This is a genomic window from Sphaerisporangium fuscum (assembly GCF_018531465.1).
In the GTDB taxonomy this organism is placed as follows: domain Bacteria; phylum Actinomycetota; class Actinomycetes; order Streptosporangiales; family Streptosporangiaceae; genus Sphaerisporangium; species Sphaerisporangium fuscum.
In genome coordinates this window covers 1-55332 of the sequence record NZ_JAHDTF010000024.1, presented here as the reverse complement: position 1 = coordinate 55332, position 55332 = coordinate 1, and the positions used below count along the sequence as shown (strand labels likewise).

Below are 55332 nucleotides of genomic sequence, written 5' to 3'. Positions count from 1 at the left end.
TGGGCGCTCCGATGACAAGGAAGTCCGGCAGGGCCATCTGATCTCCTCGCCGCAGACGACATCTCCCCCGAGCATACCCACTCAATACGTAGGAAATATCGGCTTTGCGCGGAGATGGCACCGCGTTGACGGCACGCAGGCGCGGAGCTTCCCCTACCGTTGGCGACCGGCGTCGCCGGAGCGCCGTCCGGCACGGGTCACGGCCGGCGCGCGGTGGTCGGTCAGGGCGGCGTGGTGGTCGGTGTCGTACGGGCCGTCCGGGTCGGCGTGCACCGTGGCCGCCCGCAGACGGGACACCTGGTGGATGAGCCGGTGCTCGGCCTCCACCGCCACGGCGTGCGCCTCGATGAGCGACAGGCGGTGGTCGACGGCGATGTCCACCTCGGCGCGCAGGACGTGGCCGATCCACCGGATGCGCACCGCGCCCACCCGCCGGACCCCCGGCGTCGCGGCGAGGACCTCTTCGGCCTGGTCGAGCAGCGACGGGTCGACGGCGTCCATCAGGCGGTGGTAGATCTGCCTGGCCGCGTCCCGCAGCACCAGGCAGATCGCCACGGTGATGACCAGGCCGACGATCGGGTCCGCGGCCGGGAAGCCGAGCGCCACGCCTCCCGCGCCGAGCAGCACGGCGAGGGAGGTGAAACCGTCGGTGCGCGCGTGCAGGCCGTCGGCGACCAGCGCCGCCGACCCGATCTCGCGTCCCACCCTGATCCGGTAGCGGGCCACCCACTCGTTCCCGACGAAACCCACCAGCCCGGCGGCGGCGACCCAGCCGAGGGCGTGCACCTCCTGCGGGCTGAGCAGCCGTTCGACGGCCTCGTACCCCGCCAGGACCGCCGACCCGGCGATGATGACCACGATCAGCAGCCCGGCGAGGTCCTCGGCCTTGCCGTAGCCGTAGGTGAAGCGCCGCGTCGCCGCCCGCCGTCCCAGCGAGAAGGCGATGGCCAGCGGGACGGCGGTGAGGGCGTCGGCGAAGTTGTGGAGGGTGTCGCCCAGCAGCGCCACCGACCCGGAGAAGCCCACGATCACCGCCTGCGCGACGGCGGTGAGTGTCAGCGCGACGAACGACAGGCCCAATACGCGCATGCCGCGCGCGCTCGACTCCAGCGCGGCGTCGGTCTTGTCGGCGCTGTCGTGGCTGTGCGGGGCGAAGAGGTGCCTGATCGCCGACGGCAACCGGCCGGCCCTCCCCCGCCCGCCCTCACCGTCGTGTCCGTGTCCGTGTCCGTGGCCGTGCCCGTGGTCGTGCGGCTCCTCCGGGGACGGAGGGCCGGGCCGCTGCTGGTCGGACATGGCCACCTCGCTCGCGCGCGTTCACCCTTGCGCGGAGTATACGTACCGGCCGCCTCTCGTCCCAGGCCCATCAGCGGTCACTCTGGTCGTACCGGCCGCACGTCCGTCCCGGGGACGGTCCCGTGCGCGGAAGGCCGCGACCGGATCGTTCGGACGCCTGACGAAGCGTCACCGCTGGAGAGCGCGCGGGACGACGCGCGCGGAGCCTCCGGGCGGGTGGCGTGCGGAGCCTCCGGGCCGGCCGCAGGCTGGAGCCCGCCCGGAGGGCTCGGAGGCTACGCGCGTCGCCGGCCGGCCAGACCCGATACGAGGATCACTCCGACGGCTGCCACGACCACCTGGATGATCAGCTCTATCCAGTCGACTCCCCTGGTGTCCGCGACTCCGAGGGCGCCGGCGATGGCGGTACCGATGAGGGCGGCGACGACGCCGATCAGCATCGTCAGCAGGATCCCGATGTTCTGCCGCCCCGGAACGACCAGCCGGCCGAGGGCGCCGATGACGATTCCCACGATGACGGCGGAGATGATGCCGGATACAGCCATGGCCACGCTCCTCAGCGCTTCGATGACCAGCCTTTCCTTCAAGCCTATGCGAGGAGGCGGTCAAGCGATCGTCATCCGTCGTGGGATGTCTCCGGGCGCGGACGCCGCCCTTGCCGTGACCGTGGCTGTCGGCGGCGGCCGGGCGGTGGTGACGGAGGGCCGCGGCCGGTTTGCCGGATCGGCAAACGGATTCGCGGCGGGATGAGCGTCCGGCGAATGATCGGCGTCAGGACCATCGGCGCCGGCCGTACCGTGCGGCCGTCCGACGAGGGTCGAAGGAGGATCGATGTCGACGTCCGCGAGGGACGCGGGGATCACGCATCGTCTGGTCGTGTCGCCCGCCGGCCGCGTTCACCTGGTGGAACAGGGCTCCGGGCCGCTGGTGCTGCTGGTGCACGGGTTCCCCGAGTCCTGGTACTCCTGGCGCCACCAGCTTCCGGTGCTGGCCGCGGCCGGTTTCCGTGCGGTCGCCGTCGACGTCCGCGGCTACGGCCGCTCGTCCAAGCCGGCGGACGTGGCCGCGTACCGGATGCTGGAGCTGGTGGAGGACAACCTCGCCGTGGTGCACGCCCTGGGCGAGCGGACGGCCGTGATCGTGGGCCACGACTGGGGCGCGAACATCGCCGCCGGCTCCGCCCTCCTGCGGCCGGACGTCTTCCGCGCGGTCGGGCTGCTGAGCGTGCCGTACGCCCCGCCCGGCGGGCCGCGGCCCAGCGAGGTCTTCGCGCGGATGGGCGGGGAGGACGAGTTCTACGTCCGCTACTTCCAGGAACCCGGCCGGGCCGAGGCCGAGATCGAACCTGACGTGCGCGGCTGGCTCGCCGGCTTCTACGCCGCCCTGTCCGCCGGCACCATGCCGCCTCCCACCGCCCCGGACCCCCACTTCGTCTCCCCGGGCGGGACGCTGCGCGACCGCTTCCCGGCCGGTCGGCCGCCCGCCTGGCTGAGTGAGGACGACCTCGATGTGTACGCGGCGGAGTTCGAACGGACCGGCATGAGCGGGGCGCTCAATCGCTACCGGAACATGGACCGGGACTGGGAGGACCTCGCCGGCCTCGACGGTGCCCCCATCACCCAGCCGTCGTTGTTCATCGGCGGAGACCTGGACGCCTCCACCACCTGGATGGCCGACGCGATCGCGGCGTACCCCCACACCCTGCCGGGGCTGGTCTCCGCGACCGTACTGGAGGGCTGCGGCCACTGGATCCAGCAGGAACGCCCCGAGGAGGTCAACCGGATCCTGACCGGCTGGCTCGCCTCCCTGCCCTAGCCTCGGTCGAGGTCTCCGGCCACACCCCGCCGTGGACGGACGGCCGGCGCCGAGGCACGGCGAACGGGAGGGTACGGCCCGAACCCGGCAGGTCAGGCGGGGAGGCCGGAAGCCGAGGCCGGGTTTCGTGGCCGCGATCGCCTGCGACCGGGCAGGGACTCCTTCCGGAGGCCGGATCGCGGCGGCGTGCCGGTCAGCGGGGGCGGAGACCGTCGATCGCGACCGCGATGTACCGCCGCCAATCGCCCGCGCCGTTGCGGATGACCGCGGCCAGGCCGCAGATGACCATGTTGACGTCCTCGGTGGTCACGTCCTGCCCGACCGTGCCGCGCGCCCGCGCCCGGTCGATCAGCTCCGCGACGCCGGCGAGCAGCGCCTCGCGGGTCTCTCCCCGCGGCTCGGCTGAGCCCATGGTCTTCTCGATCACCTCGGACATGCCGCGATCGCCGGCCAGCACCTCGCCCACGTGGTGCAGGAACCCGGCCAAGCCTTGAGCCTGATCGTCGGCGTCGGTGAGCCGGCGCGCGGCGGCGACGATCTCGGCGGCCCGGTGCTCGGCGATGGCCTCGATCAGGGCCTCCCGGGTCGGGAACTTGCGGTAGAGGGTCCCGACGCCGACGCCCGCCGCCCGGGCGACCTCCGACATCTGCACCTCGTGGCCGGACTCGGCGAACAGCGCGCGAGCCGCCTCCATAACACGGTGTCGGTTGCGCTCGGCGTCGGTGCGCGTCTTGCGGCGCCTCTGCGGAGTTGACATCCCGAACGCCCCTCTGTCTAGACTTCTTGGCGGAATCTGGATTCCACATTCCGCATTATGCCCGAGAGGTGGACACCATGTCGAACGAGCGTCTCAACCCGTTCTCCCCGCATTCGAAGCGGTCGACGGGGCGTTCCGGCCGGGCGCTGATGGTGTGGGGTTTGCTGGTGGTGGCGGCGAACCTGCGGCCGAGCTTGACCGGCGTCGGGCCGTTGCTGGATCGCGTGCAGGCCGATCTGGGGTTGGCTCCGGCCGTCGCGGGTCTGGTGAGCACGCTGCCGTTGCTGGCGTTCGCGGTGATATCTCCGGTGGTTCCGTGGCTGGCGGCGCGGTGGGGGCCCGAGCGGCTCCTCGGGGGTGCGCTCGTGGTGCTGACGCTCGGGATCGCGGTCCGGTGGGTGCCGACGGCGATCGGCCTGTTCGCGGGAACCATGCTCATCGGGGCAGGAATCGCCGTGGGCAACGTGATGCTGCCGAGCCTGATCAAGCGCGACTTCCCAACCAGGGTGGGCATGCTGACCAGCGCATACGCCACTGTCATGGGGGCTGTCGCCGCGGTGGCCTCCGGGGTGGCGGTGCCGATGAGCCAGGTCGCCCCCGGCGGCTGGCACACCGCGCTGGGGTGCTGGATCGTGCTCGCGTCGGTGGCCCTGGTGCTGTGGCTCCCCCGGTTGCGGACGTCGCGACCGGCCGCGGAGGCGATTCGCGGCCACCGGTTGCCGTGGAGGTCGGGGCTGGCGTGGGCGGTCACGGCGTTCATGGGACTGCAGTCGCTCGGCTTCTATGTCGTCGTGACGTGGTCGCCCCAGGTGTTCCAGGACGGCGGAGCCAGTGCCGCCGAGGCGGGATGGCTGCTGTTCGTGTTCCAGGCGGTCGCGGTGCTGACCAGCCTGGCGGTGCCCGCCGCGCTGCGGTGGGCACGTGACCAGCGCGCGGTGGCGACGGTGAGCTCGCTGGTTCTGCTCGCGGGCTACCTCGGACTTCTGGTGGCGCCGGGATGGGCGTTGCTGTGGAGCGTCGTCCTCGGGCTGGGCGGCGGAGCCTGCCTGGTGCTCGCATTGGCCTTCCTCAGCCTGCGCGCCCGGGACGCGGCCGCGGCGGGCGCGTTGTCAGCGATGGCACAGTCGATCGGTTACCTGCTGGCCGCGGCCGGACCGGTGATCTTCGGGCTGCTGCACAGCGCCGGTTCCGGCTGGCAGGCGCCGACCGTTCTGCTGTGCGTCGCCGGGGCCGGGCAGGTCATCGTCGCGATGGTGGCCGGCCGGGGCACGGTGCCGCCGCCCGACGGCCAGGCACCCGGCCGCGCCCCCTCGCCGGCACCAGAGCGTGCCCCTTCGCCCGGGCATTGACCGCAGGCGGTCAGGAGCGGGCGACGCGCTGATCCCCATCGTGGCCCCGCCCGAGCTGACGACGGCCTGGAATGCTGTCAGGTCGTCAGGCTCAGCAGGGTGCTCCGGGGGAGGCTGAGCCGCATTTCCAATCCCTTCATCGGGGCGAGCTATGAAGATCTTGAACTTCGGCCGCCGCCCGCCCGGCAGCACGCCCCGCTCCTGATGTCCTGGCCGGCCGCGGTCACGGGACGTCCGGGAAGTACTGCGGAGCCTCCCGACGATCACGCATCTCGTATTCGCGGATCACCGTGGCGTGCCGGATCCGGACGCCGGTCAGCGGCGGGGTGCCGGCGCCCGCGGCGTCAGGGGTGGTCCAGGAAGCCAGGAGCAGCGGGGCGTGGGGGTCGAGGACGCCGTCGTAGCGCTCGACGTCGGCGAGCCCGGCGGCCGCGCCAAGATCGGGCAGCGCGTCAGGCCGCGCCGTGTCGAGTGGTTCGAGAATCGTCACGGCGGCGGCGGACCCGGTCTCCGTCACGTCGCTCCTGCTCGGGGCGACCGGAATGCCGTCGGGGGCATGGGTGTCGTGGGTCACCTCGGCGACCCGGATCCGGTAGTCGGTGAATATCTCGGACCGGCCCCGTTGCTGCCCGTGCACGTGGTGGACGGCATGGGTGCGCCATCGGACGAGCGCCTTCTCGTCCCGCCAGGTCGACAGTGACAGCAACCGGCCGGCTGTGCGGGCACTGGCGAAGCGGGTGTTGTCGACGAAACCATCGATCGTCTCGAGTTCCGGCCGCAGTAGCCTGGCGACGTCGAGGTACGCATCCCACAGGTCGGCGCGGGGTTGGACCTCGAACAACACGACGAACATTCGGACGCCTCCAGAGGTGTGGTGACAGCGGGTACGGACGATCACGCGCCGAGCAGGAATCCCGCGGCCGCGCGGTAGAGAGCGTGACGGCCGGACTCCGGCGCGCGAACGGCGCGAACAGGACAAGCCGGTCGACCGATTCCGGACAGCGCCCGGCCACGAGGTCCGCGACCATCGTTCCCCATGAATGCGCCAGCAACGACACCCGCCCACCGCCGCGGACGGCTCACCAGGGGTCGAGAGCATCCAGCCCTCGACGTCACGAGCGAAATCGTGCGCGGACGCCATCTCGGTCATGGGGGCAACTCTGTCCCGGAAACACTTCGGCCGAGACCGAATCATGCTGGACGCGCCCTCGATGGCCGGCGGGACCGCCCCCTTCGTCGCCGCCGACGACGGCCCACGACCACCGCTGACCCTGATCCCCACGATCGCCATCGCCCGCACCCGGCGCCGCTCTGATGTCTCATCCGGGCCGGCGGGGGGCCACGGAACCGAGCCAGCCGGCAGAGGCGTGAATGCTGGTGAAACGGAGAACACGCAAAGGCGCGAAGCGCCGATCACCGATGCGGCGCTGGATGTCCGCTCGTCGTGCCGCGTGCTGGGACCACGCCCACCAGGCGGGATGATCCCGCCGGAACCATCCCGCCAGGGTCTCCCGGTTCCCGTTGAATATCGGCTCACGGAGAAGCGTCCTGCGTAACGACCGCCGCAGGATCCGGGGCATGACGGCCCGCCGGGGATAGTCCAGCCACACGATGGTGTCGGCGCACTCCCACAGCAGGTCACGGACCTCCGGGTAGCCGTACGAGTCGAAGACCCAGGCCGGCGACCCGGCGATCTCGGTGACCTGGGCGGCGAACCGTTCGTTCACCGCCCAGCCGGGCCCGCCGAAGTACAGGGCGTCCATCTCGTGGTAGGGCAGGGCGAGCCGGCTGCTCAGTGCCCGTGCCATGGTCGACTTTCCCGCCCCGCTGATGCCCACCACGAGGATCCGCTGCATCCACCCAGCCTAGACTGGTGGCGAGGGCGCGCCGGGCAGGCGGGACCCGCTGGGCAGCCGCGACTCGCACGCCCAGACCGCCGCCCCGTACTTCCCGGACAGGACGTTCTGACGTCGATCCGGACACGATGTGGCCGTGGCCCTACCCGGCCAACAGCCCCGCGCCGGACGGCAGAACCCCGATCGAATCGCCCCTCCCAGGGATCGCGGTGTCAGTACTCACGATGACCTGCGGAGATCCGTGTGAAATGCCGGCGTCGGGCGCCTCTCGAACCGGCCGTCCGCTCGGCGAAGCGGCGCGTTCTTCTCCTGCGCCGTTGAACGGTCTTCCTGTGTCCGGCGATCGCCGAGCCCGCCAAGAGATGATCAAAAATGGCCAGACGGTTCATGTCGGCGCTCGTACCGGAATGACACCACCAGCATGATCTGATCGCGTGGGAGAAGGTCCACGAGCAGGTGGGTGTGAACCGAAGGGGGCACGAGGTTGCCGTACGAACATCGTCTAGGCGCCGTGCCGGCCGGCGCCCTCATCGCCGCCGCGCTCCTGACGGCTCCGGCCTTGGCCCCGCCCGCGAAGGCCGGCACCTGCCCTGCCTCGACCACCTGTCCCAGCACGGTGACCTTCGCAGTGACGGCTCCCGACTCCCTGACCATCTCCGTGCCCAACGGCCCGGTGAACATCGGGAGCAACACCCCGGGCAACCAGATCACCGGCCAGCTCGGCACCGTCACCGTCTCCGACCAGCGGGCCGCGCTGACGGCCACCTGGACCGCGACGGTGTCGGCCACCGGCTTCACCACCGGAAGCGGCACCGCCGCCGAGACCATCCCCGCCACCGGCATCGCCTACTGGTCAGGGCCGGCCACCGCCACCACCGGCACCTTCGTCCCCGGGCAGGCCAACGCCGCCGCGGCGGTCACCCTGGACCAGCCACGCACCGCGTTCAGCAAGACCACCGGCTCGGGCGACAACTCCGCCGCCTGGAACCCCACCCTGATCGTCACCATCCCGGCCCAGGCCGTGGCCGGCCTCTACACCGGCGTCGTGAACCACCAAGTCGCCTGACGGATCGGTCTGGATCACCAGCAGGGCGATGTCGTCGTCGCGGCTGACGGACTGGGTGGCCTGTCCGACCAGGGAGTCGGCGACGGTGTCCACGTCCCGGGCCCGGGCGTGGCCCAGCCGGGCGGCCAGGTCGGCGATGTTGTGGCCGAGGTCGGTGCCGGGGGATTCGATGAGGCCATCGGTGAACAGGGCGAGAAGCGCGCCCGGGGGCAGCGGGATCTCGACGCTGTCGTACGCGGTATCGCGGCCGATGCCCATCAGCAGGCCGTAAGGGAGCTCGAGGACCTCGGCATGCCCGTCGGGCCACCGCACCAAGGGCGGCAGGTGCCCCGCGCTGGCCGCACGCGCGCGGTGGCGGGCGAGGTCGAGCTGGATGTACAGGCAGGAGACGAACAGGTCGGTCTCGAAGTCGGCCAGGACCCGGTTGGTCCGGGCGAGCACCTGCTCGGGGGGCGCCCCGGTGGTGGCGTAGGAGTGGACGGCGGTGCGGACCTGGCCCATGAGCGCCGCGGCGGTGACGTTGTGGCCCTGGACGTCCCCGATGGCGACGGCGGCGGTGGTGTCGTCCAGGCGGATGAGGTCGTAGAAGTCGCCGCCGACGTCCATGCCGTGGCTGGCGGGCAGGTAGCGGGCGGCGGCGGTCAGGCCGGGAACGTCGGGCAGCCTCTGGGGAAGGAGCGCCTGCTGGAGGCTGTGGGCGAGGGCGTGTTTGGCGTCGTACAGGCGGGCGCGGTCCAGGGCCTGGGCGATGATGCCGGCCAGCGAGGTGAGGGTGGCGCGTTCGTCGGCGGTGAAAGTGTGGGGATGGCGGTAGGAGATGACGCAGCAGCCGACAGGGCGGCCGGAGGTGATCAGCGGCAGGAAGGCCCAGGCCTGTTTGCCGCTGAGCGCGGGCGCCTGCGGGTAGGACTTGGTGATTTCCTCGGGGTCGTTGTAGAAGGCGGGGGTTCCGCCGGCGAGGATGCGGCCGAGGGGGGTGAGGTCGGTGTCCAGGTGCTGGCCGTCCAGCAGGTGGATGCGTGCCAGGTCGTAACCCCGGTGGCCGATGATCGTCAGGCGGGCCCCGTCGAGGGTGTTCATCACCATGCCGTCGGCGCCGAAGGCGGGCAGGACCTGGTCGGCGATCAGGTCGACGACGTCCTGGACGCCGACGGTCTCGGTGAGCGCGGCCGCCAGGTGGATGAGCTGGTACAGCCGTCCCACCCCGGTGATCCCGCTCGGCGCCGTGGTGAGCGACGCGACCGCGGGCAGCTTGGGCACGGCCTCCTCCCAGTCGGCCGGGCTGATGAGCGCGCTGATGCCCGAGGCGTCGGGGTGGAGCTGTATGGCCAGCCATTGGCCGGGGGGGCGCAGCACGGTGTAGGAGACGGGGCGCCGGGTGACGACGGCGGTGCGGTAATGGTCCTCGTAGACGGGGTCGTCCAGCCAGGGCAGTGACTGCCACGGCAGGGTCCCGAGCAGTTGATCGGGGCTGCGGCCCAGAAGGTCGGCCGCGCGGGTGGTCAGGAAGGTGATGTGGCCTTCCAGGTCCATGGCCAGGGCGCCGGGCAGGCGTTCGGCGAAGTCGACGGCGGCCAGGCCGGACTGCGCGGGCTCCACGCGGCGCGGCGGGGCGATGCGGGGCTGGTCGGGGATGACGGGGGACGCGCACGCGTCGTCCAGGGCGCGGGCCAGCCGCCGGGCGCTGGCGGTGATGGTGCCGCGTTCGCGAGGGGTGATGTGCGGCGGGTGGTCATCGAGCCAGATGAGCAGCAGCACGCCCCAGCAGCGCCGGCTCCCCGCGAGGGGGACGGCCGCGATCGACATCTGGTGGGGCAGGACCGCCGCGAGGCGCGGATACCAGCGGGCCAGGTCCTCCTGCCGGCCCACCCACACCAGGCGGTCCCGACGCACCGCGTCGGTGATCGGAGCGGCGGTGGTCAGCCGCACGCGCCGCCACGGGAGCGCGAACTCGATCATCGCGCCGCCCATCGTCACCAGGGCCAGCACCGGCTCTCCCCCGGACAGCAGGTAGACGCCTCCGCCCGAGGCCCCCGTGCGGCGCATCACCGCCGCCAGTTCCTCGTCCAGTGGCTCGCTGTCGAGCCGGTCACCGGGCAGGCTCATCGATATCTCCGTCCGGGTCGGCTGGGCGGCGGGCGCGGCGGCCTCCCCGCTGATGCCCGGACCGCGCCGGTCTGACGGTCGGCGCACACCGCCGGGCGCCGGGCGGCCTGCCGGTGTGCGCCAAGGCGGTCCCGCGGCTCGACCCCACGCCACAGGCACCGCGAAGCGCCCACAACAGGACAATACGCCCGGCGGAGCGCCCGGATGACCTCCGCCCGGTCTGGAGCGACAAGCGGCCTACGAGGCGTCGCTCCCGCCGCCGGCGCGGCCGTCCGTGCCGGGTCCAGACGGCGACGGGACCGTCCGCGTACGGGCCGTCAGCCCGGCCGCCCGCGGGCTCCTGCGCGGCCGGCGCCGACGCGCCGGCGCCCGCCCGGGCGGAGCGCCACCGCGGTGAGCGCGGCCAGCACCGCGAGCAGGATCGCGGCGGTCGCCGTCACCACGGTGAACCCCGTGTCATAGGCGGCTCGGGCGGCGTCGCGCAGCAGGGCGGCCGCCGCCGGGTCGAGCCGGTCCGCGATCTCGGCGGCCGTCCCGATCGACTCCCGGGCGGCCTCACGAGCGGACGGGGAGAGATTCGGCACCGGTGGCAGCACGATCCGGTACGTCGCGGCCAGCACGGTCCCGAACACCGCGACGCCGAGCCCTGCCCCGAGCTCGAAGGAGGTCTCCTGGATGGCCGCCGCCTCACCGGCCCGGTCGGGATCCGCGGCGGCCATGATGGAGTCGGCACCCAGCGTCATGATGACTCCCGCACCGATCCCCGCCGCGACGAGCACTGCGACCACCAGGCCGTACCCGGTGCCGTGACCCGCCACCGTCATGACGGCCAGGCCCGCGGCGAACAGGCCCAGCGCTCCGACGGTGGTGGGCAGGTCGCCGAACCGCCGCGCGGCCCGCGGGGCGAGGACCGCCCCGGCCGCGTTGGCGGCGGCCAGCGGCGCCAGGGCGAGCCCCGCCTCCAGCGGTGTGCGGCCGCCGACCCATTGGAACCACTGGGTGAAGAAGAACAGCATCGCGGTGTAGCCGCCGAAGCAGCCGATGACGCACACCGTGGCGATCGTGAACCGGCGATCGGAGAACAGGGACAGATCGAGCAACGGCTGGGCCAGCCGCCGCTGACGCACGACGAACGCCGCCATCAGTCCCGTCCCGGCGACCCCGATGACGCCCGTGAGCAGGTCGAGGCTCAGGTGCTCGCCCGCCTGCTTGACCGCGAACACGACGCCGGCGAGCCCGGCGATCGACTGCAGGACGCCGAGCAGATCCCATCGGCGCGGCGTGGGGTTCCTCGACTCCGGGATCACCTTCGCCCCCACGGCGAGCACGACCGCGGCGATCGGGACGTTGACCAGGAAGACCGCGCCCCACCACCACCTTTCGGCCACCGCTCCCCCCACCAGCGGCCCGATCGTGGCGCCCAGGCTGTGCGCGGAGGTCCAGATCCCGATGGCCAGCGCCCGTTCACGGGCGTCGGGAAAGACCACCCTGATGATCGCGACGGTGGAGGCCATGATCATCGCCGCGCCCGCGCCGAGCAGCATCCGCGCGCCGATCAACTGGGCGGTCCCCTGCGCCGGCGCCGCGGCCGCCGACGCCAGGCCGAACACCGCCATCCCCGTCAGCGCCATACGCTTGCGGCCGACACGGTCGCCCAGGGTCCCGCAGGTCACCAGCAGCGCCGCGAGGGTGAGCGAGTAGACGTCCACGATCCACAGCAGTTCCACACCGCTCGGGTGCAGGTCCATGGTCATCGACGGCACCGCGGCGTGGAGCACCGTCAGGTCGACGCCGCACAGCAGCAGACTCGTGCACAGGACGGCGAGGACCGCCCACCTGCGGCGGTACGCCGCCGGGGTCGCGTGCCGAAGGTCCGGCGGGCCGGTGAGGTCGTTGGCACCCATGGCGGCACTCTGTCGGCACCGGTACCGTTCTCACAAGTACGGTCTTTTCTGTGCCGTAGTGTCACTTTGTATACCGATGCTGGAGGACGGCACATGCGGGGCGACAGCGAGACGACACCGGACGAGTGCGCGGTCGAGATCGCCATGGAGGTCCTCGGCGGCAGGTGGAAGCTGGCCATCCTCAAGCGCCTGCTCACCGGCACCCACCGCTTCGGTGAGTTGAAACGCGCCATGCCGGGCATCACCCAGCGGATGCTGACCCGCCAGTTGCGCGAGATGGAGACCGACGGGCTCGTCGTACGTGAGGTGTACCGCGAGGTGCCCCCGAAGGTGGAGTACTCCCTGACGGAGACGGGACGGAGCCTGGAACGCATCGCCGACCTGCTCGACGACTGGGGCCGGTGGTACCGCGAGCGACACCGTCCGGAGGCGCTCGGAGGCCCAGCGGACCCGGTGACGTCCCCGTGAGCCGGCACCCCGCGGCCGGATGAGCAGGCCCACGTCGGCGCGGAGCCGAAGCGTATGACCGCCGGCCGTCCTCTCCGGGACGATGGCCGCCTTCGTCCCTGACGCTTCGACGCTCGTCGAAGCATCTGGTACCTATGCTCCCCCCATGGGCATGCCGGGCGAGAAGAGGGGCGAGCCGTGATCCGCGGGGAGATCCTCGCCGTCCTGGCGGCCGGGGCCGCCGCCGGCGCCGTCAACACGGTGGTCGGCAGGAAGTCTCAGCCTGTCCCGGCCGCCAGCCGGCGCACATGCGCGCGGATGCGGTCGCGATCCTCCGGGAACGCGCTCCCCCACTCATCGTCCAGATGGACCCACTTCGGTGGTTGTCCGCTTTCCCCGCGCAGCGGCACGCCACGGTCGATGACGGCCGCGTACGACAGGCCCAGCGTCGGCGACCAGTCGGCCCGATAGGAACGCACGGCCACGGCCGCCGGCACAGGCAGCAACTCACCGCGCAGACCGGTCTCCTCCAGCAACTCACGGGCCGCGGCCTCCGGTGGTGCCGCCGAGAATGTCGGTGGCGTCGCCTAACGTCGGCCACTGGACAGCGACCGCGGTCCGTCCGCCGGTGGATCCGGGGCCGGACGGCAGGTCGTGCGCTGAATCGGGATCCGAGCAGCAGGAGGGGGCAGGGTGGCCACATTCGTCCTGATCCACGGCGCCGGCGATGTCGGCTGGTACTGGCATCTGGTGGAGGCCGAACTGCGGTCGCGAGGTCATGACACCGTCGCGCCGGACCTTCCCTGCGAGGACGACTCGGCCGGCCTGCCCGAGTACGCCGACACCGTGGCCGCCGCGATCGGCGACCGCGCCGATGCGATCGTCGTCGCGCAGTCGCTCGGCGGCTTCACGGCCCCGCTCGTCTGCGACCGGGCACCGGTGCGCCTGCTCGTCCTGGTCGCGCCCATGATCCCCGCGCCGGCGGAGGCACCCGCCGACCACTGGGCCCGCACCGGCTACCACCAGGAGGCGCGGGACCACTACGACGACACTGTCGCCCTGTTCTACCAGGATGTCCCGCCAGAGCTGGCCGCCGAGGCGCTGAAGCGGTCGCGCACCCAGTCCGAGGCCCGGATGGGGGAACCGTCGCCGCTGCGGGCCTGGCCCGGCGTCCCCACGCGGGTGTTGCTCTGTCGCGACGACCGCCTGCTCCCCGCTGGTTTCGTTCGCCGCGTCGCCCGGGAGCGCCTGGGCATCACCCCCGACGAGATCGACGGCGGCCACACCCCCGCGCTGAGCCGCCCGGGCGAGCTGGCGGACCGCCTCGAGGCCTACGCCGCCGAGCACGGACTGCTCGGTGACCGCTGACACCGCGGCGTGCCCCTGCATGCGCCCAGGAGTCGCGCCGACCGGCCCCGGGAGGCCGAACGGCGGGGTGGCGGCCTGATGCACGCCGGTCACCAACAGCGCCGGGGCGACCCCGGCCGTCCTGAAGGGATCACGATGCGACAGGCCGGCGAACGCAACGAGTGGGACGTCGCCATCCGCCGAGCCCTCGCCGGCCCCGAGCAGCCCGTGGCCGCCGCTTCCGCCGGACCGGATCCGTTCGCGCTCGCCGACCCGCCGACCGTCGAGCGGATCCTGGGCGCGGCGGGGTTCGCCGACATCGCCTTCACCGACGTCCACGAACCGGTCTACTACGGTCCGGACGTGGCCGCCGCCCTCGACTGGGTCCGCGGCTTCACCTGCACCAGCGAGGTGCTGAGGCGGCTGGAGCCCGCCGCCGCGGCGCTCGCGGTCGGGCGTCTGCGCGAGATGCTCTCCGCGCACCTGAGCGACGACGGTGTCTGGTTCGACTCCCGCGCCTGGGTCATCACCGCTCGACGCCACTGAGAGGCAGCGAACGTGCCACCCGCCGGACGATGGCGGGCGGTGACATCACGATGGCCGCCTCCGTGGAGTGGACGAGGTGATGGGCCTCTGCCGCCGGGAACGTCCCGATGTGGACGCCTGGCCGGTCGGGACCCGGCTCGCCGGTTCCGTCCTGTCCGGCCGCGCCCCTGGTGGGTGAGGGTCACAGGACCGGGACGGTGGGCGGGTGGTCGGAGCCGGGCTGCCACTCCACGAGCATGATCGTCGCGTCGTCGATGAGCCGCTGCCGGTGCCTGGCGAGGATGGCGTGGATGAGGCGGCGCAGGACTTCGTAGGCCGGTTCACCGGCGGCGGTGGCCCGGATGAGGTACTCGGTGAAGTTGTCCAGCCCGAACGGCTCCCCGCTGTCGGAGCGGGCTTCGATCACCCCATCGGTGTAGAACAGGACCCGGTCCTGGGGACGCAGCCGGCACCGGTGGACGGTACGCGGGCCCTCCAGCAGATCACCGAGCCCGAGCGGGGGCTCGGCCGGGCGGTCCAGCGCGCCGCGCACCAGACGCTGGCCGCGGATGAGCAACGGGATGGGGTGCCCGCAGTTGGTCCAGGTCAGCTCGCCGGTCCTTATGTCCAGGTGGGCGAACACCCCGGTGCAGTAGCGGTCGGGGAAGCTCTCGCTGATGGCGGTGTCGACCACTTCGGTCAGCCTCGCCAGGTCGGCTCCCGCGCGGCGGGAGTTGCGGCACCCGGCCAGCGCGACCGCGGACGTCAGACCGGCGAGCAGGTCGTGGCCCATGGCGTCCAGGATCGTGGCGTGCAGCATCCCGTCCAGCACGCAGTGGTCGAAGGCGTCACCACCCAGGTCGTAGGCCGGCTCGACCACCGCCGTGGAGATCACGCCCGGGACGCCCAGGGTGCGCGGCGGCAGGAAGGCCCACACCATCTCGGCGGGCAACCGCATGGGCTGGAGGCGGCGGACCTGGGTGTACAGATCGCTGATATTCTCCTTGGACCCGATGATCAAGGCGAGCAGCTCCGCCAGTGAGCGGCACAGCAGCAGGGTCGGGGCGTCCAGGCGGTCGCACTGCACTTCGAGGACACCGACGCGTTCCAGTCCGTCCTCGATCGGCAGCCACACTTGCAGCCCCGTGGTCGACGCCATGGTCGCGCACCGACGTCGTGCGGTAGCACCATCCCGCGAGGCTCTCGTCGATCCGCAACGCGGTCTTCCCCGGCGCCACGGGATTGGGCAGGGGCACCAGCCACTGCTGCCGCAGCCCGGCCAGGTAGATGCCCACCTCCCGCAGCCCCAGCGGGGCCACCAGCCGGCTGATCATGCTCGGGATGTCGCTCGGAGCAGTGTTCCTCGACAGGAGCATGGCATCGTTCAGGACCCGGTGTCCCTGCAGGCTGATCTCATCACCCATGACGGCACCTCCCCGCGACCACCCGCGTTGCCGTCCTCCGTTCATCATGTCACCGTCAGCAGGGATCACCGGGGCAGGCGACCCTGCCCCAGAGCCGTTCCCGTGAGCCGGGCGAACCGGACCTGGCCGAGCCGGAGGTCAGCGGCGGCAGGCGCGGAGCCCGTGACCGTCCCGGTCCCGGGCGAGGAGTGGGGCCAGCCCCACCCCCTTGTGCGTCCAGACCCGTACCGGGCCGCCCCTGCGATCCCTAGCGTCGACGTCATGACGAGAGGAAAGAAGAACGACATGGCCGGCACCGGCGACACCACGGCACACCTCGGCGCCCCCCGCACCCGGGAGGCCTTCGACACGGCGAAGAAGTGCGTCACGATCTACGGCGTGATCGGCGCCGTCACCCTCGCGGCGGTCGCCATGCTGTCCATCAGCGGTCACACGGTGACCACGTTCATGTGGGTCCGGGCGGTCATACTGCTCGCCATCGCCCCCGTGCTCCACCGGCTGATCCTCGGTGCCTCACAGGGCGCGCGGCGGAGCTTCGAGCGCGTGCGCACGCTCAGCGTCATCATGCCGATCGCGATCATCGGCGTCGACCTGATCCCCGGCGTCTGTCCGGCCTGGTACGCCGGTATGCAGGCCGTCGGCGCGCTGCCCCTGATCGGAGCCGCCTTCCTCCTCAACCGCCCCGGACCGCGCGCCGCGTTCCCCAGGACACGCTGACCGGGCGGCGGGCGCCGCCTAGGGACGACGGCTGGGGTCGGATCCGGGAGTCCGCACGCGACCCGCAGGCCGGGGCCGAACACGACCAGCGGCGCCGGATCCCCGGTGATGCCCAAGCTGTACCTCCAGGCCGTCACCCGGAGCCGGATCCGGCGGAGGTGCGACACAGCCGGGTTTCCGGGGCAAGGTCAAGCAAGGTCAACACAGGGGTCGCCGACGGCACGAATACGGAACGGGCACTGCCAAGCGGGGCGAGGTGGGGAAATCACGGAAGGACGCCTCTGCTAATCAATGGTTACCGAAGGCGATCGAGCGGTGACCCAGGGCGGAGGTGGCGATGACCTGGTGGCGCGTCGCTCGCCTGGCGTGCGCGATGACCTGGCCCGCCCTTCTCCTGCTCGCGGGCTGCGGCGGTTCGGGCCAGTCGACGCTGGCGCCGGCCGGCGACGGCTCCAGGCGGGTCGCGGCCCTGTGGTGGCTGCTGTTCGGCATCTCGGTGGTCGTCATCGCGGTGATCGTCGTGCTGGTGCTGTGGGCGGCCTGGCGCCGCCGGGGGCCGGGGGTGAAGGTCCGGCTCGGCTCGGGGCAGCGGCTCGTGCTGGTCGCGGGCGTGGTGCTTCCCGCGATCGTGCTGGTGTTCGTGTACGTCGTCAGCCTGCCCGTGCTGCGTTCGCTCGGCGTCCGGCGGGATCCGGGGCAGGTCGTGGTCGAGGTGACGGGGCACCAGTGGTGGTGGGAGGTCCGGTACCCGGGGACCTCGGCCGTCACCGCGAACGAGATCCACGTGCCGGTCGGACGGACGGTGCATCTGCGGCTCGCCACCGCCGACGTCAACCACAGCTTCTGGGCTCCGGCGTTCACGGTGAAGACCGACCTGGTGGCCGGGCGGGTGAACGACCTGTGGCTGCGCGCCGACCACGCCGGGGTGTTCCGGGGCCAGTGCGCGGAGTACTGCGGCTCGCAGCACGCGCGGATGGCCTTCCACATCGTCGCCCAGCCCCCGGACGCCTTCGCCGCGTGGCTGGCCGGCCAGGCGCGGCCGGCCGCCGCTCCGGCGAGGGGGGCGGCCGCGCTCGGCCTGCGGGTGCTGCAGTCGGCCGCCTGCGCCTCCTGCCACACGGTCCGGGGCACCACGGCGAACGGGAGGATCGGGCCCGACCTGACGCACGTGGCGTCCCGGAGGTTCCTGGCGGCCGGCGCCGTCCCGAACACCCGGGGCTTCCTGGCCGGGTGGATCGCCGACTCCCAGACCATCAAGCCCGGTAACAAGATGCCGCCGCAGCCGCTGCCGTCGCAGCAGTTGCAGGCGCTCATCGCCTATCTCGAGAGCCTCAGGTAGGCGCCGCATGAGCATCGACGACGCGACGCGCGCGCTGGGCGCCGCCGAGGACGCCGCCGGGGAGCGTGTCGCCCGCGAGTGGCCCGAGGAGCACGGCCTGCGGGCCTGGCTCACCACGGTCGACCACAAGCACATCGGCCGCCGGTACATGGTCACCGGGGCGCTGTTCTTCGTCCTGGCCGGCCTGCAGGCGCTCGTCATGCGCACCCAGCTCGCCGTCCCGAACGAACGGCTGGTCGCCCCGCACACCTACAACCAGCTGTTCTCCCTGCACGGCACGGCGATGATCTTCCTGTTCGCCACGCCGATGCTGTTCGGGTTCGGCAACTTCCTGGTGCCGCTGATGCTCGGCACCCGTGACATGGCCTTCCCCCGGCTCAACGCCTTCGGCTACTGGGTGTTCCTGTTCGCGGGGTTGATCATGTTCTCCAGCCTGCTGTTCGGCGTGGCCCCGGACGGCGGGTGGTTCGCCTACGTGCCGCTCACCGAGGGGCGGTTCCTGCCCGGCCTGAACATGGAGGTGTACTCGCTCGGCCTGCTGTTCCTCGGCGTGTCGACCACCTCCGGGGCGATCAATTTCATCGCGACCGCGCTCAAGCTCCGCGCCCCCGGCATGGCGCTCAACCGGGTGCCCGTCTTCATCTGGGCCCTGGTGGTGACCTCCTTCATGGTGATCTTCGCGCTCCCGCCGCTCAACACGGCCAACGCCATGCTGTTCCTGGACCGGCGGTTCGGCACGCGGTTCTTCCAGCCGCCGTACGGCGGGGACGCGGTGCTGTGGCAGCACCTGTTCTGGCTGTTCGGTCACCCGGACGTGTACATCATCGTGCTGCCCGCGCTCGGGATCGTCTCGGCGATCGTGCCGGTCTTCGCCCGCCGGCCGATCGCGGCCTATCCGCTCATCGTGCTGGCCACGGTCGCCACCGGGATCATCAGTTTCGGCGTGTGGGTGCACCACATGTTCGCGGTCGGACTGCCGCAGCTGGCGATGACCTTCTTCTCTGCGGCCAGCGTCGTGATCACCATTCCGGCCGGGATCCAGATGTTCTCCTGGCTGGCCACGCTGCTGATGGGCCGGGTCGTGCCCACCGTGCCGCTGCTGTGGGTGCTGGGTTTCCTGGTGCTGTTCGTCATGGGCGGCGTGACCGGCGTGATGTTCGCCATCGTGCCGTTCGACCAGCAGGTCACCGACAGCTACTTCGTGGTGGCCCACTTCCACTACGTCCTGGTGGGCGGGGCCGTCTTCCCGATGATCGCCGGCCTGTTCCACTGGTGGCCCAAGTTCACCGGGCGGACGACCGGCGCGCGCGGCGGGAGGTGGGCGTTCTGGATCACCTTCGCCGGGTTCAACCTCACGTTCTTCCCCATGCACATCTCGGGGCTGCTCGGCATGCCTCGGCGGGTCTACACCTTCCCTCGGGGGCTCGACTGGGACGTGTGGAACCTGCTGTCGACCGTGGGCGCCTACCTGCTGCTCGCCGGGCTGCTGGTCACCCTCGGCACGCTGCTCCACAGCCTGTGGCGCGGCGCGGCCGCCCCGGCCGACCCGTGGGGCGGCGAGACCCTCGAATGGGCGACCGCCTCGCCACCCAGGCCGTACGACTTCGCGGTCATCCCGACCGTCCACAGCCTGCACCCGCTGTGGGACCCGGCGACGTTGAACTCCTTCGCCGAGGGGGCCCGCTCCCACGACCGGGTGCTGGCCGACGGCCACAAGGTGCTGGTCACCAGTGAGCTGGACGCCGAGCCGCAGATCGCCAAGGAGATGCCCGAGAACAGCGCCGTGCCGTTGGTGACCGCGGCGGCGCTGATGGTGGCGGTGGTCGCGCTGCTGCTGAAGGCCGCCGCGGTCGTCCTGGTGGCCGGGGCGGTCGCCGTGCTCACCCTCGGCTGGTGGCTGTGGCCGCGCCAGAGCCCGGAAGAGGCCCGGGGCGGCGGGGAACGGGGAGAGACCTCATGAGCACCGCGAAGGGGCGGACGTCCGTGAAGGGCGTGGTGGGCGCCGAGCCGGTGCCGCCGCAGTACGGGCTGCCGGGCGGCCGCAGCCCCGCCTGGTGGGGCATGGTGCTGTTCGTCGCCACCGAGGCCACGCTGTTCGCCTGCCTGCTCGGCTCCTACTTCTACATCCGGTTCTCCCATTTCGGCGCCTGGCCGCCCGGCGGGATCAAGGATCCCGAACTCGGCAAGCCGCTGGTCATGACCGTGCTGCTGTTCTCCAGCAGCGCCCCGATGGTGTGGGCCGACTGGGCGGTGCGGCACGACCGGGTCGGCCAGCTGAAGGCGGGACTGGCCCTCACCCTGGCTCTCGGGATCGCGTTCGTGTCCCTGCAGGGCACGGAGTACGCCACCAAGCTGAAGGAGTTCACCTGGAGCACCAACGTGTACGGGTCGCTCTTCTACACCATCACCGGCTTCCACGGCCTGCACGTGATCGTCGGCCTCGTCATGATCGTATTCATCGGCGTCGCCGCCCTTTCCGGCAAGTTCGGCAGCCGGCACCACGAGCGCGTCAGGCTCGTGGCGTTCTACTGGCACTTCGTCGACGCGGTCTGGATCTTCATCCTGTCGACGATCTACCTCAGCCCCCATCTGTGAGCGGCAATGGCACAACAGACCGATTCCGCTCCCCCGGCGTGGCTTCTGTGGTTCGCGGTACTGGGAGGTGCGCTGGCGTGGGCCGTCCATCTGTTCGCCGCCTGGAGCGTGGTGGAGCTGGCCTGCACGCGCGGCCACCACGACGTCAGCGGCATCCCGCTGCGCGGCTTCGCCGCGATCGCCACGGGCCTGCCGGGGATCGTCGCCCTGGCCGCGCTGGCCGCCGGCCGGCACCTGCGGGGACGCCGACTGCCTCAGCTCCCGGGCTGGAAGGCCGACCGGGTGCGGTTCATGGCGGAGGTCGGGTTCTGGCTCGACGCGCTGTCGGTGCTCATCATCCTGCTGGGCGCCCTGGCCGTGGCGATGTTCGCGCCGTGTCCGGTCACCTAGCCATGCTCGCCCACGGCGGGACCGGGCCGTGGAAGTGGGACGTGGCCGGCGCGATCTGCTGGATCGGCGCGTCGGCCGCGGCGTACCTGGCGGGGCTGCGCGCGTTCGCCGGGCCCGGACGGCGCTCGGCACGCGCCGGGGCCCGCCGCCTCGGTCCCGCGCGGGTGGCCTGCTTCGCCGGCGGCCTGCTCGCCCTCGCGGTCGCGCTGCTCCCCCCGCTGGACCACCTGGCCGACGAGCGGGTCGCCGCGCACATGGCCCAGCACATGATCCTGCTGGTCGTGGCGGCGCCGCTGCTGGCGGCGGGCGCGCCCGGGCTGCTGGTCCCGCTGACGCTGCCGCACCGGTGGCGGCGGCTGCTCGCCCGGGCCCGGCACGCCCTGCGTACCTTGCCGCCGTCGCGCACGCTGTACCTGCCGGTGACGGCGTGGCTGCTGCACACCGGGGCGCTGTGGATCTGGCACCTGCCGGCCGCCTACGAGCTGGCGCTGGAGGCCGAGCCGGTGCACGTGGCCGAGCATCTGTGCTTCGTGGCCGTCGCCTGGCTGCTGTGGTGGCACGTGGTCACCCCCACCCGGCACGGGCTCGCCGGCCCGGTGGCGATGCTCTACATGTTCGTGACGATGATGCCCGCCGCCGCGCTCGGTGCCGTCCTCACCCTGGCCCGGGCCCCGCTGTACACATCGCAGGCCGCCGCCGCGGCCGCGAACGGCCTGGACCCTCTCGCCGACCAGCAGCTCGCCGGCCTGGTCATGTGGGTACCCGCCGATGTGGTGTACCTCGTCGCCTTCGTCGTGCTGTTCCTGAGGTGGATGGGCACCGCCGGGCACCCGCACCAGCAGCGGGCCCCCTTGAAGGAGGTGCGGCGGTGAAGGCGCCGGTCGCGGCGGTCGCGGCGCTGTGCGTCCTGTTCGGGGGCGGCGGGTGCGGCGGGAGCAGGGCGTGGCCGCCCCCGGAGGTCCGCGACGGCGACCCGCTGCGCGGCCGGCTGCTCATCAGCCGGTACGGCTGCTCCTCCTGCCACACGGTGCCCGGCGTGCGGGAGGCGAACGGGCTGGTCGGCCCGCCGCTCACCTCCTTCGGCTCCCGCAGCTACATCGCCGGGCTGCTGGAGAACAACGGGCCGAACCTGCGGCGCTGGATCCGCGCCCCGCAGGCCGTCGTGCCCGGCAACGCGATGCCGGACCTCGGGGTGACCGAGGAGGACGCGCGGGACATCGCCGCCTACCTGTTCACGCTGAGGTGAGGCGATGAGGTTCGGACAGGGTGGCATGGTGCCGCGCGGCCGCGCCCTGCGGACGGCCGCGGCCGCGGCGGCGGCCGTCGCATTCGCGGGCCTGCCGCTCCTGGCACGCGAGCCCGCCGGCGCGCGGGCGGCGGTCTCACAGCCGTCCCCGCTGCCCACCCCTCTCCCGACCGGCGGCACCCCCTTCGCGCGCGGGAGGGGGCTGTACAACGTCGCCTGCGCGGGCTGCCACGGACAGGCCGGCGAGGGCAGCCGGCTGGGGCCCGACCTGCGCGGGGCCGGCGCCGCGGACGCCGACTACCAGCTCTCCTCGGGGCGGATGCCGCTGTCCAGGCCGCAGGACGAGCCGCAGCGCCGTCCGCCGGCCTTCACGCGGGCCGACATCGACGCCCTGGTGACGTACGTGTCCTCCTTCGGGGCCGGGCCACCGATCCCGCCGGTCCGTCCGGGCGACCCGCGGCAGGGCGGAACGCTGTACCTGCGCAACTGCGCCTCGTGCCACTCCTCCAGCGCGGTCGGGGCGACACTCCCCGGCGGGCGGTACGCCCCCTCGCTGCGGGAGGTGCACCCCGTCCAGATCGCCGAGGCGGTGCGCCTCGGGCCCGGCACCATGCCGCCGTTCTCGCGGCGGTCGCTCAGCGACGCCGAACTGGACTCCGTCATCTCCTACCTGACCACGCTGCGCCGCGCGGACGCACGGGGCGGGGCGCGGCTGGGCGGTGTCGGGCCGACGGCCGAGGGCGTGGTGGGGTGGGTCGCGGGTGTCGGGGTGCTGCTGGTCGTCGTCCGCCTGCTCGGCAAGAGGGCGTCGTGAACCGCCGTGACGCGCGCACCGAGCGCAGGATCGCCGCCGCCTTCGGCCTGGGCGCGCTCGGCGCGGCGGCCTTCGCCGCGGCCTACGTCATCGGCGACCAGACCCAGCTGCTCGGCGGCGCCCTGCTGCTGGCGTTCGCCGGGCTCGCGACCGGCTTGGCGATCTGGGCTCTGCGGCTGCTGCCGCAGGGGCCGTACGTCGAGGAACGGGAGCCGATGATCTCGCCCGAGCCCGAACGCCGGGCCCTCGCGGCGGAGTTCGAACGGGACCAGGCCGCGCTCACCCGGGCCTTCCTGCCCCGCCAGATGCTCACGCTCGCGGTCGGCGCGCTCGGCGTGGCCGTCCTGTTCCCCGTCCGGTCGCTGCTGTTCCGCGGCCCGGACCCGTGGCGTGCCCTGGGCCGGACGCCCTGGCGGGAAGGGGTACGGGTGGTGAAGGGCGACGGCGCCCCGGTGCGGCCCGGGGACGTCGCGCCCGGGGGCATGCTGACGGTGTTCCCCGAGGGGCACACCGAGTCCTCCGACGCCGCGGCCGTGCTCATCCGGGTCGACCCGGCCCGCCTGGCCCTGCCGTCCGGGCGCGCCGGCTGGACGGTCGGCGGCCTGGTCGCCTACTCCAAGCTCTGCACCCACGCCGGCTGCCCGGTAGGGCTGTACGTCAAGAGCACCCAGCAGCTCATGTGCCCCTGCCACCAGTCGCTGTTCGACGTCCCGCGGGGCGCCGTGCCGGTGGCGGGCCCGGCGGCCCGTCCCCTCCCGCAGCTGCCGCTCGGCGTGGGACCGGACGGGGTGCTGGTGGCGAGGGGCGGGTTCACCGCGCCGGTCGGGCCGGGATACTGGAGGAAGGCGTGATCATACGCCGGCTGGCCCGACGGGCGATGCGCACCCTGGACGCCCGGCTGCGGATCGCGCCGCAGCTGCGCCTGGCGCTGGCCAAGGTCTTCCCCGACCACTGGACGTTCATGATCGGGGAGATCGCCCTCTACTGTTTCGCCGCTCTGGTCGCCACCGGCGTGTTCCTCACCCTGTTCTTCGACCCCAGCCCGGCCGACCGCGTCTACGGCGGGGCGTACGGGCCGTTCCGGGGCGTGACCCTGTCGGCCGCCTACGCCTCGGCGGTGGAACTGAGCTGGGACGTGCGGGCGGGGCTGCTGATGCGGCAGGCCCACCACTGGGCCGCGCTGGTCTTCCTCGGCGCGATCGTCGTGCACCTGTCGCGCGTCTTCTTCACCGGCGCCTTCCGCAAGCCCCGCGAGATCAACTGGGTGATCGGGGTGACGATGTTCCTGCTCGCCCTGGCCACCGGCTTCGCCGGCTACTCCATGCCCGACGACCTGCTGTCGGGGACGGGCCTGCGGGTCGCCTCGGGGGTGATGCTGTCGATCCCCTTGGCCGGGCCATGGCTGGCGTTCCTGTTCTTCGGCGGCGAGTTCCCGGGCGAGCCGCTCATCCCCCGGCTCTACATCCTGCACGTGCTGATCCTGCCCGGGCTCATCGCGGCGCTCGTCGGCGCGCACCTGGCGATCATCGTCCGGCAGAAGCACTCGCAGTTCCCCGGCCTCGGCCGCAACGAGCACAACGTCGTCGGTTCGAAGCTCTGGCCGACCTACTCCTTCCGTTCCCTGGCGCTGTTGTGCGCGGTGTTCGCCGTGCTGTTCGGGCTCGGCGGCCTCGCCCAGATCAACCCGGTCTGGGTGTGGGGCCCGTTCCATCCGGACGCCGTGACCTCCCCCGCGCAGCCGGACTGGTATCTCAGCTGGGTCGACGGAGCGCTGCGGCTGTTCCCGCCGCTGGAGTTCCGGGTCTTCGGCTATCTGGTCCCCGCGCCGTTCCTGCCCGGCGTGGTGTTCCCCGCGCTGACGTTCCTGGTCGTCTACGCCTGGCCGTGGCTGGAGCGGCGGGTCACCGGCGACCGGGGGCGGCACCAGTTGCTGGACCGGCCGCGCGACCGGCCGGGGCGGGTGGCGCTCGGGGCGTGGGCGCTGTCGTTCCTGGGGCTCCTGCTGGCCGCCTCCTCCAACGACGTGGTGGCCCGGCAGCTGCACATTCCCGTGCTGAACATCATGTACGTGATGCGGCTGGTCGTGCTCGTCGTCCCGCTCGTCGTCGCGGGGCTGGCGTACGTCCTCGCGCGGGCGCTGCGCGCCCATCCGCACCTGACGCTGCTCACGCTGCGCCCCGGGCACCTGACGCCGGCGCGGCTGCGGCCCTCTCCCCCGGCCGGCCCGCCTGCGGGCTCCCCGGAGCCGCGACCCGCGATACCCGCGCAGGAGGCTCCGGAGCCGGCCGAGAGGGGCGGGGGCGGGGCATGAGCGCACAGGAGTACATCGAGATGGGGCGGCAGGCGGACGGTTACTGGCACTGGCGCTACATCCGGCGCGGAGAGGACGGCGTGGAGATCGCGCTGCCCGCGAACCTGGAGTACGGCGACCGGGAACAGGCCCGCCACAGCGCCGCTGCCGCCTATCCCGACGTGCCGATCCATGCCGTCGCCCCGCGCGGCCGGCCGGAGGAGGGCGGGCCGCGCCGCGGGCCGCGCCGGTTCGGGCGCAGGCTCACGGTCTTCCTGGCGGCCCTGCTGGTCCGGCGGATCGTCCGGCGGGTCCTGCGGCGGCTGTGCCCGCCCGGTGGCGGACGGGAGCGGGAGCAGGCCGCGGCCCGGCGACCCGCACGCTCGCCCGCATACCCATCAGCTCGTGCCCGGCGACGGAGCAGACCAGCTCCAGCCGCGTCCCGGGCGCGGCGGTGAACCGCAGGGTGGAACCGGCGCCGGGAGGGAGCACCGGCGTCCGGACGGCCACGCCCGGACCGGTGACGACCAGGTCGTGAGCGGTGGCGCCCGCGTTGGTGACGTCCAGCACGACCTTCCCCGGGGCGAGCACGTGATCGCGCAGCCGTACGCTCCACTCGGTCAGGCCGACGCTCGTCCGCGACACCGGAGGCCCCGTCGTGTCGTGCGGCGCGGGCGGCGCGGCGCAGGCGGCGGCGAACGCGGCCACGGCGAGGAGAAGGCGTCTCACGGCGTGCTCCCCTCGCCGAGCAGACGGCGTACCGGTACGAGCGCGGGGTGGCCGGGCGGGGCGACCCGCAGGAAGCGGCGCAGCGTCCGCCGTCCGGCGGGCGGCTCGACCGCCATCTCCGCCGCCCCGAGCACCAGCAGCAGGTCGGCGTCATCCGGCGCCCGCGCGGCCATGGGACGCAGCGCCGCGACCGCCTCACGTGGCCTGCCGGTCCTCAGCAGGGCGAGGCCGAGAAGCCGCAGGCTCGCGGCGTCGCCCGGCCGCAGCCGCACGGCCCTGCCGTACTGCCGCAGGGCCTGTTCGCTCTCGCCTCGGGCGTCCAGCTCGCGGCCGAGGGCCAGCAGCTCACCGACGTCCTCCCGCCCGGAGGAGGCGCTCACCGCGGCCGGCGGGACATCCTCGTCCCGGGCGAGCGCCACGGCGAGCGCACCGCAGCAGCAGGACGCCACGCCCAGCGCCAGCACGCCGGCCAGCTCCCGCCGGCCACCGGGGCCGCGCGGCCGTGGCCCGGGGGTTCGCCGGCGCGGCCAGGGGACGGCCAGCGCCACGCCGCACCCGACGGCGAGCACGACGGCCGGCAGCGCCCACAACGCGAGCCAGTGGCCCGAGGACGGCGGCGAGGTCAGCACCCCTTCGCCGTAGCGGCGCACGAAGTACTCCTGGACGCGCCGCGGGCTCTCACCCCGGTCGACCCGGCGCCCGATCTCCAGGCGCATCGCCTCGGCGAAGGTCGAGGGCGATTCGGCGGCCGACAGTCCCTGGCAGTCGGGGCAGCGCAGCGACGCCGCGATCTCCCTGACCCGTTCGGCGCGGCCGGGCGCCGGCCCTCGGGCCGAACCCCAGGCGACGGCACAGGCGACGGCCACCAGAGCGGCGAGGACCAGAGCGGCGAGCCGGCGTCTCACGACGCGAGCCGAGGGACGAGGGCCTCCTCGACCCACCCCCACGTCACGGGACCGGCCACGCGCTGGACGACCACGCCGTCCCGGTCCAGCAGGAACGTCTCCGGCACGCCGCGGGCGCCCAGTTCGAGAGCGAGCCGCCCGTCGGGGTCGGCGAGGTGGACGTAACCGCCGGCGCCCGTCTCGCGGAGCAGGACCCGAGCGGGCACCGGCCCGTCACGGGTGTCGACACCGAGCACCCGCAGCCCCTTCGGCCCGAACCGCCGCGCGGCCTCGGTGATGACGGGGAACTCCGCCCGGCACGCCTCGCACCAGGACGCCCAGACGTTCACCAGCACGAAGCTGCCGCGCAGCCGGCTCAGGGCGAAACGCCGCCCGTCCAGCGCCGTGCCGGTCAGCTCGACCGGCCGCCCGCCGAGCGGCGGCGGGGTGCCGGAGGGGCGGGCGAGGCCGCGCGCGAGGACGACCGCGACGGTCGTGACGAAGACGGCGGCCAGGACGGCTCCGGCGCAGCGCCACATCCTCATCGCGCCGGCCCTCCCGCCATCTCGGGGGCAGGAAGGGGACGTGCGGCCGGCGCGGACCGCCGGGCCCGCGCCGGAGGGATGGCGACGAGGGCGCCGAGGACCATCATCGCGCCCGACGTCCACAGCAGGGCCATCAGTGGGTTGACCGCCATGCGCAGCATCGCCTCCCCGCTCCCCTGGTCGACCTCGGTGACGGTGACGTAGACGTCCGACAGCGGCCCCGTACGGACGGCGGGGTTCGCGACGGGCGGAGCAGCGGCGGCCGGGTAGAACGTCATGGACGGGCGGAAGGACCCCAGGCTCGCCCCGTCACGCGAGACGGAGACCCGCGCGGCGACGGTCATGCCGTCGGCGTCACGCGCCTGCTCCACCCCTTCCAGGCGCATGAGGTACCCGCCCGCCCGCAGCGTCTGACCCGGCCTGAGCCGTCCCTGCGCGTCCCACGCGTACGCCGAGGAGCCGGCGACCGCGACGGCCGCCAGCGCCACCCCGGCGTGCACGGTGAGCCCGCCGAGGCGACGCCGGACGCGGCCGCCGCCGCGAAGGACGTCGCGGCCACGGGCCGCGATCGCCGCCAGCGCGAAGGCGCCCGCCCCGAACGCCGCCACGGGGACGATCCCGTGGCCGGGGGCGAGCCCCGCGACGATCACACTCGCCGCACAGCAGGCGGTGGGGAACCAGAGCCGCCGTGTCGTCTCCGGGACAGGGCCGGTCGCGAGTGGGGCCACCGCCATCAGGACGACCAGCGCCAGCGCGATCGGGACGGTGACCCGGTTGAAGTAGGGCGGCCCGACCGTCGCCTCGACGTCCAGCGCCACCTTCAGGACCAGCGGGTACAGGGTGCCCAGGAGCACGGTGAAGGCGAGGGTGATCAGCAGGGCGTTGTTGAGGGCGAACAGCGCCGGCCGCAGCCGCCCCTCGGGCGGGACGGGGTGGCGGAGCCGGTCGGCCCGCCAGGCGGCCAGGCCGCCGGTGGCGACGAGGACGGCGGTGAGCAGGCCGAGGAGCAGCGGGCCGACCGCCGAGCGGGTGAACGAATGGACGCTCGCCACCGCGCCGCTGCGGGTCAGGAAGGTGCCCATGAGTGCCAGCGGGAACGCCGTCACGGCCAGGACGGCGGCCCAGGGGCCGAGCGACCGGCGCCGTTCGCGCAGCATGAGCGCGTGCGCCGACGCCGTGGCGAGGAACCACGGGACGATGGAGGCGTTCTCCACCGGGTCCCATTCCCAGTAACCGCCCCAGCCCAGGACACTGTAGGACCAGCGCGCGCCGAGCACGATGCCCGCGGTGAGCGCGACCCAGGCGATCATCGTCCAGCGGCGTATGACGCGGACCACGTGCGGTCCGGCGGCACCGAGCATCAGGCTCGCGATCCCGTGGGCGAACGGGACGACCAGGGCGATGTAGCCGAGGTAGAGCAGCGGCGGGTGGACCCCCATGAGCGGGTGGGCGCGCAACAGCGGATTCGGCCCCGGGCCGTCGGCCGGTACCGGGGTGACCTGCGTGAACGGGTCGGCGGCCAGCGGCACGAGCACGAAGAAGCAGGCGCACACGGTCATGGTCACCGCCATGGCGAGGCGCCGGTGCGGCCCCCTTCCCTCGCGGCCGGCCGCGTACGCGCAGGCCGCGAGCACCAGCACCCACAGCACCAGCGAGCCCTCGACGGCCGACCAGAGGCTGGTGAAGGTGTAGTACACGGGCACGCCGCGCCCGCCGTTGCGCGCCACGAAGCCGACCGCGAAGTCGTGGCCGAGCAGCGCCCATTCCAGAACGGCGAAGGCGGCCACGGCGCAGGCCAAGGCGGCCGCCGTCGCGGCGTGGGCCACCCGCCGTCGGGCGCCCACGGCCCAGGCGAGGGCGGCGAACGCCGAGATCGTCGCGCCGGACCACAGGGCGAGGGTGCCCAGCAGGCATTTCACCGGCTCCGGTCCCCGGCGTGGTACTCGTCGGAGTGCTTGACCATCAGGCGGTCGGAGCGCAGGACGCCGTCCGGTCCCAGCACGCCTTCCACCACGGCCCCCTGCCCCTCCTGGAACACCGGAGGCCGTTCACCGCGGTGGGCCACCTCCAGGACGGTGACGCCGTCGCTCAGCCGGAACCGTATCCCGTCCCCTGCGACGCGCACCGAGCCCCGCAGCACCAGCCCGCCCACGCGCACCCGGCCCGCCGGGTGCGCCGCGACCTCGCTGGGGGTGCGGTAGTACACCAGGCCGTCACCCAGCTCACGTACGGCGAACGCCCCCGCCGCGAGCGCCGCGGCGGTGACGAGCGCGAGCGGCAGCCTGCGGCGCCACGCGGGTGTCACGACGGCCGTCTTCCGGACCACATCAGGACGGCGCCCCAGGTCGCCGCGGTGAGCAGGTACCCCGCCCACACCCATGCCCAGCCGTTCACCCGACCGTCTCCAGCACCGGTTCGCACGCCGGCGTGGACGCCGGGGGCACGTCGCGGGGCTCGGCGCGCGCGGTGAGCGCGTGGACGCGGAGGACGACCGCCCAGGCCGACAGAAGGGCGAAGGCCGCGACGCCGGCGGCCAGCGCCGCGAGCATGGGCGGGTCCACGGGCACGTGCGCGGGCGGCCGGAGGATCGAGGGAGGCTGGTGCAGGGTGCGCCACCACAGCACCGAGAAATGGGTGACCGGCACCACGGCGAACCCGGCGACCCCCGCGACGGCCGCCCACCGCCCGCCACGGGCGGGGTCCTCCCACCACGACCGCACGCTCAGGCAGGTCAGGGCGACCAGCAGCATCGCGAGCGTGGCGACGAGCCGTGGGTCCCAGGTCCACCAGACCCCCCACACCGGCCGGCCCCAGAGCATGCCGAGCGCGACGGCGAGCGCCGTCATCGCCGCGCCCAGTTCCGCGGCCGCCTGCCCGACGCGGTCCCACACCGGACGGGGCCGGACCAGGTGGACCACTCCGGCGACCATCACGACGGTCAGGGCCGCGTAGGCCGTCCAGGCCGCCGGGACGTGAACGTACATCAGTCGCTGTGGCTCGCCCTGGACGGCGTCGGCCGGGGCGGCGAGGCCCGGCAGCAGGCCGAGGGCGGCCGCTGCCACGGCGTACGGCCCGAGCGGCCGCCGCGCTCCCGCTCGGCGAAGGCGGTCTCCCATTCCGTTCCATCCATCCGGTCGTGTCCGACGGCCCGGCATGCCTCCCACAGCCGCCGGGACAGGTGGGGCCGGCCGATCGGCGCCCTCCCCCAGTGCAGACCGGCACCCCCTCCGCCGCTAACCGCCACGCCCCGGCGAAGGCGGCGTTTTTGCCGAGCTTTTCCCCTGGTCGGACGCCGCGCCGAGGTTTCCCAGCTCCGTCACGCAGCGCCTTGGCCCGCTTGGCTCCGTCCGCGAACGCCTGCGCGGCGTGAACCTTCACGATGATGAGCCGCCCAGGCTCATCGCCGGGCCGTCGCCCGCCACCGCTTCGAGAAGGCTTGTTCGTCCCAGGGACGCGAAAGGCAGGAAGACATCGGCTCCCTGTCCCTTCCAACGTACAGCGCCCCCCGGGGCTTGCGGCAAGACCCCGGTGGTGCCGCAGAATCGCAGGCCGGAGCCGGAACCCGCGGAAATCAGGAATCCGCGAAACGGGTGTGCTCGCGGGTGCGCGCCGCCGGATCACGCGGCGCGGCCGGCCGAAACGCGTAGTTCTTCACATGGGGGGTTCATGTTCGACGTGATCATTGCCGGCGGCGGGCCGACCGGCTTGATGCTGGCCGGTGAGCTGCGGCTGCACGGTGTGCGCGTGCTCGTACTGGAAAAGGAGCCGGAGCCGAACAGGATCGTCCGTGCGCTCGGTATGCACGCCCGCACCATCGAGGTGATGGACCAGCGCGGTCTGCTGGAGCGGTTCCTCGCGCTCGGCAAGCGGTACCCGATCCGCGGGTTCTTCGCCGCCATCCCCAAGCCGGCGCCTGACCTGGACACCACGCATCCGTACGTCCTCGGCATCCCGCAGCCCGTCATCGAGCGCCTGCTGGACGAACACGCCATCGAGGCCGGCGCCGAGATCCGGCGCGGCAGCGAACTGGTCGGACTGAGCCAGGACGACCACGGGGTGACCGCCGAGCTGGCCGACGGCACGCGGCTGCGCTCGCGCTACCTCGTCGGCTGCGACGGCGGCCGCAGCACGGTGCGCAAGCTGCTCGGCGTCGGCTTCCCCGGCGAGCCCGCCAGGCTCGACACGCTGCTGGGCGAGATGGAGGTGACCAGCCCGGCGGAGACGGTGGCCGCCGTGGTGGCCGAGGTCCGGGCGACCAACCTGCACTTCGGCGTCGGGCCCTTCGGTGAGGGGGTGTACCGGGTCGTCGTGCCGGCCGAGAAGGTGGCCGAGGACCGCTCGGTCCCGCCGACGCTCGAGGAGTTCAAAAAGCAGTTGCGGGTGTACGCCGGCACCGACTTCGGCGTGCACTCACCGCGCTGGCTATCGCGCTTCGGGGACGCCACCCGGCTGGCGGAGCGCTACCGGGTCGGCCGCGTGCTGCTGGCCGGCGACGCGGCGCACGTCCACCCGCCATTGGGCGGGCAGGGGCTCAACCTCGGCATCCAGGACGCGTTCAACCTGGGCTGGAAACTGGCCGCCGAGGTCAACGGCTGGGCGCCGGAAGGGCTGCTGGACAGCTACCACGCCGAACGGCATCCGGTGGCCGCCGACGTGCTGGACAACACCCGCGCGCAGACGCAGCTGATGTCGCCCGAACCCGGTCCTCAGGCGGTGCGCCGGCTGGTGGCGGAACTGATGGACATCGAGGAGGTGAACCGGCACCTCGTCGAGAAGCTCGTCGCGATCGGGGTCCGCTACGACTTGGGCGAGGGGCACGATCTGCTCGGCCGGCGGCTTCGGGACGTGCGGCTGAAGCAGGGGCGCCTCTACGAGCGGACGCACGGCGGCCGCGGACTGCTGCTCGACCAGACCGGCCGGCTCTCGGTGGCGGGCTGGGCGGACCGGGTCGACCACGTCGTCGACGTCAGCGAGGAACTGGACGTGCCCGCCCTGCTGCTGCGGCCGGACGGCCACGTGGCCTGGGCCGGGGAGGACCAGCACGACCTGCTCGACCACCTACCACGATGGTTCGGCGCCGCCACGAGCTGAGCACGCGGTCCTGACCGCTCCGGCTTCCGCCCTGACCCCTGTGGGCCGGAAGCCGGTCAATCGCCGAGGTCGGCTTCGCCCGCGCGTCGTTCGCCAAGATCGCCGAACACGCGGGCCTGTCCAGTACCGGCCTCATCTCCTACCACTTCCGGGGAAAGAGCGAGCTGGTGGCGCAGATCGTCACCACGATCCACGAGCGGATCGATGCCCACGTGAGCGCGCGGGTGGGCGACGCGACGACGGCGCGGGAGGCGTTGCGGGCCTACATCGAGGCGAACGTCGGGTTCGCCGCCGCCCATCGCACGCAGATGAGGGCGCTGCTGGGCATCTTCCTCGGCGGTGGGTCGGGGTATGACGGCGGGAGCGAGCAGCAGGCGATCTCCGGGGTGGCGCGGGTGCTGCGATGGGGACAGCGGACCGGGGAGTTCCGGCCGTTCGACGTGCAGGTGATGGCGACGGTGATCCAGCGGTCGATCGAAGGCCCCACGTTTCTCATGGACTCCGATCCGCGGTTCGATGCCGACGCCTACGCCCGGGAGCTCATCGCGACGTTCGACCGGGCGACCGCGCGGGATCGCTGACCGGCCGCCCGGCCGAGGCCGGAGGCTCCGCGGTCCTGGTGAGACGCCGCGCGAGCGCCGTGGCGAGGACGGCGGTGGCCGCGGCGACGGCGACCAGGCCGATCCGGTCGACGGGTGTCGCCGCCGAGGCGATCCCCGCCAGCGAATGCCCGACCATGGCTCCGGCTCTGCAGCCGAGGAGCGCCGGGAGCGGGGCGCGGTAGCCGGGGTCCGCGAACGGCGGCACCGTCACGCGCAGCAGCGCCACGCCGAGGACGGCGACCACACTCGTGATCGCCAGGCCCCGCCGGCTCAGATACGGTCGTCCGCGCAGGTCCGGGAACGTGAGCTCTGTGACGAGGATCGGGATGACCGCGCTGAAGACGACGTGATAGATCACGTTCGCCTCCCAGTAGGTCAGGTTGAACCCCAGCACCCGCACCCCCCATTGGGCCGCGCCGTAAGCAAACTATTGCTGAACCCAGCAAGACCAGCGCAGCCGCTCAACGTCGGCGCGACGGCCGGGACGCCCACCGGCCCGCGACCTGTGAGGTCGCTCACACGTGTCACAGCTCGGCGGGGTGTCTCGTCTCAGAGGGCATGACGAACACGGAAAAGACCTCGGTGCTGATCACCGGAGGCAACAAGGGGCTCGGTTTCGAGACGGCCCGGCGGCTCGGCGAGCAGGGCTGGACGATCTTCCTCGGCTCGCGCGACGAGGGCCGGGGACGGGCGGCCGCCGACAAGCTGGCCGCCGGTGGCGCGAACGTGGTGATGGTCCCGCTGGACGTGACCTCGGACGAGTCGGTGGCCGACGCGGTCCGGCTCGTCCGGGAGCACACCGACCGGCTGGATGTGCTGATCAACAACGCCGGTGCGCCGGGAAGGGCCGTCGCGCCCGCCGACGCCACGGCCGACGAGATCCACTCCGTCTACGACACCAACGTGTACGGGCCGGTCAGGGTCACGCACGCGTTCCTTCCCCTGCTGCGGGCGGCGGACAACCCGCGGGTGGTGATGGTGTCCAGCGGCGGCGGTTCCTTCGCCGTCGTGACCGACCCGGAGCAGCCCGTCTCGAAGATGCACGAGCTGGCCTACAGCTCCTCGAAGGCGGCGCTGAACATGATCACCGTCCGGTACGCCCAGGCGCTCCCGGAGATCAAGTTCAACGTGGTCACTCCTGGGGAAGTCGCCAACCGCAGGTTCGCCGCCACCGACATGAACAACCACACCGGCACGCTGACGGTCACCGAGGGCACCGACCCGTTCCTGAAACTGGCGATGATCGACGCCGACGGGCCGACCGGCACCTTCATCGACCGCCTCGGCCCCGTGGGGTGGTGACCCCGGCGCCCGGCGCCGGAGACTTTCGACCGCCTCGCGGACGCCGGCGGAGCTGAGGGCCCGGCGGCCGGAGCAGCCGTACGCCCGTCGGATCCGCTGCGCCGCTACGACCGGGTGCACCGGGCCGATCCGCCCGCGTCGACGGCCTTCGGCTCAGGCCAGGTCACGTCCCAGGAGGGCGGAGAGAACCGCCGACGTCGCCCATGATCCTGGCCCTGCCGGGCGGCAGCAGCTGTACCGGCGAGGAGTAGAACGTGTTCGAGCAGCCCACCACGGCCCCCCGTGCTCCAGCACGGCCAGGTCGATCGTGCCGTCCAGGAACCGCGGGTCCGGCACCGGCTCGCCGTGCACCCGGAATCGGGCCACCCCGCCGTCGGGGTAGATGCTCAGCCGGACACGCGTCCAGCGCCGCCGGTCCGTCACCTCGACCCTACGGCTCGGCGGATCATCGACAGGGCCTTTCGCGAACGCGTCCGTCGCGGACGACGAACCGGGGGGTGGGCTTGTCCACGACGGCCTGCGCCACGGACTCGGCGCGGACCAGGATGAAGGTCGCGGGGTCGCCGGCCTGGAGCCGAGCGGGCTCCAGGCCCAGCAGGGCGGCGCCCCCGTGCGCCGCGATCTCGTAGCACGTGGCCAGCTCCTCGTCGGTGCGGGCGTCGGTGCGGTAGGCGAGCAGGTGCGCGCGGTTGATCATGTCGCCGTCGCCGAACGGCGTCCACGGATCGCGCACCCCGTCGGATCCGAGGCCGACCAGTACTCCGGCTTCGAGCAGCGGCCCGACGGGCAGGACCGGGTCCGCACCGAGCGCGCAGGTGGTCAGCGCGACCTTCGCCTCGGCCAGCGTCTCGGCGAGCTCCTCGCGGCCGTCCAGGCAGAAGGCATGGCTGATCGTGGTCGGCACGCCGCTGGACTTCGCCCTGCGAGCGATCTCGAGCACCTGCGCGACCCCTTGCTCGCCCCGGTCGTGCGAATGCGGCACGTGGGCCGGACCTCCCTCGTCGACTCTGCCATCCACGAGCTCCGCCAGGAGATCGCGAGCGGCGCCTGGCCGGTCGGCACCAAGATCCCCACGGAGAGCCGGCTGGCCGAGACGCTGGGCATGAGCAGGTTGTCGGTACGCGAGGCCGTCCGCGTGCTGGTCCACGCCGGCCTGCTCACCACCCGTCAAGGCGACGGCACCTATGTCACCGCCACCGACGAAAGCGAGGTGGCGCTCAAGCGCCGCCTGGATCGGGCGGCCACGATGGACATCATCGACGTGCGGCGCGGCCTGGACTTCGTGGCGGCGCGGCTCGCCGCCGAACGACGCGAGCCGGCGGACCTCGACGAGCTGAGGGAGGCGCTGGAGCGGCGCACCGCCGCTCATCAGGCCGCCGACCTCGACGCGTTCGCCGACGCCGACGTGGATTTCCACCTGTCCATCGCCGCGGCTTCGCACAACCCCGTGTTGCTGGACCTGTATCGCGGCATGAGCGAGGCGGTGCGCGACACGATCCGCCGCGATCACTGCATGGAACGCGCCGTACTCGGCTCCGACTCCACCCACCAGGACCTGTACGAGGCGATCGAGGCCGGCGACGCGACCAGCGCGGTCACGATCGCGCTCGCCATTCTCAACGAGCAGGAGCGCGACCTCTGAGGCTCCGCCGGTACGGCCCGCCGGCTCCCCGCGAGCCGACGGGCGGCACCCTGGGGGGCGGGTCAGGACGGTTCGGCCGGCCTTCGCATCGGCCGCGGCACGCCTCGTGAAGCGGCCCGGTCAGGGGAGCCTGATCAGACGCCGCTCGACGGCGGCGGTCACCGCGGCCGTGCGCGTGTCGACGCCGAGCTTGCCGTAGATGTGCACCAGATGGGTCTTGACCGTCGCCTCGGTGATGAAGAGCCGCCTGGCGATCTCCCGGTTGCCCGCGCCGCTCGAGAGCAGTTCCAGGATCTCCACTTCACGGGCGCTCAACGCCGGGGCGGGGTCGCGCATCCGCTTCATCATCCGGGCCGCCACCTTGGCGGACAGCACCGCCTCGCCCTTGGCCGCGGCCCTGATGCCCTGGAACAGTTCCTCCGGCGGGCACGCCTTGAGCAGATAACCGGTGGCCCCGGCGTCGACGGCCCGCATGATGTCCGCGTCGGTCTCGTACGTCGTCAGCACCAGAACCTGCGGCGGCGCGGGCAGCTCCAGGATCCGCCGGGTGGCCTCCACCCCGTCGATGCCGTCGCCGAGCTGCAGATCCATGAGCACGACGTCGGGATCGCTCGAGGCGATGCCCAGCAGCGCCTCGGCCCCTCCGGCGGCCTCGCCGACGACCTCCATGTCGTGCTCGCCGGCGAGCAGTGCCACCAGCCCCGCTCGGACCACTGGATGGTCGTCCACCAGAAACAGTCTCATCGCTCTTCCATCCTGCCGGTCGCGTCCTCCCCGTCTCGTGTTCGCGCCCCCGCCAGGTGAGGTACCGCGGGGAGCGATCCGGTGGGGACCGTTGCCGCGACCCCCGTTCCCTCGCCGGGGACGCTCTCGACGACCAGGACGCCGTTCACCTCCGCCAGCCTGTCGCGCATCGCCCGCAGCCCGTATCCCCGGCCCGGCGCGGGGGTCGGCGCGGCGAACCCGGCACCGTCGTCGAAGACGTCCAGCGTGACCTCGCCGTCCAGGTAGGACAGGGTCACCGTGGCCGTACCGGCACATGAGTGGTCGCGGACGTTGGCCAGCGCCCCCTGCGCCACCCGCAGCAGCGCCGCCTGCACGTCCGGCTCCAGCGGGTACCGTTCGCCCTCCTGACGGAAGCGCACGTCCAGCTCGGTGTCGTCCCCGGCGCTCGCGCAGAGCCGGGCGAGCGCCTCGGGCAGCGAGACGTCCACCAGGGCCGGGGGCTGGAGGTCGCGGACGAACCGCCGGGCCTCGTCGAGGTTCTCGGCGGCGGCCGCCGCCGCCCGCCGTACGTGGGCCCGGGCCAGCGCGGGGTCGGACGCCCACATGCGGTCGGCGGCCTGGAGGAGGATGCCCATGCTGGTGAGCCCCTGGGCGAGGGTGTCGTGGATCTCCCTGGCCAGCCGCTCACGCTCTTCCAGGACGCCGGTGCGGTGCCGGGAGTCGGCCAGCGTCCCCCGGGTGCTGATCAGGTCGTCGATGAGGAGCTGCCGGGCGGCGCTCTCACGCTGGAGCTCCCAGAAGATCACCGCGGTCATGGCGGCGATGCCGATCGGCGCGAGGACCAGGCTGAGGTCGGCCTCCTGCGCGATCTCGAGCTGGGCCGCGATCACGACCAGCGTGAGGGCGGCGGCGGCCACCGCGAAACCGCGCGCGTTCAGCGAACGCAGGCACAGGAAGAGCAGGGGAACCGCGCACCAGCTGAACGACGGCGCGAGCACCACGAGCGCGAGCCAGACCGCCGCCACCCCTCCCAGCCAGACGACACGCCTGCGCCCGAGGCGGGTCCAGAAGGCGACGCCCGCCGTGTAGGTCAGGGCGAGGAGGCCGCCGACGGCCAGCGAGGCGACGGTCCGCGGTCCCAACTCGTGCCGGGACACCAGCCGCAGGCCGGAGGCGGCGAGCAGCAGGTAGAACCCTGCGTGCATGGCCCCGTTGAGCCAGATACGTTCCCTCATCGCCCTCCTTGTCCGGTCTGCTCCGACGTTATCCCCTGGCGGGCATCCCACCCAGCCGGACGGCCGCGCATCAACCGATCGGTCGACCTCCGTCTCGACCGCCCGGCGCGCGGCAATCGCCCATGCTCGCGATGGCCGAGGGCGGCGTCGCTGGAAATCTTGAGCACGCAAGGTTCCGCCGACCGCTCTGGAGAAACAATGACGACCCGTTCACGCACCCGCCTGGTCGCCCGCCCTCTCGCGGGGCTCGCCATCATGGCCGGCACCCTCGGTGCCGCCTCCGCCGTCACCTCTCCCGCCCAGGCCGCCCCCGCCGAGAACGGGCGCGCCGCGCAGGCCGTCGTGCAGACCGATGTGCTCTCCGCCGACGCCGCCCTGACGATCGCCGATGCCGCGATGAAGGAGGCCGTCAAGGGGAAGCAGCGCGTCACCGTGGTGATCGTCGACCGGTCCGGCGCGACCCGGCTGGTGCTGAAGGGCGATGGCGCGGGCCCGCAGACCGAGGAGTCGGCGCGGCGCAAGGCCTTCACCGCGGTTTCCTTCGGCAGGACGACGAGTGAGCTCGGCAAGAGCGTGACCGGCGAGGGCCCGACCATCGCCGACATTCCAGGGACTCTCTTCCTCGGCGGCGGCGTTCCCGTGGCCTCCGGTGGCGTTCTCGTCGCCGGCATCGGCGTCGGCGGAGCGCCGAGCGGCGACATCGACGAGGCCATCGCCCAGGCGGGCCTCAAGGCCGTCACCGGCCGGCTCCGCTGAGAGGCCCGACGCGGGGCGGCAGGCGGGAGGAGGGCTCGAGCACGACGCCGGTCGCGGCCGGCGCCGACGTCGATCTCGCCGACCGCGACGGCGTCACCCCCGCTCGCCCACGCCGTCGCCAAGGGGCGGACCGCGGTCGCCGGGCCTGCTCCGCGCCGCCGGAGCGCGCTGACGCGAACAACCGGGGCGACGTGTACAAGGTCACGCTGCCGGCCTGAAAAGGGGCAGAACGAGAGCATGGACGTGTCTCGGCTCACTGTGACCGCGCGCTCCGGCGCGAGCCCGGAGCGGGTGTTCTCGGTGCTGACCGACTGGCCCAGGCACCATGAGTGGATGTTCCTGACCCGCGCCCGCGTCACCGCCGGGGACGGCCAGGGCACCGGCAGCCGCCTGGAGGCGTTCACCGGTGTCGGCCCGGTCGGCTTCCTGGACGCCATGGAGATCACCGGGTGGGATCCGCCGCACACCGTCGAGGTGCGGCACACGAGATGGCCGGTGCGGGGACGGGGCGTCTTCCACGTGCTGCCCCGCGCCGGGGGCGGCAGCACGATCGTCTGGCAGGAAGACCTGGAGATCCCCTTCGGCCCGGCCGGGCGGCTCGCCTGGCGGGCGGCCAAGCCGCTCGGCGCGGCCGCGCTGCGCCACTCCCTGCGCCGCCTGGCCGAGCTGTGTTGTACCTACTAGTATGTACACAACCGACGTGAAAGGACGTGAGGATGCCGCTTGTTCGTATTGACGCGCTGCGTGCGGACCGGGAACGGCTGGAGGCCCTGGGCCGCGCCGTGCAGGATGCCCTGGCCGAGACGATCGGCGTCCCGCCGGACGACGTGTTCCAGGTGCTCACCGGTCACGACGGCGCGCGGAGCGTGATCCGCTACGACCACTACCTCGGCATCCAGCGGGACGACGACGTCGTGTTCGTCGGCATCACCATGCGCTCCGGGCGCGCCCCGGACCGGAAACGGGCGCTCTACCGCCGGATCGCCGAGCTCGTCCAGGGGTACGCGGGCACCGATCCGCGCAACGTCGTCATCACCATCACCGAGAACGAGCCCGTCGACTGGTCGTTCGGCCACGGCATCGCGCAGTACGCGGAGGCCTCCCCCGGCACCGCGGAATCTCACGGCGTCACACGCCGGTAGCCGATCACCCCCTCCCCCGTCACCGGACATCGCCGGAGCTTCCCGGCGACGGCCGGACCCTGGGGGGACGGCGGGCGCGGCGTATCATGGCGAGTTACGCGACAGAGGGGAGTCGCGCCATGACCAGGCACGACAAGGACACCCGAGACGACCCGCGCACGTCGTTGTCGGCGCCTACGGATCGCAGCACCCGCATCACCCGGACGATCGCGCAGGCGACCGCGCTCGCGGGGTCCTTTCCAGCGATCATCATCGCGGTCGTGCTCGTCGTGGCATGGGCGATCGGTGGCCTGTTCGTCGCCGGCGGCTACGGCAGCACCGCCTATCAGCTGCCCGTGTCGACCATTTCCTCCATCGTGACCTTCGTGATGGTCTTCGTCATCCAGTCCAGCCAGAACCGCGACACCCGGGCGCTCCAGGCCAAGGCGGACGCGCAGAGCGAGGTCCTCAACGCGATCGCCCGCCACCTCGGCGTCGAGGACGAGCAGCACCTGCTGACGCGGCTGGTCGGCCTCGAGGAGGCGCCGGAGCGGGAGATCGACAACGAGCAGGAGCAGGTACGCCGTAGCGCGAGCCGGATGGCGGGCGCCGTCCACGAGCACGATGATCGGAGCGGCGAATAGCGGGACGCCGCCCCCGGCGGCCCGTCGCGCGCCGGTGGCCGCCCCCCAGATCATGTGACGGTGATCGATGGCGGGGTCGGTCGTACTCGGCGTGCACGGCGGCGGCCCGCCGGGCTCCGCTCGGCGGGGTCAGGCGGGTGCGAGGACGGCGTCGATCCCCCGGGCGGCCAGGTAGGCGGCGTCGGCGGCCCGGGCGGCGGTGACGATCGCGACCGGCCCGGCCTCCCGCAGCCGTACCCACTCGCGGTGGAACGCGCCGCCGGGCGCGACCTCGGCCCGCCGCTCCGGCCGGGACCGCAGGTCGGCGTCGCACACCAGCGCGGGGCGCGGCGCGGGGACCGGGCGGCCGGCTCGCGTCTCGCGGACGACCGCGGCGAGTTCCCTGGTCGCGGGCTTGATCCGGTGGTCGACCGTGAAAAGCCCCAGGTCGTACTCGCGGTCGGGGAAGTCGGCGAGGCCGCGGTCGAGGTCGTGGGAGCACCACCAGGTGACCCCCCACAGCGAGGGGTTGGCCGTCACGGCCTGGAGTGTCCGGCGGACGAAGGCCGGGGCGTCGTCCTCTCCGACGTCGGGGCGGGGCGCGCCGACCTCCTGCAGCCAGACCGGCCGCGCGGGGTCGGTGGCGGTGGCCGCCGCGAGCTCGACGAGGTAGTCGGCGTGGGAGGTGGTGGCCGGGCCGAGCGGCCCGTCGATGGCCGACACGCCGTTGAACACCCAGGAGTGGACCGTCGTCAGGTCGCCGAGGTCGACCGCGTCGCCGGGACGGAACGGGTGGTCGGGCGCGTACCAGGTGGCGTCGTACAGGGAGTGCAGGCCGAGCAGGCGGGGCGCGGCGGCACGGACGACCTCCACCAGCTCCGCCGCCCACGCCGTCGAGGCGTCCGGGGTGGTCGGGTTGGACGGCCAGAGGTTGTCGACCTCGTTGCCGAGGGTCACCGCGAACACGTTGCCGCGTGTCGCGACCGCACGGGTGAGCCGGTCGACGTAGGCGGCGATGCCGTCGCGCACGGCGGCGTCGGTGAACAGGCTGCGGCGATGCCAGGTGAGCACCCAGGAGGGCAGGAAGTCGAAGCTCGACAGGTGGCCCTGCAGCAGATCGACGCACACGTCGAGGCCGAACTCCGCGGCGACGTCGATGAGGTCGAGCAGGTCGTCGACGCCGCGCTGCCGGATCAGCGTGCGGTTGGGCTGGATCCACGGCCAGACGGGGAACACCCGCACGTGGTCGAGGCCGATCTCGGCGAGGTCGGCGAAGTCACGGCGGACGGCGTCCGACGAGTAGTCGAGCCAGCTGTAGAACCATCCCGACGACGGCACGTAGTTGGCGCCGAAGCGGAGCGGGGCTGGACTCGGGAGTTGCGGTGTCACACGACCTCCGGCTGCCGGGGTGCGCCGGGACGGCGCAAGGACCGCCCGCAGCCTAAACCGATTTATCTCCCCTGCCAAGGGCGAGACCGGGAGGAACCGGACGGCACCGGCGCCGGACGCCCGGCCGCACGGCCTCGCGGGGGCGGCACCAGGGGTGGCTCCGGCGCGGGAGGTAAGGGAGCCTGGGGTGGGGATCAGGGAGCCTGGGGTGGGGATCAGGGAGCCTGGGGCGATCCGGGGCCGGGGGCCGGACCAGGGACCCAGAGGGTCGGGGAGCGGGATGCGGATCAGGGGGCCGGGGCGGTGCTCTCCCTCACGATGAGGCGCGGGGTCTGCGTCTTGCGGTCGCCGCGCCGCGCCGGGTCGGCGATGATCGCCAAAATCTCCTCGGCCACCTCGCCGCCGAGCGCGAAGGTGTCGCGCGACAGCGAGGTCAGCGCCGGGTGGACGATGCGCGTGAGCACCGAGTCGTCGAAGGCGACGATGGAGAGCTCGCCGGGGACGGCCACCCCCATCTCGCCCGCCACGCCGAGCCCGGCGACCGCCATGAGGTCGTTGTCGTACACGATCGCCGTCGGCCGCTCCGGCCGCGACAGCAGCATGCGGGTGGTGGCGGCGCCCTCGGCGTCGGTGAAGTCGGTGGGCAGCGACACCACCTCGGCCAGGCCGAGGCGCCGTGCCGAGTCGCGCAGCGCGCGCATGCGGCGCTGGGTGTGCCTGAACGCCGGCAGCCCGGCGACGTGCGCGACGCGCCGGTGGCCGAGCGCCGCCAGGTAGTCGGCGATGGACAGCATCGCCTCCCGGTCGTCGGCCCACACGCTGGACAGCGACCCGTGGCCGCCGGGCCCGCCGAGCACGACGGACGGCACGGCGAGCTCCTCGATGACGTCGACGCGCGGGTCGCGGACCTTCAGGTCGACCAGGACGAACCCGTCGACCCGGTGCTCGGACGCCCACCGCCGGTACACCTCGATCTCGGCCTCGGTGTCCTCCACGACCAGCAGTTCGAGCGCCACGGACTGCGCCGACAGGCCGGCCTGCAGCCCGGAGAGCAGCTGGGCGAAGAACGGCTCCACTCCGAGGGTGCGGGCGGGCCGCGCGATGACCAGGCCGACCGCCCCCGCCCTGGCCCCGCCGAGGGCCCGGGCGGCGGTGTGCGGGCGCCAGTTCATCTCCTCGGCCACCCGCAGGATGCGGGCCCTGGTCGCCTCGCTCACGCCGGGCCGCCCGTTGAGCGCGAACGACACCGCGCCTTTGGAGACCCCGACGCGGCGGGCGATGTCGGCGATCGTCGGTCGCGCCACGGATTGCGCCTTTCTTACTGGTGAGCGGCTGATGCCGTGACATCGGAGTCTAGTCGGGCGACCGGCCCTCAACCACTAGACCGCTTTAGTAGGACGAAAAGGGCGTGATCAAGGACTGGAGGCGGCCCCCCGCCGGCACCCCGGCGGCCACCTCAATAGCCTGGCGTCGAAGCACCACCGGATCGGCCGGGACGGAGGTTCAGGATTGCCGGGGAAGTTCGTGCCGCGGGAGGACACCGCGCCGCCGTCCGGTGACGGGGACGAGCGCGCGGAGGTGGCCGCGTTCCGCGCGTCGCTGGGACTGGAGGCCCTCGTCGACGTCCACACCCATTTCATGCCGCAGCGGGTGCTGGACAAGGTGTGGGCGTACTTCGACGCCGCCGGCCCGCTCGTGGGCCGCCCGTGGCCGATCGGCTACCGGCTGGAGGAGCGGCGGCGGCTGGAGGTGCTGCGGGGCTTCGGCGTCCGGGCGTTCACCTCCATGCTCTACCCCCACAAAGCGGGCATGGCGCGGTGGCTGAACGACTGGGCGGCCGACTTCGCCGCCCGCACCCCCGACTGCCTGCACACCGCGACGTTCTTCGCCGAGCCGAGCGCGGCCGGCGACGTACGGCACGCGCTCGAGCAGGGCGCGCGGGTGTTCAAGTGCCACCTGCAGGTCGGCGGGTACGACCCCAACGACCCACTGCTGGAGGAGGTCTGGGGGCTGCTGGCCGAGGCCGGGGTGCCGGTCGTGACGCACTGCGGGTCCGGCCCGGTGCCCGGCCCCTTCACCGGGCCGGACCCGATCGCCGCGCTGCTCGCCCGGCACCCTCGGCTGCGGCTGGTCGTCGCGCACCTGGGGCTGCCCGAGTACGAGGAGTTCCTCGGCCTGGCCGAACGCCACGAAGGTGTCCTGCTGGACACCACCATGGCCTTCACCCCGTTCACCGAGGCCGAGGCCCCGTTCCCCCGCGCCGCGCTCCCCCGCCTGGCCGACCTGGGGGACCGCGTCCTGCTGGGCACCGACTTCCCCAACATCCCCTACTCCTACGCCGACGCCCTCCGCGCCCTGGAGGAGACGGGCCTCGGCCGCGCCTGGCTCCGCGCGGTCTGCCACGACAACGCGGCCCGGCTGTTCGCCCTGTGACGGTCCGCGTGGCCGCCCAGGGCGTGGCCCGGCGCGAGGGCCGGGCCACGCCGGTCAGGGCCAGACGTAGTTGAGTTCGTGTTCGAACGTCACGTAGCCGGCGCGGTGGAAGGCCGCCGCCATCGGGACGTTGCCGACGTCGGTGGAGGCGCGGACGCGGGGGACGTCCTGGGCGGCCAGGATCCTGGTGCCCTCGGCGAGGATCTCGTCGATGTAGCCCTTGCCGCGGTGCTCGGGGACGACGCCGATGTAGGCGATGATCGGGTTGTAGGAGTTGTGCGCCGGGATGACGAACCCCACGGGCTCGCCGTCCGGCAGCGTGGCGATCCGCCACCACTCCTTGGGGCTGGGGTAGCGCTCCAGCTCGCTGTCGTACTGCTCCCGCGCCGCCCGATCGGGAGGCACGCGGGTGAGTTCGTCGCGGCTGTGCGCGTCGAGGGTGCCGTCCAGGACGCGGGTCATCAGCTCCACCAGCTCGTCGCGGCCGGACACGGGGCGGAAGGCCAGGCGTCCGGCCGGGGGCGCGATCGGCGTGCCCGGGTGCCACACCAGGCGGAGCCGTTCGACGAACAGCCGCGCCCCGGTCGCCTCCAGCGCCGCCCCGCGGTCCTCGGCGTCCCGGCGGAGGGCCGGGTCGTCGCGCCAGCCGGACGGGAGGAAGCGGCTGTACTCCGGCGGCCGGGCGCCGCCGGGGACGACCTCGGCCATCGCGGTCTTCAGCAGCCGCGTGCCGATCTCGACCCGCTCGGCGCCGTCGAGGTCGTCCGCGAGGTCGAACAAGTCGAGCATGAGGGGCTCGGCGTCGCCGGGCCTGCTCCACCAGGCCGCCCGGGCGAGCAGGTGGTCGCCGCGCAGCGCCACCCACATCCAGTCGAAGTGACGGCCGCCGTTGTCGAGGTCGGCCGTTATCTCGTCGTTGAGCTGGTAGGGAAACCGGCTGAAGAGGTCGAGCTCCTCACGTCCGGTGATGGGACGGATGGTCAGGTCCTGCTCTACTGCTGCGGTCAAGGCACTCTCCGTATGAAGCGCGCCCGGCCGCTCCCTGTTCGTCCGCCGAGCTGCGCTCGGCGGCCGGGGGCGCTCGTGTGAGCTCCCCTGTTGGGGTCAGCCCTGGTGGGCACCCCGGGAGGACGCGGGCATGGTGATCATGGTGGTCATCTGCTCGTCCCTCCTCTCGTGCGTGGTCACCCCACCGGCCGTCGGCGGGGTCTGGCGCGATTTCTACCGGTTTCCACCGGGGACGGCAACCGGTTTTCGTCCCGTCCGGTACCGGCGGCTTGACCTGGAGCGCGCTCCAGCGGCCATCATCGATGCCCGCGGGTCCCCGCGACAGACCGGAAAAGGAGCACGACATGCGTTATCGCCCTCTCGGGCGCACGGGTATCGAGGTGAGCGTCCACTGCCTGGGCGCGATGATGTTCGGCGCCGTCGGCAACCCCGACCACGAGGACTGCGTCCGCATCATCCACGCCGCGCTCGACCGGGGCGTCAACTTCGTCGACACCGCCGACATGTACTCCGCCGGCGAGTCGGAGGAGATCGTGGGCAAGGCCCTGCGGGGGCGCCGGGACGACGTGGTGCTCGCCACCAAGGTGCACTTCCAGATGGGCGAGGGCCGCAACCGGCGCGGAAACTCGCGGCGGTGGATCGTCAGGGAGGTCGAGGACAGCCTCCGGCGGCTCGGCACCGACTGGATCGACCTTTACCAAGTGCACCGCCCCGACCACACCACCGACATCGAGGAGACGCTCTCGGCGCTGAGCGACCTGGTGCACCAGGGGAAGATCCGCGCCTTCGGCTGCTCGACGTTCCCGGCCGAGGAGATCGTCGAGGCGCACCACGTCGCCGAGCGCCGCGGACTGCTGCGCTTCCGGACCGAGCAGCCGCCGTACTCGCTGCTCGCGCGGGGCGTCGAGACGTCCCTGCTGCCGGTGTGCCAGAGGTACGGGATGGGGGTGCTGACCTGGAGCCCGCTGGCATCGGGGTTCCTGACCGGGAAGTACCGCAAGGGACGGCCGGTCGACATGACGGCCGGACGCGCCCGGCTCACGCCGGCGCGGTTCGATCCCTCGATCCCGGGCAACGCCGCCAAGTTCGACGCCGTCGAGCAGCTCGCCGAACTGGCCGACGACATCGGGTGCACGCTGCCCGAGCTGGCCGTGGCGTTCACCGTGGCCCACCCGGCCGTCACCTCGGTGATCATCGGCCCGCGCACGATGGAGCAGCTGGAGGGCCTGCTGAAGGGCGCCTCGCTGACCCTCGACGACGCGGCCCTCGACCGGATCGACGAGATCGTCCCGCCCGGGACGAACGTCTACCACCCGGACGGCGCCTGGCGCCCGCCGGTGCTGGACGACACCAACGCCCGCCGCCGCCCGCTCGCGGACCGCGCCGCTGGTTAGGTCCGGTCCCGCCGGGGGTCGCCGACCCTCCGGGTCTCCGGTCGGCTCGGAGATCCGTCCCCGTCACCCCGGCAGTGGCCCGGCCGCCCGGCTCCGCGGCGTCCGGCGGTGTTCAGCCGAGCAGCCAGCCGGCCGCCGCGAGCGTGACCATCGACAGCGCGGTGCTGACGATGACGGTGCCGCGCGCCGCCGAATCGGCCCTGCCGTACTCGCGGGCGAAGATGTAGACGTTCTGCGCCGTGGGCAGGGCCGCGCAGACCACCAGTGCGAGCAGCTCGGGCGGCCGTACCTGGGCCAGGACCCCGAAGAGGTACGCCAGCAGCGGCTGGGCCAGCAGCTTCAGCGCCGAAAGCGCCAGCACCTCGGTCCGCTCGCCGGGTACGGCGGGGCGGCGCTCGGTCAGGGACAGCCCCAGCGTCACCAGGGCGGCGGGCACGGCGGCGGCGCCGAGCAGGGCGAGGGGCCCCGCGACCACCGCCGGCGGACGCCAGTGGGAGGCCGAGCAGAGCGCTCCGGCGGCCAGGCCGAGGATCACGGGATTCCGCAGGGGCAGGGTCGCCAGCCGGGCGGGGCGCAGCCTTCGGCCGGCGTCCCGGTCCAGCAGGATCAGGACCAGCGGGGTGACCACCAGGACCTGGAACAGCAGGACCCCGGTCAGGAAGGTGGCGTCGCCGAGCACCTGGATCGCGACCGGGATGCCGAGGTTCGAGGAGTTGACGTAGCCGGCGGCCATGGCGCCGATCGTGGCCGCGCCGGGTTTCCTGCCGAAGACCCGGCCGGACAGCACGAAGCCTGTGGCCATGGTGAGGACCGTCCCGGCGGCGAAGGCGCCCAGCGCGGGTCCGCTGAACCGCAGCGGGGTCCGCGTGAGGACGGAGAACAGCGCCGCCGGCATCGCGAGGTGGAAGACGAAACCGCCGAGCACCCGGTCCGCCTCCGGGCCGAGGAGGCGGAACCGTCCGGCAACGAAACCGAGGGCGGTCAGCGCCCATATGGGGATGAAGGCGGCGATCAACGGACAATCACCGCAACCTCCCCGTTTCGGACGAAGCGAGTGTACTGAGCCGACCGTGCCGCCCGCTGCCGCCCCCGCCCGCGTGCCGGCCATCGGCGGGACGGCCGGTGCCGGTGGCGGCGAGGCCGGGGCGCGCGGGTCCCGGGTCAGGCGGCGGCGGTGCCGCGGCGCCGGCACCCGGCGGCGTGGGAGCCGGTCACGGGTCGCCTGCGAGCAGGCCGCCGGTCAGGCGGTGGCGAGGTCGCGGCGCAGGTACTCGGCGGTGTGGGAGCCGGTGGCGGCGAGCAGGTCGCGCGGCGTGCCCTCGAACACCACGCGCCCTCCCCCGTCACCGCCCTCCGGGCCGAGGTCGATGATCCAGTCGGCGTTCTTGACGACCTCGAGGTTGTGCTCGATCACGATCACCGTGTTGCCCGCGTCGACCAGCCGTTCGAGGATGTCCAGCAGGTGCCGCACGTCGGACATGTGCAGGCCGGTGGTCGGCTCGTCCATGACGTAGACGCTGCCGGTCTTGTGGAGTTCGGTGGCCAGCTTGATGCGCTGGCACTCTCCGCCGGACAGCGTGCTCAGCGGCTGGCCGAGGGTGAGGTAGTCGAGCCCGACGTCGTTCATCGCGCGCAGCACCTCGCGGAGCCTCTCCTCGTGGAAGAACTCCAGCGCCTCGGCCGCCGTCATCTCCAGCACGTCGCTGATCGACTTCCCCCTGAGCGTGTGCTGGAGCACCTCGGGCCTGAAGCGCCGTCCCCGGCACGCCTCGCAGGTCGTCTTCAGCCCGTCCATGAAGGCGAGGTCGGTGTAGATGACGCCGAGGCCCTGGCACTCGGGGCAGGCGCCCTTGGAGTTGGCGCTGAACAGCGAGGCGCTGACCTTGCAGGCCCGGGCGAACAGCCTGCGGATCTCGTCCAGCATCCCGGTGTAGGTGGCGGGGTTGGAGCGGCGGGACACGGCGACGGCCGACTGGTCGACGACGACGGCCGAGGGGTACCGGCCGAGGAACACCTCGTTGACCAGCGTGCTCTTGCCGGATCCCGCCACCCCGGTCACGACGGTGAGGACGCCGGCGGGGAACCCGACGGTCAGGTCCTTGAGGTTGTGGGCACGCGCGCCGTCGACCGTCAGCGTCCCCGCCGGACGGCGGTACGCCGTCTTCAAAGGGGACCGGTGCCTCATGGAGGCGCCGGTGAGGGTCGGGGCGTCGCGCAGGCCCGCCACCGTCCCCTCGTACACGATCCGCCCGCCGTGCGCCCCCGCCTCCGGGCCCATGTCGACGACATGGTCGGCGACGGCGATCACCTCGGGGTCGTGCTCGACGACGATGACGGTGTTGCCCTTGTCGCGCAGCTTCAGCAGCAGCGTGGTGAGCCGTTCGACGTCGCGGGCGTGCAGGCCTGCGGTGGGCTCGTCGAAGATGTACAGCATGTCGGTCAGGCCGCTGCTGAGGTGCCGCACCATCTTGACCCTCTGCGACTCCCCTCCCGACAGGGTCGAGGTCTCGCGGTCCAGGCTGAGGTAGCCGAGGCCGATGGTGACGAGGTTGCGCACCCTGTCGACCAGGCTCTCCAGCACGGGCGCCACGGCCGGGCGGGTGAGGCCGGCCAGCACCTCCACCAGCTCACCCGCCTCCATGGCGGCCAGCGCGGCGATGTTGTGGCCGTCGATCTCGCAGGCGAGGGCCTTGCGGCTGAGCCGGGCGCCCTCGCACAGGGGACAGACCTCGGTGGAGACGTACCGCAGGAACACCTCCCGGTTGGCGTCGGACATCTCCGCGGTGTCCTTCTTGATGTAGAGCCGGGTGAACTTCTCCACCAGCCCCTCGTAGGAGGAGTTGACGGTGCCGCCCTGCCATTCCAGCGCCACCTTGGCGTCGCCGCCGTGCAGCAGCAGGTCCCACTCCCGCTCGTCGTAGTCCGACAGCTTCTTGTCGTTGTCGAACAGCCCGGAGTTGGCGTAGATCTTCCAGTACCAGCCGCCCACCGCGAAGTGCGGGTGCAGCAGCGCGCCCTCGTTCAGCGACCTGGAGGTGTCGAGGAAGGCCCCCAGGTCGAGCGTCGTCCTCCTGCCGAGCCCCTCGCATTCGGGGCACATGCCTTCGGGGTCGTTGAAGGAGAAGGCGTTGGAGTACCCGGCGAACGGCCGGCCGGCCCGGGAGAACAGCAGTCTGAGCAGCGAGTAGATGTCGGTGATCGTGCCGACGGTCGAGCGGGGGCCGCCGCCGAGCCGCTTCTGGTCGACGACGATCGCGGCCGACAGGTTCTCGATCACGTCGACGTCGGGCTGTCCGTACCTGGGCAGCCTGCTCCGGGCGAAGGCGGTGAAGGTCTCGTTCAGCTGGCGCTGCGCCTCGGCGGCGAGCGTGTCGAACACGATGGACGACTTGCCGGACCCCGACACCCCGGTGAAGACGGTGAGGCTCCGCTTGGGGATGCTCAGAGAGATGTCCTTCAGGTTGTTCTCGCGCGCGCCCACGATCTGGATACGGGGAATCTGCACCACGGCTCCTCGAAGTCAGGGATCCGGCCCGGCGGCCGCCCCAAAACATCGTACATTGTATGGCGTACCACGTACGGAGAACGGTTGGTGAGAGGATGGGGTCCGTGCCGCCCACGACCGCCCGCAGCAGCGCCGGAGACCCCGTGCGCACCCTCGAGCTCCTCTGGAGGGAGCCGGGAGCGCGCCCTTCCCAGCGTGGGCCCCGCCAGGGCCTCACCGTCGACGAGGTGGTGGCCGCGGCCATCGCCATCGCCGACGAGGAGGGCCTCGACGCGCTCACCATGCGCCGGGTCGCCCAGGCGCTCGGCGTCGGCGCCATGTCGCTGTACACCTACGTCCCCGGCAAGGCCGAGCTCCTCGACCTCATGCTCGACACGGTGTTCGGCCGGATGCCCCGCTCCGACCTGTCGGGACTGCCGTGGCGCGAGCGCCTGCGCGCGGTGGCGCGCGACAACCGCGAGATGTACGAGCGGCATCCGTGGGTGCTGGCCGTCTCCACCAGCCGTCCCCCGCTCGGCCCCGGCATGCTCGCCAAGTACGAGCACGAGCTGAAGGCCTTCGAAGGGCTCGGTCTCGACGACATCGAGATGGACGACGCCCTGACCTACCTGATGGGGTTCGTCCACTCCTCCGCCCACTCGGCCGCCGACGCCCGCGCCTCCCAGCGCGAGGACTCCATGACCGACGAGCAGTGGTGGGCGATCAGCGGCCCGCTGCTCGCCCGGGTGATCGACCAGGAGAAATACCCGACGGCCAGCCGGGTCGGCGCGGCGGCCGGCGCCGCGCACAACTCCCCCTACAACCCCGACCACGCCTACGACTTCGGCCTGCAGCGCGTCCTCGACGGCCTCGGCGTCCTGATCGACCAGCGCGCCTCCGGGACGGCAGGCGGCTGACCCCCGGCGCCTGGAGGCGCCTTCCGGGCCGCCCTCAGCGCGGGACGAGTTCGGGGTCCTCGCGGAGCGACGGCAGAGGGGGGATGACGCTCGCGAGCCACCCGTCGGGCGCGAGGGTGAAGTGCGGCGCCGGCTCGGTCCGCCACGAGGATCTCGTCGCCACGATCGTGTTCTCGGTGCCGTCGCGCCGATCGGTGAAGGTGACCTCCCGCTCCTCCGTCTTGCGGGTGCACACCCGGCCGCGTTTGGCGCCGGCCGGGTAGTCGTTCCAGTTGACCCCGTGCTCGGACCACAGCATCTCCTGCATGTCGCCCGTCGACCTGCCGTGGAGCTCGTGGTGGGAGAACCGGGCCTGGGCGGCCATCGTGATGGAGTTGCGGACGCAGTCCCGCTGCCGCCACAGGAAGTAGTTCGCCACCTCGACCGGGTCGGGGATGGTGAAGACCCGGGCGTCGAAGGTGGCGTAGGAGTCGCTCCGGTGGGCGCCGTAGGCCCTGTTGAAGGCGACCGTGGCCGTCGAGGCGGCGACGGAGGCCATCTTCTGGACGACCCCGCCGAACCAGGGCTCCGTCTGGCCGGACCCGAGGTCCGCCAGGAGCACCGAGCACTCGTCGGACTGGGTGAACGAGAACACGCCGCCGGAGACCTCCGAGCACAGCGCGCGCCCGACCTCGTCCATGGCCTCCATGACCGTGTGGTCGTAGGGCCTGCCGGCGTGCCGGAGGAACGAATGGAAAGATCGTCCGTCGACCCTGATCAGGCAGTAGGTGCGCCGGGGAAGGACCGCGCGGGTCACCGCCTCGTAGCCCTTCATCCGGTCGCCGAGGGCGGTCCTGTCGCCCACTGGTCGTCCTCCTTGGAGATCGCCTGGCCGGTGGGATCCGGTCCTGGCACCCTGCCCTGTTTCCCGGGCGGCGTCCAGTCCGTGAACGCTCCGGCCGCGCCGTCAGTCGTCCAGGCCGCGGGCGCTGAGCGCCTCGCCTAGCGCGTCGGCGTGCCGCAGCGCGCTCACCACGAGCGGCACCGCGAAGGCCCGCATGCTCCACTCCACTCCCCTGGCCCGCTGCGCCTCCCGCACGCGGTCCGCCAGCCCGGCGACGACCGGAACGCTGCGCAGGGTGAGCGAGAGCAGCAGCGACACCCGGTACGGATCGAGTCCGGCGAACCGCAGCGGGGCGAGGAAGCGCTCCAGGCAGGCCGTCATGGCGGCGGTCCGCGTGGTGAGGGTGACCAGCCCCGCCAGGGCGACGGCCAGCACGACGCGGAGCGAGGTCGTCACCGCGGACGGCAGGCCCACCGCCGCGAACTGCACGCCGAACAGCACCACGGCGAACCAGCGGATCGGCCGGACCTGCGCCCACGCGGCGGCCCGTCCCACGCCGGAGATGCCGTACAGCAGCGCCACGACCACCGCCGCCCCCGCCAGCGCCCAGGGCGAGCCCAGCAGCACCAGCACGGTGCACGAGACGGCGAGCCCGGCGAGCTTGGCCCCGGCGGGCAGGCGGTGCAGCGGGGAGCCGCCCGGCACGTACGCTCCGGTCAGGCCGCTCACGCCATGACCTTCCGGTAGTGGGCGATCGCCAGCCCCGGCTCGTCGTCGGCGACGACGCGCCCCCCGTCGAGCACCAGCACCCGGTCGAAGCCCGCGAGCATGGGCAGGTCGTGGGTGGCCACCACCACCTGCTGCGGCAGCTCGCCCAGCAGGTCGGCGACCTGCCGCGAATGGCGCAGGTCGAGCAGGGTCGTCGGCTCGTCCATCACGAGGATCTCCGGTTCGAGGACCAGGATCGAGCAGAGGGCGAGCAGTTGCTTCTGGCCGCCCGACAGGTGATGGGCGGGGTGGTCGGCGTGCCCGTCCAGGCCGTAGGCGGCCAGCACCTCCCGCACGCGGCGCTCGACCTCCTCGCGCGGCAGCCTCCTGCGCCGCAGGGAGAAGGCCACGTCCTCGGCGACGGTCGGCATCACGATCTGCGCGTCGGGGTCGGTGAACAGGAACCCCACCCTGCGCCGGATGCGGGCCGCGTGGCGGCGGGTGTCGAGCCCGAAGACGGTGACCTCGCCCGACGACGGCAGGACCAGCCCGTTGAGCAGGCGTGCCAGGGTGCTCTTGCCGGAGCCGTTGGCCCCGATGAGGCCGACGCGGCGCTGCGTCAGCGACGCGGTGACACCGCGCAGCACGTCCCGCTGGGCGAGCCGCACGTGTACGTCGGCCAGCTCGATCACTTCACACCACCTCGAACAGGGCGGCCACTCCGAGGCCGCCGCCGACCGCCGCCGTCGCCAGGCCGAGCGTCCCGGGCGGGGCCCCGCCGGTCACGAGCCTGCTGAACAACCTGGCGACCACGACCGCGCCGCTGGCCCCCCACGGGTGGCCGAGGGCGAGCGCGCCGCCGTCGGCGCAGACCCTCTCGTCGTCGGCGCCGAGCGGGTCGAGGCCCAGCGCGTCGGTGACGGCGAGCACCTGCGCCGCGAACGCCTCAACGATCTCCACCGCGGCGACGTCGGCGATGCCGGCCCCCGCCCTGCTCAGCACGCGGCGTACGGCGGGTACCGGCCCCCAGCCGGGTAGCCCGGGGTCACAGCCTACGACGGCGCCGGCGAGCAGCCGCAGTCCGGGCAGGCCGGCGGCGGCGCGCAGCCGTTCGGGCACGACCGCCACGGCCGCCGCGCCGTCGCTGATCGGTGAGGAGTTGCCCGCCGTCACCGTGCCCTGGGGGACGAACGCCGCCGGCAGCCGGGCCAGGGAGGCGGCCCGCAGGGCACGCGGCCGCTGGTCGGCGTCCCGGCCGCCGACCCCGACGATCTCCCGGGCGAACCGGCCGGCCTCCCGCGCGGCCAGCGCGCGGGCGTGGCTGCGGCGGGCGTAGGCGTCCTGGCGTTCCCGGCTCACGCCGCGCGCGGCGGCGAGCGCCTCGGCGGCGGGGCCCATGTCGGGGTCGGGGTGCCCTTCGGGGGTGAAGGGCGCGCGCTCGTACGGGACCGGGATCTCCCCCTCCGGGCGCCGGTGGGCGCGCAGCGGGGCGGTGGAGGCGCTCTCGGCTCCCCCGGCGACGACCAGGTCCATCTCGCCGGAGCGGACCGCCTGGCCGGCGAGCAGGATCGCGGCCAGGCCGCTGCCGCACTGCCGGTCCACCGTGACACCGGGGACCTCGTGCCCGAGCCCGGCGGCGAGCGCCGACACGCGGGCGAGGTTGCCGCCGGGGCCGGTGCAGTTGCCGAGCACGACGTCGCCGACCGGGACGCCGAGGTGCGCCACGTCGGCGGCGACCGCGGCGATGACCGGAGCGGCGAGCCGGTCGGCCGTCACGGTCTTGAAGGCGTGCCCGGCGGTGCCGATGGGCGTACGGCGGGCCGCGACGACGACGGGGGCGTCCCCCGTGCCGGCCCTCGGGGTGGCCATCATCGTGGGGCGGGCCTCCGGGGTGAGAGCTTCGTCGCGCATGTCAGGCGAGCGGGTACATGTCGGGGTCGCCGCCGGCCAGGCGGGCGGCGACCAGGCCACGGGACGGCTTGCCGGTGGGCGTACGGGGCAGGGCCGCCACGGCGTACCAGCGGCGCGGCCGCTGCGCCGGGTCGAGCCCGGACCGGGCCAGGGCCTCCAGGGCGGCCCGCGAGGCGCCCGCGCCCTCGACGATCGCGGTGACGACGGCGCCGAGATCGGGGTGCGGCGAACCGACCACCACGACGTCCTCGACGCCGGGGGCGGTGCGCAGGACCGCCTCGACGTCCTCGGGCACGACGGTGGCGCCTCCGGTCTGGATCGCGCCGTCCCCCCGGCCGCGCAGCCGCAGCGGCTCGCCGGGACGGTACGGCTCGGCGACGTCCCCGACGGTCATCCAGCCGCCGGCGTCCACGCGCAGCGGGCCCGCGGCGCCGGACAGGTAGCCCTGCGCCAGGTAGGGCGAGCGTGCCCACACCTCGCCGAGGGCCTGCCCGTGCGCCGTCCTGACCTCGACCTCGACGCCGGGGAACGGCCGCAGCCCGCGCCCGTCGGTGTCGACGGCGACGAACGACAGCTCGGTGGCGCCGTAGTAGGCCACCACCCGCACGCCCGCCTGCGCGGCGCGGGCGCGGACGCCGGGATCCAGGGCCGCGCCGCCGACGACGGCGGCGCGCAGCGGCCCGCCGGTCGCGCGCAGCGCGTCCAGCACGGCGGGCAGCTGGTGGG

At 73.1% G+C, this 55332-nt stretch carries 57 protein-coding genes and 2 pseudogenes (1 of these 59 only partly in view); 28 read left to right on the top strand and 31 right to left on the bottom strand.

The genetic code is table 11. The features are described 5' to 3' along the window. The 3 genes from KIK05_RS28945 to KIK05_RS28935 all read right to left on the bottom strand — a co-directional run. Positions 1-37, bottom strand: the 5' end (the start) of a protein-coding gene (locus KIK05_RS28945; protein WP_214414031.1) for a sulfotransferase family protein. 953 nt of this gene lie to the left of the window's left edge; only the first 37 of its 990 coding nucleotides appear in the window; its start codon is at positions 35-37; its stop codon lies off the left edge, out of view. A 116-nt stretch (positions 38-153) separates the two neighbouring features. After that, positions 154-1296: a cation diffusion facilitator family transporter gene (locus KIK05_RS28940; RefSeq protein ID WP_214414030.1), complete on the bottom strand. Its 1143-nt coding sequence runs from the start codon at positions 1294-1296 to the stop codon at positions 154-156. A gap of 275 nt (positions 1297-1571) precedes the next feature. Beyond that, complete coding sequence (locus KIK05_RS28935) at positions 1572-1841, bottom strand: GlsB/YeaQ/YmgE family stress response membrane protein (protein ID WP_214414029.1); 270 nt, start codon at positions 1839-1841, stop codon at positions 1572-1574. A gap of 286 nt (positions 1842-2127) precedes the next feature. On the opposite strand from KIK05_RS28935, the gene KIK05_RS28930 reads away from it, so the two are divergent. Beyond that, positions 2128-3111, top strand: coding sequence for an alpha/beta fold hydrolase (locus tag KIK05_RS28930; RefSeq protein ID WP_214414028.1), 984 nt, complete (start codon positions 2128-2130; stop codon positions 3109-3111). Positions 3112-3304: 193 nt separating this feature from the next. Here the strand turns inward: KIK05_RS28930 and KIK05_RS28925 are convergent, their stop codons facing one another. After that, positions 3305-3868 carry a TetR/AcrR family transcriptional regulator gene (locus tag KIK05_RS28925; protein ID WP_214414027.1) on the bottom strand — a complete coding sequence of 188 codons (564 nt, stop codon included), beginning with the start codon at positions 3866-3868 and terminating at the stop codon, positions 3305-3307. A gap of 77 nt (positions 3869-3945) precedes the next feature. Between KIK05_RS28925 and KIK05_RS28920 the strand changes: the two genes are divergently transcribed. After that, positions 3946-5217, top strand: coding sequence for an MFS transporter (locus KIK05_RS28920; protein WP_214414026.1), 1272 nt, complete (start codon positions 3946-3948; stop codon positions 5215-5217). Between the two features lie 223 nt (positions 5218-5440). On the opposite strand, the gene KIK05_RS28915 is transcribed toward KIK05_RS28920, so the two are convergent. After that, on the bottom strand, positions 5441-6070 hold the full coding sequence (locus tag KIK05_RS28915) for an antibiotic biosynthesis monooxygenase family protein (RefSeq protein WP_214414025.1): 630 nt from the start codon (positions 6068-6070) through the stop codon (positions 5441-5443). 466 nt (positions 6071-6536) lie between these two features. After that, positions 6537-7073 carry a P-loop NTPase family protein gene (locus KIK05_RS28910; protein ID WP_214414024.1) on the bottom strand — a complete coding sequence of 179 codons (537 nt, stop codon included), beginning with the start codon at positions 7071-7073 and terminating at the stop codon, positions 6537-6539. A gap of 484 nt (positions 7074-7557) precedes the next feature. Here KIK05_RS28910 and KIK05_RS28905 point away from each other — a divergent pair, with 484 nt between their 5' ends. After that, complete coding sequence (locus tag KIK05_RS28905) at positions 7558-8139, top strand: hypothetical protein (protein WP_250563636.1); 582 nt, start codon at positions 7558-7560, stop codon at positions 8137-8139. Positions 8140-8157: 18 nt separating this feature from the next. On the opposite strand, the pseudogene KIK05_RS47295 reads toward KIK05_RS28905, so the two are convergent. Then, a pseudogene (locus KIK05_RS47295) lies at positions 8158-10245 on the bottom strand (SpoIIE family protein phosphatase); the annotation flags it as partial. Positions 10246-10562: 317 nt separating this feature from the next. Beyond that, positions 10563-12149 (bottom strand): MFS transporter, encoded by a 1587-nt coding sequence (locus tag KIK05_RS28895; RefSeq protein ID WP_214414023.1) that lies wholly within the window; start codon positions 12147-12149, stop codon positions 10563-10565. Positions 12150-12242: 93 nt separating this feature from the next. On the opposite strand from KIK05_RS28895, the gene KIK05_RS28890 reads away from it, so the two are divergent. Next, entirely contained in the window at positions 12243-12617 is a 375-nt protein-coding gene (locus tag KIK05_RS28890; RefSeq protein WP_214414022.1) for a winged helix-turn-helix transcriptional regulator, read from the top strand. Positions 12618-12874: 257 nt separating this feature from the next. On the opposite strand, the gene KIK05_RS28885 is transcribed toward KIK05_RS28890, so the two are convergent. Continuing rightward, positions 12875-13132, bottom strand: a complete 258-nt coding sequence (locus KIK05_RS28885) for a hypothetical protein (RefSeq protein WP_214414021.1) — start codon at positions 13130-13132, stop codon at positions 12875-12877. A 157-nt stretch (positions 13133-13289) separates the two neighbouring features. Here KIK05_RS28885 and KIK05_RS28880 point away from each other — a divergent pair, with 157 nt between their 5' ends. Next, on the top strand, positions 13290-13964 hold the full coding sequence (locus KIK05_RS28880; protein WP_214414020.1) for an alpha/beta fold hydrolase: 675 nt from the start codon (positions 13290-13292) through the stop codon (positions 13962-13964). A 135-nt stretch (positions 13965-14099) separates the two neighbouring features. Next, on the top strand, positions 14100-14489 hold the full coding sequence (locus tag KIK05_RS28875) for a hypothetical protein (RefSeq protein WP_214414019.1): 390 nt from the start codon (positions 14100-14102) through the stop codon (positions 14487-14489). 181 nt (positions 14490-14670) lie between these two features. Here KIK05_RS28875 and KIK05_RS28870 read toward each other — a convergent pair whose 3' ends face one another. Then, positions 14671-15627, bottom strand: a complete 957-nt coding sequence (locus KIK05_RS28870; RefSeq protein WP_214414018.1) for a PP2C family protein-serine/threonine phosphatase — start codon at positions 15625-15627, stop codon at positions 14671-14673. Positions 15628-16153: 526 nt separating this feature from the next. On the opposite strand from KIK05_RS28870, the gene KIK05_RS28865 reads away from it, so the two are divergent. The 10 genes from KIK05_RS28865 (at position 16154) to qcrB (ending at position 25304) form a co-directional block, all read left to right on the top strand. Next, a complete protein-coding gene (locus tag KIK05_RS28865) occupies positions 16154-16609 on the top strand; it encodes a hypothetical protein (protein ID WP_214414017.1) in 456 nt (151 codons plus the stop codon). A 337-nt stretch (positions 16610-16946) separates the two neighbouring features. After that, positions 16947-17948 (top strand): cytochrome c oxidase subunit II, encoded by a 1002-nt coding sequence (coxB, locus tag KIK05_RS28860; protein WP_214414016.1) that lies wholly within the window; start codon positions 16947-16949, stop codon positions 17946-17948. Positions 17949-17955: 7 nt separating this feature from the next. Beyond that, positions 17956-19908, top strand: coding sequence for a cytochrome c oxidase subunit I (gene ctaD, locus KIK05_RS28855; protein WP_214414015.1), 1953 nt, complete (start codon positions 17956-17958; stop codon positions 19906-19908). Then, positions 19905-20543, top strand: a complete 639-nt coding sequence (locus KIK05_RS28850) for a cytochrome c oxidase subunit 3 (RefSeq protein ID WP_214414014.1) — start codon at positions 19905-19907, stop codon at positions 20541-20543. The genes ctaD and KIK05_RS28850 overlap by 4 nt, the downstream gene beginning before the upstream one ends. Before the next feature lie 6 nt (positions 20544-20549). Then, positions 20550-20933: a hypothetical protein gene (locus KIK05_RS28845; protein WP_214414013.1), complete on the top strand. Its 384-nt coding sequence runs from the start codon at positions 20550-20552 to the stop codon at positions 20931-20933. Continuing rightward, complete coding sequence (locus KIK05_RS28840; RefSeq protein WP_214414012.1) at positions 20918-21805, top strand: cytochrome c oxidase assembly protein; 888 nt, start codon at positions 20918-20920, stop codon at positions 21803-21805. The genes KIK05_RS28845 and KIK05_RS28840 overlap by 16 nt, the downstream gene beginning before the upstream one ends. Continuing rightward, the gene (locus KIK05_RS28835; protein ID WP_214414011.1) at positions 21802-22179 is read left to right on the top strand and encodes a c-type cytochrome; all 378 of its coding nucleotides are present in this window, start codon (positions 21802-21804) and stop codon (positions 22177-22179) included. Before KIK05_RS28840 ends, KIK05_RS28835 begins: the two co-directional genes overlap by 4 nt. Positions 22180-22183: 4 nt before the next feature. Then, complete coding sequence (gene qcrC, locus KIK05_RS28830; protein ID WP_214414010.1) at positions 22184-22993, top strand: cytochrome bc1 complex diheme cytochrome c subunit; 810 nt, start codon at positions 22184-22186, stop codon at positions 22991-22993. Then, the gene (locus tag KIK05_RS49075) at positions 22990-23844 is read left to right on the top strand and encodes a QcrA and Rieske domain-containing protein (protein ID WP_214414009.1); all 855 of its coding nucleotides are present in this window, start codon (positions 22990-22992) and stop codon (positions 23842-23844) included. The genes qcrC and KIK05_RS49075 overlap by 4 nt, the downstream gene beginning before the upstream one ends. After that, entirely contained in the window at positions 23841-25304 is a 1464-nt protein-coding gene (gene qcrB / locus KIK05_RS28820) for a cytochrome bc1 complex cytochrome b subunit (protein WP_214414008.1), read from the top strand. The genes KIK05_RS49075 and qcrB overlap by 4 nt, the downstream gene beginning before the upstream one ends. A gap of 243 nt (positions 25305-25547) precedes the next feature. On the opposite strand, the gene KIK05_RS28815 is transcribed toward qcrB, so the two are convergent. The 6 genes from KIK05_RS28815 to ccsA form a co-directional block, all read right to left on the bottom strand. Beyond that, positions 25548-26012, bottom strand: coding sequence for a cupredoxin domain-containing protein (locus KIK05_RS28815; protein WP_214414007.1), 465 nt, complete (start codon positions 26010-26012; stop codon positions 25548-25550). Then, positions 26009-26917: a cytochrome c-type biogenesis protein CcmH gene (locus KIK05_RS28810; protein WP_214414006.1), complete on the bottom strand. Its 909-nt coding sequence runs from the start codon at positions 26915-26917 to the stop codon at positions 26009-26011. Before KIK05_RS28810 ends, KIK05_RS28815 begins: the two co-directional genes overlap by 4 nt. After that, positions 26914-27441: a TlpA family protein disulfide reductase gene (locus KIK05_RS28805; protein WP_214414005.1), complete on the bottom strand. Its 528-nt coding sequence runs from the start codon at positions 27439-27441 to the stop codon at positions 26914-26916. The genes KIK05_RS28810 and KIK05_RS28805 overlap by 4 nt, the downstream gene beginning before the upstream one ends. Further along, positions 27438-29360: a heme lyase CcmF/NrfE family subunit gene (locus KIK05_RS28800; RefSeq protein ID WP_214414004.1), complete on the bottom strand. Its 1923-nt coding sequence runs from the start codon at positions 29358-29360 to the stop codon at positions 27438-27440. Before KIK05_RS28800 ends, KIK05_RS28805 begins: the two co-directional genes overlap by 4 nt. Continuing rightward, positions 29357-29746 (bottom strand): cytochrome c maturation protein CcmE, encoded by a 390-nt coding sequence (locus KIK05_RS28795; protein ID WP_214414003.1) that lies wholly within the window; start codon positions 29744-29746, stop codon positions 29357-29359. Before KIK05_RS28795 ends, KIK05_RS28800 begins: the two co-directional genes overlap by 4 nt. 85 nt (positions 29747-29831) lie before the next feature. Beyond that, a complete protein-coding gene (ccsA, locus tag KIK05_RS28790; RefSeq protein WP_214414002.1) occupies positions 29832-30557 on the bottom strand; it encodes a cytochrome c biogenesis protein CcsA in 726 nt (241 codons plus the stop codon). Positions 30558-31107: 550 nt separating this feature from the next. On the opposite strand from ccsA, the gene rox reads away from it, so the two are divergent. The 3 genes and pseudogenes from rox to KIK05_RS28780 all read left to right on the top strand — a co-directional run bounded on the left by rox (position 31108) and on the right by KIK05_RS28780 (position 33113). Further along, positions 31108-32532, top strand: a complete 1425-nt coding sequence (gene rox / locus KIK05_RS28785; protein ID WP_214414001.1) for a rifampin monooxygenase — start codon at positions 31108-31110, stop codon at positions 32530-32532. A gap of 38 nt (positions 32533-32570) precedes the next feature. Continuing rightward, positions 32571-32696, top strand: a pseudogene (locus KIK05_RS49460) (TetR family transcriptional regulator); the annotation flags it as partial. 3 nt (positions 32697-32699) lie between these two features. Next, a complete protein-coding gene (locus KIK05_RS28780) occupies positions 32700-33113 on the top strand; it encodes a hypothetical protein (protein WP_250563634.1) in 414 nt (137 codons plus the stop codon). Here KIK05_RS28780 and KIK05_RS28775 read toward each other — a convergent pair. Further along, positions 33073-33528, bottom strand: coding sequence for a hypothetical protein (locus KIK05_RS28775; RefSeq protein ID WP_214414000.1), 456 nt, complete (start codon positions 33526-33528; stop codon positions 33073-33075). The two genes, KIK05_RS28780 and KIK05_RS28775, sit on opposite strands and share 41 nt — an antisense overlap. 164 nt (positions 33529-33692) lie before the next feature. On the opposite strand from KIK05_RS28775, the gene KIK05_RS28770 reads away from it, so the two are divergent. Next, positions 33693-34436 (top strand): SDR family NAD(P)-dependent oxidoreductase, encoded by a 744-nt coding sequence (locus tag KIK05_RS28770; protein WP_250563633.1) that lies wholly within the window; start codon positions 33693-33695, stop codon positions 34434-34436. Positions 34437-34589: 153 nt separating this feature from the next. Here the strand turns inward: KIK05_RS28770 and KIK05_RS28765 are convergent, their stop codons facing one another. Together KIK05_RS28765 and KIK05_RS28760 are read right to left on the bottom strand one after the other, a co-directional pair. Then, complete coding sequence (locus tag KIK05_RS28765; protein WP_308250163.1) at positions 34590-34859, bottom strand: hypothetical protein; 270 nt, start codon at positions 34857-34859, stop codon at positions 34590-34592. A 22-nt stretch (positions 34860-34881) separates the two neighbouring features. Continuing rightward, entirely contained in the window at positions 34882-35418 is a 537-nt protein-coding gene (locus KIK05_RS28760) for an amidohydrolase family protein (protein ID WP_308250162.1), read from the bottom strand. Here KIK05_RS28760 and KIK05_RS28755 point away from each other — a divergent pair. Further along, a complete protein-coding gene (locus tag KIK05_RS28755) occupies positions 35410-36078 on the top strand; it encodes a FadR/GntR family transcriptional regulator (protein ID WP_214413999.1) in 669 nt (222 codons plus the stop codon). The two genes, KIK05_RS28760 and KIK05_RS28755, sit on opposite strands and share 9 nt — an antisense overlap. Before the next feature lie 120 nt (positions 36079-36198). Here KIK05_RS28755 and KIK05_RS28750 read toward each other — a convergent pair whose 3' ends face one another. Together KIK05_RS28750 and KIK05_RS28745 are read right to left on the bottom strand one after the other, a co-directional pair. Further along, positions 36199-36822: a response regulator gene (locus KIK05_RS28750; RefSeq protein ID WP_214413998.1), complete on the bottom strand. Its 624-nt coding sequence runs from the start codon at positions 36820-36822 to the stop codon at positions 36199-36201. Further along, positions 36819-38039, bottom strand: coding sequence for a sensor histidine kinase (locus KIK05_RS28745; RefSeq protein WP_214413997.1), 1221 nt, complete (start codon positions 38037-38039; stop codon positions 36819-36821). Before KIK05_RS28745 ends, KIK05_RS28750 begins: the two co-directional genes overlap by 4 nt. A gap of 198 nt (positions 38040-38237) precedes the next feature. On the opposite strand from KIK05_RS28745, the gene KIK05_RS28740 reads away from it, so the two are divergent. From KIK05_RS28740 to KIK05_RS28725, 4 genes are all read left to right on the top strand, one after another. After that, positions 38238-38795 carry a GlcG/HbpS family heme-binding protein gene (locus KIK05_RS28740; RefSeq protein WP_214413996.1) on the top strand — a complete coding sequence of 186 codons (558 nt, stop codon included), beginning with the start codon at positions 38238-38240 and terminating at the stop codon, positions 38793-38795. A gap of 237 nt (positions 38796-39032) precedes the next feature. Next, positions 39033-39479, top strand: a complete 447-nt coding sequence (locus KIK05_RS28735; protein ID WP_250563632.1) for an SRPBCC family protein — start codon at positions 39033-39035, stop codon at positions 39477-39479. Positions 39480-39511: 32 nt separating this feature from the next. Next, entirely contained in the window at positions 39512-39937 is a 426-nt protein-coding gene (locus KIK05_RS28730; protein WP_214413995.1) for a tautomerase family protein, read from the top strand. A gap of 119 nt (positions 39938-40056) precedes the next feature. Continuing rightward, a complete protein-coding gene (locus KIK05_RS28725; protein ID WP_214413994.1) occupies positions 40057-40560 on the top strand; it encodes a low affinity iron permease family protein in 504 nt (167 codons plus the stop codon). Between the two features lie 129 nt (positions 40561-40689). Here KIK05_RS28725 and KIK05_RS28720 read toward each other — a convergent pair whose 3' ends face one another. Both KIK05_RS28720 and KIK05_RS28715 read right to left on the bottom strand, forming a co-directional pair. Further along, positions 40690-41928 (bottom strand): glycoside hydrolase 5 family protein, encoded by a 1239-nt coding sequence (locus KIK05_RS28720; RefSeq protein ID WP_214413993.1) that lies wholly within the window; start codon positions 41926-41928, stop codon positions 40690-40692. A 287-nt stretch (positions 41929-42215) separates the two neighbouring features. Continuing rightward, positions 42216-43232: a LacI family DNA-binding transcriptional regulator gene (locus KIK05_RS28715; protein ID WP_214413992.1), complete on the bottom strand. Its 1017-nt coding sequence runs from the start codon at positions 43230-43232 to the stop codon at positions 42216-42218. Between the two features lie 205 nt (positions 43233-43437). On the opposite strand from KIK05_RS28715, the gene KIK05_RS28710 reads away from it, so the two are divergent. After that, positions 43438-44361, top strand: coding sequence for an amidohydrolase family protein (locus tag KIK05_RS28710; RefSeq protein WP_372455618.1), 924 nt, complete (start codon positions 43438-43440; stop codon positions 44359-44361). Between the two features lie 54 nt (positions 44362-44415). Here KIK05_RS28710 and KIK05_RS28705 read toward each other — a convergent pair whose 3' ends face one another. Next, positions 44416-45369 (bottom strand): GNAT family N-acetyltransferase, encoded by a 954-nt coding sequence (locus KIK05_RS28705; protein ID WP_214413991.1) that lies wholly within the window; start codon positions 45367-45369, stop codon positions 44416-44418. Positions 45370-45713: 344 nt separating this feature from the next. Here KIK05_RS28705 and KIK05_RS28700 point away from each other — a divergent pair, with 344 nt between their 5' ends. Continuing rightward, entirely contained in the window at positions 45714-46763 is a 1050-nt protein-coding gene (locus tag KIK05_RS28700; protein ID WP_214413990.1) for an aldo/keto reductase, read from the top strand. A 112-nt stretch (positions 46764-46875) separates the two neighbouring features. On the opposite strand, the gene KIK05_RS28695 is transcribed toward KIK05_RS28700, so the two are convergent. Then, complete coding sequence (locus KIK05_RS28695) at positions 46876-47778, bottom strand: AEC family transporter (RefSeq protein WP_214413989.1); 903 nt, start codon at positions 47776-47778, stop codon at positions 46876-46878. A 225-nt stretch (positions 47779-48003) separates the two neighbouring features. After that, the gene (locus KIK05_RS28690; RefSeq protein WP_308250161.1) at positions 48004-50268 is read right to left on the bottom strand and encodes an ATP-binding cassette domain-containing protein; all 2265 of its coding nucleotides are present in this window, start codon (positions 50266-50268) and stop codon (positions 48004-48006) included. 95 nt (positions 50269-50363) lie between these two features. Between KIK05_RS28690 and KIK05_RS28685 the strand changes: the two genes are divergently transcribed. Beyond that, complete coding sequence (locus tag KIK05_RS28685; RefSeq protein WP_214413988.1) at positions 50364-51164, top strand: TetR/AcrR family transcriptional regulator; 801 nt, start codon at positions 50364-50366, stop codon at positions 51162-51164. 34 nt (positions 51165-51198) lie between these two features. On the opposite strand, the gene KIK05_RS28680 is transcribed toward KIK05_RS28685, so the two are convergent. The 5 genes from KIK05_RS28680 to KIK05_RS28660 form a co-directional block, all read right to left on the bottom strand. After that, positions 51199-52008: a tRNA(His) guanylyltransferase Thg1 family protein gene (locus tag KIK05_RS28680; RefSeq protein ID WP_214413987.1), complete on the bottom strand. Its 810-nt coding sequence runs from the start codon at positions 52006-52008 to the stop codon at positions 51199-51201. A 102-nt stretch (positions 52009-52110) separates the two neighbouring features. Then, on the bottom strand, positions 52111-52716 hold the full coding sequence (locus KIK05_RS28675) for an energy-coupling factor transporter transmembrane component T family protein (protein ID WP_214413986.1): 606 nt from the start codon (positions 52714-52716) through the stop codon (positions 52111-52113). Next, positions 52713-53387 (bottom strand): energy-coupling factor ABC transporter ATP-binding protein, encoded by a 675-nt coding sequence (locus tag KIK05_RS28670; protein WP_214413985.1) that lies wholly within the window; start codon positions 53385-53387, stop codon positions 52713-52715. Before KIK05_RS28670 ends, KIK05_RS28675 begins: the two co-directional genes overlap by 4 nt. 1 nt (position 53388) lies before the next feature. Then, a complete protein-coding gene (locus tag KIK05_RS28665; RefSeq protein WP_250563630.1) occupies positions 53389-54606 on the bottom strand; it encodes a thiolase family protein in 1218 nt (405 codons plus the stop codon). 1 nt (position 54607) lies between these two features. Then, on the bottom strand, positions 54608-55332 hold a 725-nt coding region (locus tag KIK05_RS28660; protein ID WP_214413984.1), incomplete at its 5' end, for an AMP-binding enzyme.

Excerpts from the sequence above, each read along its gene's own strand:
- KIK05_RS28940 (WP_214414030.1), bottom strand. The coding sequence starts at position 1,296 with ATGTCCGACCAGCAGCGGCCCGGCCCTCCGTCCCCGGAGGAGCCGCAC.
- KIK05_RS28935 (WP_214414029.1), bottom strand. The coding sequence starts at position 1,841 with ATGGCTGTATCCGGCATCATCTCCGCCGTCATCGTGGGAATCGTCATC.
- KIK05_RS28930 (WP_214414028.1), top strand. The coding sequence starts at position 2,128 with ATGTCGACGTCCGCGAGGGACGCGGGGATCACGCATCGTCTGGTCGTG.
- KIK05_RS28925 (WP_214414027.1), bottom strand. The coding sequence starts at position 3,868 with ATGTCAACTCCGCAGAGGCGCCGCAAGACGCGCACCGACGCCGAGCGC.
- KIK05_RS28920 (WP_214414026.1), top strand. The coding sequence starts at position 3,946 with ATGTCGAACGAGCGTCTCAACCCGTTCTCCCCGCATTCGAAGCGGTCG.
- KIK05_RS28915 (WP_214414025.1), bottom strand. The coding sequence starts at position 6,070 with ATGTTCGTCGTGTTGTTCGAGGTCCAACCCCGCGCCGACCTGTGGGAT.
- KIK05_RS28910 (WP_214414024.1), bottom strand. The coding sequence starts at position 7,073 with ATGCAGCGGATCCTCGTGGTGGGCATCAGCGGGGCGGGAAAGTCGACC.
- KIK05_RS28895 (WP_214414023.1), bottom strand. The coding sequence starts at position 12,149 with ATGGGTGCCAACGACCTCACCGGCCCGCCGGACCTTCGGCACGCGACC.
- KIK05_RS28890 (WP_214414022.1), top strand. The coding sequence starts at position 12,243 with ATGCGGGGCGACAGCGAGACGACACCGGACGAGTGCGCGGTCGAGATC.
- KIK05_RS28875 (WP_214414019.1), top strand. The coding sequence starts at position 14,100 with ATGCGACAGGCCGGCGAACGCAACGAGTGGGACGTCGCCATCCGCCGA.
- KIK05_RS28870 (WP_214414018.1), bottom strand. The coding sequence starts at position 15,627 with ATGGCGTCGACCACGGGGCTGCAAGTGTGGCTGCCGATCGAGGACGGA.
- KIK05_RS28865 (WP_214414017.1), top strand. The coding sequence starts at position 16,154 with ATGACGAGAGGAAAGAAGAACGACATGGCCGGCACCGGCGACACCACG.
- coxB (WP_214414016.1), top strand. The coding sequence starts at position 16,947 with ATGACCTGGTGGCGCGTCGCTCGCCTGGCGTGCGCGATGACCTGGCCC.
- ctaD (WP_214414015.1), top strand. The coding sequence starts at position 17,956 with ATGAGCATCGACGACGCGACGCGCGCGCTGGGCGCCGCCGAGGACGCC.
- KIK05_RS28850 (WP_214414014.1), top strand. The coding sequence starts at position 19,905 with ATGAGCACCGCGAAGGGGCGGACGTCCGTGAAGGGCGTGGTGGGCGCC.
- KIK05_RS28845 (WP_214414013.1), top strand. The coding sequence starts at position 20,550 with ATGGCACAACAGACCGATTCCGCTCCCCCGGCGTGGCTTCTGTGGTTC.
- qcrC (WP_214414010.1), top strand. The coding sequence starts at position 22,184 with ATGAGGTTCGGACAGGGTGGCATGGTGCCGCGCGGCCGCGCCCTGCGG.
- KIK05_RS28805 (WP_214414005.1), bottom strand. The coding sequence starts at position 27,441 with ATGAGGATGTGGCGCTGCGCCGGAGCCGTCCTGGCCGCCGTCTTCGTC.
- ccsA (WP_214414002.1), bottom strand. The coding sequence starts at position 30,557 with ATGGGAGACCGCCTTCGCCGAGCGGGAGCGCGGCGGCCGCTCGGGCCG.
- rox (WP_214414001.1), top strand. The coding sequence starts at position 31,108 with ATGTTCGACGTGATCATTGCCGGCGGCGGGCCGACCGGCTTGATGCTG.
- KIK05_RS28770 (WP_250563633.1), top strand. The coding sequence starts at position 33,693 with ATGACGAACACGGAAAAGACCTCGGTGCTGATCACCGGAGGCAACAAG.
- KIK05_RS28755 (WP_214413999.1), top strand. The coding sequence starts at position 35,410 with ATGCGGCACGTGGGCCGGACCTCCCTCGTCGACTCTGCCATCCACGAG.
- KIK05_RS28750 (WP_214413998.1), bottom strand. The coding sequence starts at position 36,822 with ATGAGACTGTTTCTGGTGGACGACCATCCAGTGGTCCGAGCGGGGCTG.
- KIK05_RS28745 (WP_214413997.1), bottom strand. The coding sequence starts at position 38,039 with ATGAGGGAACGTATCTGGCTCAACGGGGCCATGCACGCAGGGTTCTAC.
- KIK05_RS28740 (WP_214413996.1), top strand. The coding sequence starts at position 38,238 with ATGACGACCCGTTCACGCACCCGCCTGGTCGCCCGCCCTCTCGCGGGG.
- KIK05_RS28735 (WP_250563632.1), top strand. The coding sequence starts at position 39,033 with ATGGACGTGTCTCGGCTCACTGTGACCGCGCGCTCCGGCGCGAGCCCG.
- KIK05_RS28730 (WP_214413995.1), top strand. The coding sequence starts at position 39,512 with ATGCCGCTTGTTCGTATTGACGCGCTGCGTGCGGACCGGGAACGGCTG.
- KIK05_RS28725 (WP_214413994.1), top strand. The coding sequence starts at position 40,057 with ATGACCAGGCACGACAAGGACACCCGAGACGACCCGCGCACGTCGTTG.
- KIK05_RS28700 (WP_214413990.1), top strand. The coding sequence starts at position 45,714 with ATGCGTTATCGCCCTCTCGGGCGCACGGGTATCGAGGTGAGCGTCCAC.
- KIK05_RS28685 (WP_214413988.1), top strand. The coding sequence starts at position 50,364 with ATGGGGTCCGTGCCGCCCACGACCGCCCGCAGCAGCGCCGGAGACCCC.
- KIK05_RS28665 (WP_250563630.1), bottom strand. The coding sequence starts at position 54,606 with ATGCGCGACGAAGCTCTCACCCCGGAGGCCCGCCCCACGATGATGGCC.